Annotated in this window: 54 protein-coding genes, 1 tRNA gene and 1 other RNA gene (1 of these 56 running past the window's edge); 26 read left to right on the forward strand and 30 right to left on the reverse strand. The window is 61.7% G+C overall.

The features are described 5' to 3' along the window. Window positions 1-400, forward strand: partial view of a TrkH family potassium uptake protein gene (locus M2A_RS08920; RefSeq protein ID WP_045446045.1) — the 3' end only. 1043 nt of this gene lie to the left of the window's left edge; the window shows 400 of its 1443 coding nt (coding positions 1044-1443); the start codon falls outside the window, past its left edge; its stop codon occupies window positions 398-400. 75 nt (window positions 401-475) lie between these two features. On the opposite strand, the gene M2A_RS08925 is transcribed toward M2A_RS08920, so the two are convergent. Next, window positions 476-552: transfer RNA gene (locus M2A_RS08925), tRNA-Arg, on the reverse strand. Between the two features lie 157 nt (window positions 553-709). Next, window positions 710-1240, reverse strand: coding sequence for a RidA family protein (locus M2A_RS08930; protein WP_081875513.1), 531 nt, complete (start codon window positions 1238-1240; stop codon window positions 710-712). A gap of 507 nt (window positions 1241-1747) precedes the next feature. Between M2A_RS08930 and M2A_RS08935 the strand changes: the two genes are divergently transcribed. Then, a complete protein-coding gene (locus tag M2A_RS08935) occupies window positions 1748-2842 on the forward strand; it encodes a hypothetical protein (RefSeq protein ID WP_045446048.1) in 1095 nt (364 codons plus the stop codon). A gap of 58 nt (window positions 2843-2900) precedes the next feature. On the opposite strand, the gene M2A_RS08940 is transcribed toward M2A_RS08935, so the two are convergent. Beyond that, window positions 2901-3956: a P1 family peptidase gene (locus M2A_RS08940; RefSeq protein ID WP_045446269.1), complete on the reverse strand. Its 1056-nt coding sequence runs from the start codon at window positions 3954-3956 to the stop codon at window positions 2901-2903. 210 nt (window positions 3957-4166) lie between these two features. Here M2A_RS08940 and M2A_RS18465 point away from each other — a divergent pair, with 210 nt between their 5' ends. Both M2A_RS18465 and M2A_RS18470 read left to right on the forward strand, forming a co-directional pair. Next, a complete protein-coding gene (locus M2A_RS18465; RefSeq protein ID WP_052379347.1) occupies window positions 4167-5087 on the forward strand; it encodes a gamma-glutamyltransferase in 921 nt (306 codons plus the stop codon). After that, window positions 5009-5887, forward strand: a complete 879-nt coding sequence (locus tag M2A_RS18470) for a gamma-glutamyltransferase family protein (RefSeq protein WP_052379348.1) — start codon at window positions 5009-5011, stop codon at window positions 5885-5887. The genes M2A_RS18465 and M2A_RS18470 overlap by 79 nt, the downstream gene beginning before the upstream one ends. Here the strand turns inward: M2A_RS18470 and M2A_RS08950 are convergent. The 5 genes from M2A_RS08950 to M2A_RS08970 all read right to left on the reverse strand — a co-directional run bounded on the left by M2A_RS08950 (window position 5884) and on the right by M2A_RS08970 (window position 11640). After that, entirely contained in the window at window positions 5884-6903 is a 1020-nt protein-coding gene (locus tag M2A_RS08950; RefSeq protein WP_045446051.1) for a glucokinase, read from the reverse strand. The genes M2A_RS18470 and M2A_RS08950 overlap by 4 nt on opposite strands. A 16-nt stretch (window positions 6904-6919) precedes the next feature. Next, the gene (locus M2A_RS08955; protein WP_045446271.1) at window positions 6920-8395 is read right to left on the reverse strand and encodes a sensor histidine kinase; all 1476 of its coding nucleotides are present in this window, start codon (window positions 8393-8395) and stop codon (window positions 6920-6922) included. A gap of 102 nt (window positions 8396-8497) precedes the next feature. Continuing rightward, a complete protein-coding gene (locus tag M2A_RS18180; protein ID WP_045446054.1) occupies window positions 8498-9928 on the reverse strand; it encodes a dihydrolipoyl dehydrogenase family protein in 1431 nt (476 codons plus the stop codon). 66 nt (window positions 9929-9994) lie between these two features. Beyond that, window positions 9995-10762 carry a TVP38/TMEM64 family protein gene (locus M2A_RS18185; RefSeq protein WP_045446057.1) on the reverse strand — a complete coding sequence of 256 codons (768 nt, stop codon included), beginning with the start codon at window positions 10760-10762 and terminating at the stop codon, window positions 9995-9997. Next, a complete protein-coding gene (locus M2A_RS08970) occupies window positions 10759-11640 on the reverse strand; it encodes a DUF547 domain-containing protein (RefSeq protein ID WP_045446060.1) in 882 nt (293 codons plus the stop codon). The genes M2A_RS18185 and M2A_RS08970 overlap by 4 nt, the downstream gene beginning before the upstream one ends. 392 nt (window positions 11641-12032) lie before the next feature. Between M2A_RS08970 and rpmH the strand changes: the two genes are divergently transcribed. The 11 genes from rpmH to murI all read left to right on the forward strand — a co-directional run bounded on the left by rpmH (window position 12033) and on the right by murI (window position 21844). Beyond that, window positions 12033-12167, forward strand: coding sequence for a 50S ribosomal protein L34 (gene rpmH, locus M2A_RS08975; RefSeq protein WP_045446061.1), 135 nt, complete (start codon window positions 12033-12035; stop codon window positions 12165-12167). 31 nt (window positions 12168-12198) lie between these two features. Then, a complete protein-coding gene (gene rnpA, locus M2A_RS08980) occupies window positions 12199-12642 on the forward strand; it encodes a ribonuclease P protein component (protein ID WP_081875514.1) in 444 nt (147 codons plus the stop codon). Between the two features lie 8 nt (window positions 12643-12650). Further along, window positions 12651-14459, forward strand: coding sequence for a membrane protein insertase YidC (gene yidC, locus M2A_RS08985; protein WP_045446062.1), 1809 nt, complete (start codon window positions 12651-12653; stop codon window positions 14457-14459). Window positions 14460-14463: 4 nt separating this feature from the next. Then, complete coding sequence (gene yihA / locus M2A_RS08990) at window positions 14464-15177, forward strand: ribosome biogenesis GTP-binding protein YihA/YsxC (RefSeq protein WP_045446064.1); 714 nt, start codon at window positions 14464-14466, stop codon at window positions 15175-15177. A 50-nt stretch (window positions 15178-15227) separates the two neighbouring features. Continuing rightward, on the forward strand, window positions 15228-16142 hold the full coding sequence (argB, locus tag M2A_RS08995) for an acetylglutamate kinase (protein WP_045446067.1): 915 nt from the start codon (window positions 15228-15230) through the stop codon (window positions 16140-16142). Between the two features lie 29 nt (window positions 16143-16171). After that, entirely contained in the window at window positions 16172-17242 is a 1071-nt protein-coding gene (locus M2A_RS09000) for a DUF1036 domain-containing protein (protein WP_045446070.1), read from the forward strand. Between the two features lie 77 nt (window positions 17243-17319). Beyond that, on the forward strand, window positions 17320-18039 hold the full coding sequence (locus tag M2A_RS09005; protein WP_045446072.1) for a pyrimidine 5'-nucleotidase: 720 nt from the start codon (window positions 17320-17322) through the stop codon (window positions 18037-18039). A gap of 101 nt (window positions 18040-18140) precedes the next feature. Next, a complete protein-coding gene (dapD, locus tag M2A_RS09010; protein WP_045446075.1) occupies window positions 18141-18983 on the forward strand; it encodes a 2,3,4,5-tetrahydropyridine-2,6-dicarboxylate N-succinyltransferase in 843 nt (280 codons plus the stop codon). A gap of 219 nt (window positions 18984-19202) precedes the next feature. Next, window positions 19203-20381, forward strand: a complete 1179-nt coding sequence (dapE, locus tag M2A_RS09015; protein ID WP_045446078.1) for a succinyl-diaminopimelate desuccinylase — start codon at window positions 19203-19205, stop codon at window positions 20379-20381. Window positions 20382-20384: 3 nt separating this feature from the next. Then, window positions 20385-20972 (forward strand): hypothetical protein, encoded by a 588-nt coding sequence (locus tag M2A_RS09020; protein WP_045446081.1) that lies wholly within the window; start codon window positions 20385-20387, stop codon window positions 20970-20972. A 35-nt stretch (window positions 20973-21007) separates the two neighbouring features. Next, the gene (gene murI / locus M2A_RS09025; protein ID WP_045446084.1) at window positions 21008-21844 is read left to right on the forward strand and encodes a glutamate racemase; all 837 of its coding nucleotides are present in this window, start codon (window positions 21008-21010) and stop codon (window positions 21842-21844) included. Between the two features lie 143 nt (window positions 21845-21987). Here murI and truA read toward each other — a convergent pair whose 3' ends face one another. The 3 genes from truA to def all read right to left on the reverse strand — a co-directional run bounded on the left by truA (window position 21988) and on the right by def (window position 24255). Further along, a complete protein-coding gene (gene truA / locus M2A_RS09030) occupies window positions 21988-22728 on the reverse strand; it encodes a tRNA pseudouridine(38-40) synthase TruA (protein WP_045446087.1) in 741 nt (246 codons plus the stop codon). Then, complete coding sequence (gene fmt / locus M2A_RS09035) at window positions 22728-23672, reverse strand: methionyl-tRNA formyltransferase (RefSeq protein WP_045446090.1); 945 nt, start codon at window positions 23670-23672, stop codon at window positions 22728-22730. Before fmt ends, truA begins: the two co-directional genes overlap by 1 nt. 64 nt (window positions 23673-23736) lie before the next feature. Then, window positions 23737-24255 (reverse strand): peptide deformylase, encoded by a 519-nt coding sequence (gene def / locus M2A_RS09040; protein ID WP_045446274.1) that lies wholly within the window; start codon window positions 24253-24255, stop codon window positions 23737-23739. A gap of 197 nt (window positions 24256-24452) precedes the next feature. On the opposite strand from def, the gene M2A_RS09045 reads away from it, so the two are divergent. Continuing rightward, window positions 24453-25619, forward strand: coding sequence for a DNA recombination protein RmuC (locus M2A_RS09045; RefSeq protein ID WP_045446093.1), 1167 nt, complete (start codon window positions 24453-24455; stop codon window positions 25617-25619). A gap of 22 nt (window positions 25620-25641) precedes the next feature. Continuing rightward, the gene (locus M2A_RS09050) at window positions 25642-26985 is read left to right on the forward strand and encodes an alanine/glycine:cation symporter family protein (protein WP_045446096.1); all 1344 of its coding nucleotides are present in this window, start codon (window positions 25642-25644) and stop codon (window positions 26983-26985) included. A 165-nt stretch (window positions 26986-27150) separates the two neighbouring features. Here M2A_RS09050 and recR read toward each other — a convergent pair whose 3' ends face one another. The 4 genes from recR to ffs all read right to left on the reverse strand — a co-directional run bounded on the left by recR (window position 27151) and on the right by ffs (window position 30247). After that, the gene (recR, locus tag M2A_RS09055) at window positions 27151-27756 is read right to left on the reverse strand and encodes a recombination mediator RecR (RefSeq protein WP_045446099.1); all 606 of its coding nucleotides are present in this window, start codon (window positions 27754-27756) and stop codon (window positions 27151-27153) included. A gap of 31 nt (window positions 27757-27787) precedes the next feature. Then, window positions 27788-28108 carry a YbaB/EbfC family nucleoid-associated protein gene (locus M2A_RS09060; protein WP_045446102.1) on the reverse strand — a complete coding sequence of 107 codons (321 nt, stop codon included), beginning with the start codon at window positions 28106-28108 and terminating at the stop codon, window positions 27788-27790. Then, window positions 28105-29997 (reverse strand): DNA polymerase III subunit gamma/tau, encoded by a 1893-nt coding sequence (locus tag M2A_RS09065; protein WP_081875515.1) that lies wholly within the window; start codon window positions 29995-29997, stop codon window positions 28105-28107. The genes M2A_RS09060 and M2A_RS09065 overlap by 4 nt, the downstream gene beginning before the upstream one ends. Before the next feature lie 154 nt (window positions 29998-30151). After that, window positions 30152-30247, reverse strand: an RNA gene (gene ffs / locus M2A_RS17755) — signal recognition particle sRNA small type. Window positions 30248-30496: 249 nt separating this feature from the next. Between ffs and nudC the strand changes: the two genes are divergently transcribed. Beyond that, window positions 30497-31441, forward strand: a complete 945-nt coding sequence (gene nudC / locus M2A_RS09075) for an NAD(+) diphosphatase (protein ID WP_045446107.1) — start codon at window positions 30497-30499, stop codon at window positions 31439-31441. Between the two features lie 269 nt (window positions 31442-31710). Here the strand turns inward: nudC and M2A_RS09080 are convergent, their stop codons facing one another. Both M2A_RS09080 and M2A_RS09085 read right to left on the reverse strand, forming a co-directional pair. Continuing rightward, complete coding sequence (locus tag M2A_RS09080; protein ID WP_045446110.1) at window positions 31711-32601, reverse strand: prephenate dehydratase; 891 nt, start codon at window positions 32599-32601, stop codon at window positions 31711-31713. A 9-nt stretch (window positions 32602-32610) separates the two neighbouring features. Continuing rightward, a complete protein-coding gene (locus tag M2A_RS09085) occupies window positions 32611-33363 on the reverse strand; it encodes a 3-deoxy-manno-octulosonate cytidylyltransferase (protein WP_045446113.1) in 753 nt (250 codons plus the stop codon). A 306-nt stretch (window positions 33364-33669) separates the two neighbouring features. Between M2A_RS09085 and M2A_RS09090 the strand changes: the two genes are divergently transcribed. From M2A_RS09090 to M2A_RS09115, 6 genes are all read left to right on the forward strand, one after another. After that, the gene (locus tag M2A_RS09090; protein ID WP_045446114.1) at window positions 33670-34251 is read left to right on the forward strand and encodes a c-type cytochrome; all 582 of its coding nucleotides are present in this window, start codon (window positions 33670-33672) and stop codon (window positions 34249-34251) included. Window positions 34252-34487: 236 nt separating this feature from the next. Then, entirely contained in the window at window positions 34488-36320 is a 1833-nt protein-coding gene (locus tag M2A_RS09095) for an extracellular solute-binding protein (protein WP_244444413.1), read from the forward strand. A gap of 8 nt (window positions 36321-36328) precedes the next feature. After that, the gene (locus M2A_RS09100) at window positions 36329-38161 is read left to right on the forward strand and encodes an extracellular solute-binding protein (RefSeq protein ID WP_052379351.1); all 1833 of its coding nucleotides are present in this window, start codon (window positions 36329-36331) and stop codon (window positions 38159-38161) included. 79 nt (window positions 38162-38240) lie between these two features. Further along, window positions 38241-39350, forward strand: a complete 1110-nt coding sequence (locus M2A_RS09105) for a microcin C ABC transporter permease YejB (RefSeq protein WP_045446120.1) — start codon at window positions 38241-38243, stop codon at window positions 39348-39350. A 2-nt stretch (window positions 39351-39352) separates the two neighbouring features. Beyond that, a complete protein-coding gene (locus M2A_RS09110; protein ID WP_045446123.1) occupies window positions 39353-40417 on the forward strand; it encodes an ABC transporter permease in 1065 nt (354 codons plus the stop codon). 11 nt (window positions 40418-40428) lie between these two features. Then, on the forward strand, window positions 40429-42054 hold the full coding sequence (locus tag M2A_RS09115; RefSeq protein WP_045446126.1) for an ABC transporter ATP-binding protein: 1626 nt from the start codon (window positions 40429-40431) through the stop codon (window positions 42052-42054). 34 nt (window positions 42055-42088) lie between these two features. On the opposite strand, the gene M2A_RS09120 is transcribed toward M2A_RS09115, so the two are convergent. The 3 genes from M2A_RS09120 to M2A_RS09130 form a co-directional block, all read right to left on the reverse strand. Then, complete coding sequence (locus M2A_RS09120) at window positions 42089-42967, reverse strand: C40 family peptidase (protein WP_045446129.1); 879 nt, start codon at window positions 42965-42967, stop codon at window positions 42089-42091. Continuing rightward, on the reverse strand, window positions 42964-43314 hold the full coding sequence (locus tag M2A_RS09125; RefSeq protein ID WP_045446132.1) for a MarR family transcriptional regulator: 351 nt from the start codon (window positions 43312-43314) through the stop codon (window positions 42964-42966). The genes M2A_RS09120 and M2A_RS09125 overlap by 4 nt, the downstream gene beginning before the upstream one ends. Before the next feature lie 118 nt (window positions 43315-43432). Then, complete coding sequence (locus M2A_RS09130) at window positions 43433-44818, reverse strand: leucyl aminopeptidase family protein (protein ID WP_052379352.1); 1386 nt, start codon at window positions 44816-44818, stop codon at window positions 43433-43435. 89 nt (window positions 44819-44907) lie between these two features. On the opposite strand from M2A_RS09130, the gene M2A_RS17760 reads away from it, so the two are divergent. Beyond that, window positions 44908-45084, forward strand: coding sequence for a DUF1737 domain-containing protein (locus tag M2A_RS17760; protein ID WP_081875517.1), 177 nt, complete (start codon window positions 44908-44910; stop codon window positions 45082-45084). Window positions 45085-45096: 12 nt separating this feature from the next. On the opposite strand, the gene M2A_RS09135 is transcribed toward M2A_RS17760, so the two are convergent. Beyond that, complete coding sequence (locus tag M2A_RS09135) at window positions 45097-46236, reverse strand: TAXI family TRAP transporter solute-binding subunit (RefSeq protein WP_052379353.1); 1140 nt, start codon at window positions 46234-46236, stop codon at window positions 45097-45099. 258 nt (window positions 46237-46494) lie between these two features. On the opposite strand from M2A_RS09135, the gene M2A_RS09140 reads away from it, so the two are divergent. Further along, window positions 46495-47265: a tetratricopeptide repeat protein gene (locus tag M2A_RS09140; protein WP_052379354.1), complete on the forward strand. Its 771-nt coding sequence runs from the start codon at window positions 46495-46497 to the stop codon at window positions 47263-47265. 121 nt (window positions 47266-47386) lie between these two features. On the opposite strand, the gene M2A_RS09145 is transcribed toward M2A_RS09140, so the two are convergent. The 9 genes from M2A_RS09145 to M2A_RS17765 all read right to left on the reverse strand — a co-directional run bounded on the left by M2A_RS09145 (window position 47387) and on the right by M2A_RS17765 (window position 56213). Next, window positions 47387-48349, reverse strand: coding sequence for a type II secretion system F family protein (locus M2A_RS09145; RefSeq protein ID WP_045446135.1), 963 nt, complete (start codon window positions 48347-48349; stop codon window positions 47387-47389). Between the two features lie 10 nt (window positions 48350-48359). Beyond that, complete coding sequence (locus tag M2A_RS09150; RefSeq protein WP_045446138.1) at window positions 48360-49349, reverse strand: type II secretion system F family protein; 990 nt, start codon at window positions 49347-49349, stop codon at window positions 48360-48362. A gap of 8 nt (window positions 49350-49357) precedes the next feature. Next, the gene (locus M2A_RS09155; protein WP_052379355.1) at window positions 49358-50899 is read right to left on the reverse strand and encodes a TadA family conjugal transfer-associated ATPase; all 1542 of its coding nucleotides are present in this window, start codon (window positions 50897-50899) and stop codon (window positions 49358-49360) included. Between the two features lie 3 nt (window positions 50900-50902). Next, entirely contained in the window at window positions 50903-52168 is a 1266-nt protein-coding gene (locus M2A_RS09160; protein WP_045446141.1) for a hypothetical protein, read from the reverse strand. 12 nt (window positions 52169-52180) lie between these two features. Then, window positions 52181-52858, reverse strand: coding sequence for a CpaD family pilus assembly protein (locus tag M2A_RS09165; protein ID WP_158597216.1), 678 nt, complete (start codon window positions 52856-52858; stop codon window positions 52181-52183). A gap of 11 nt (window positions 52859-52869) precedes the next feature. Beyond that, complete coding sequence (locus M2A_RS09170; RefSeq protein ID WP_045446144.1) at window positions 52870-54378, reverse strand: type II and III secretion system protein family protein; 1509 nt, start codon at window positions 54376-54378, stop codon at window positions 52870-52872. Continuing rightward, window positions 54378-55187 (reverse strand): Flp pilus assembly protein CpaB, encoded by an 810-nt coding sequence (gene cpaB / locus M2A_RS09175; RefSeq protein WP_158597215.1) that lies wholly within the window; start codon window positions 55185-55187, stop codon window positions 54378-54380. Before cpaB ends, M2A_RS09170 begins: the two co-directional genes overlap by 1 nt. Before the next feature lie 175 nt (window positions 55188-55362). After that, the gene (locus tag M2A_RS09180) at window positions 55363-55860 is read right to left on the reverse strand and encodes an A24 family peptidase (RefSeq protein WP_045446299.1); all 498 of its coding nucleotides are present in this window, start codon (window positions 55858-55860) and stop codon (window positions 55363-55365) included. Window positions 55861-56039: 179 nt separating this feature from the next. Continuing rightward, on the reverse strand, window positions 56040-56213 hold the full coding sequence (locus M2A_RS17765; RefSeq protein ID WP_081875520.1) for a Flp family type IVb pilin: 174 nt from the start codon (window positions 56211-56213) through the stop codon (window positions 56040-56042). Window positions 56214-56304: the final 91 nt, after the last annotated feature.

A 56304-nucleotide genomic window follows, 5' to 3' on the forward strand; every position in this document is an offset into this window, starting at 1 on the left:
CAAAATTTACCGCTTCCAGGTGCTCTGGATCGTCTTGCGCGCCAAATTGCGCCAGCTGATGAGCCCGAACCGGGTCGTCTCCATGCGATACGGCTCGCGGCGCATTCCCAGCGACGTGCCCGAAGCCGTGCTGGCCTTTCTGACGGCGTTTCTGGGAACGGTCGCGGTCTTCACCTTCGCTCTTTCCCTGATGGGGCTCGACCTCATCACCGCGCTCACCGCCAGCGCCACGGCCATCACCAATGTCGGCCCCGGGCTCGGCGAGATCATCGGCCCGGCCGGTAATTTCGCGCCCCTGCCAGATGGTGCCAAATGGCTCCTCTCGCTCGCCATGCTTTTCGGCCGGCTGGAGATTTTCACGCTTCTCCTCCTCCTCGACCCCGAATTCTGGCGCCCGTAACCTCCGCACGCCCGAGACGCGCCAAAGCGCCCGCCGCCAAAGCGGCGTTATTTATTGCAATGTTTCGGAGGGAAGTGGCGCGCCGGGGAAGATTCGAACTCCCGACCCCCAGATTCGTAGTCTGGTGCTCTATCCAGCTGAGCTACCGGCGCAAGGTGAGGCGGCGGGCGGCTTGACAAGCGGCCCCGCCTCAAGAGGTGCGTACTCATAATGCCTAGAAAAGCTTATGGCAAGAGGCCTGCAGGCTTTATCCCAGCCTTTTTTCACAGGCTTTTTCGTTCAAGAAAGATCCGCGCAAGGCCCGGCCCCTCAACTGTCTTCCGGCAGCACCGCCATGCATTCCACTTCCAGCTTGCCGCCGAGCGCCAGGCCCGAGGCACCGAAGGCGGAGCGGGCCGGGAACGGGCCATCGCCAAAATAGGTCACATAGACTTTGTTGAAATCGGCCCATTCGCTCATATCGGCCAGCATCACCGTGCATTTGGCGATATGGGAAAAATCGGCGCCGTAATGGGCGAGCACCTCACCGATATTTTCCATCGTCTGGCGCGCCTCGGCTTCCATGCCGCCGGGCACAAGCTCCAGCGTGCCGGGTTTCACGCCGATCTGACCGGAAAGATAAAGAATGTTGCCCGCGCGCACCGCCTCGGAAAAAGGCAGGCCCAGCGCTTTCGTCTCCTCACGTGTATATGTCTCGAAAAGCGCGCCGGAGCTGGCTTCGCCTGCCTCATCGGCATGGGCGCCCGGCACCCAGAGGGCGCCCAACAATCCCCCGCTTAAGCCGCCAATACCCAGCACTGCCAGGGCCAAGATGTTCTTTTTCCGTCCGATTTTCCGCATCTGCCTTCCTTTCGGCTTTATCTCTTGCCTGTCCGTCCGCCCCTGCCCCGCGCTTTCCGGAACATGCGCTCATGGCCGCGGAGCCCTTATGTGGGCTTCATTAAGAGATCGGAAAGGGCCTGCAACCTAGCTTTAATGACACTTTTTCTTTGTCTTATAAGAGCTTGTGGCGCAAAACCCCTTTAGGTAAAGTCACTTGGCATGCGCGGGGGCCACGATTCGAAGGTGAAATCGGGTGAGGGGCATTTATCCGGTTTTTCTTGGAAACGTTTTCCCCGTAAAGGCTAAAACAGATGCGCCGAACCGATGCGCCACCGATGCGCCCATGCGCGCGTTCCAGGCCGGTTTAAAGGCAGCGCTCCTTCCGGGGGGTGCCGCTTTGAAGACAGCCCGGACCGCTTGTGGAGCTAGGCAGTCACTCAAGATGCGGGTTTAAAAAATATGTCGAGGCAGACTTCCCCCCACGGCCCCTCCTCTTACGGCCTCCTTTCCTGCGGCCAAAGAGTCATGACAAGCCTGAAGGTCCTGGCGGCGAGTTCTTTCCTCGCTCTCGGCGGCTGTTCCTTTGCCGATGAAGTGCTCTGGCCGGCCGTTTCCGGCGATGACGTGGAAACCAGCCAGACCCAGGCCCAGAACCCGCCGCCGCTTGGCGATACCCAGATTTCCGGCCTGTCCGTCGACACCGGCGCGACGAGCGATACCGCCGTCGGCCGGAAAGTGAGCCAGATCCGTTCCGAACTTGCCGCTCTGCAAGCGCAGATCGAAGCCCATAGCGCCCGCCTCGAGCAGGTACGTGCCGAAACCCGCGCCCATGCCGAGGCCTATCACACCACCAAAGCGGGCATCGAAGCCAAGCTGCAGGTCGGCACCACGCCCGGCAACCCTCAGCTCGTGCAAGCATGGAACCAGTCCCAGTCGCAGCTCGACCAGATCGCCCGCGACGTCAACAACATGACCTCGCTCTCCAACGAGATTGCCGGCGATGCGGCGACCTCCAATTACCTGCTCGACACGACGCAGGCGACCTTCGGTCTTTCCGGCGCCGTCGATCAGGACCACCGCCAGCTCGAGCGGCTGCAGGTGGACACGAACCAGACCGTCGTGCTGATCAACAAACTGCTGAGCGAGCTGCGCCAGGATATCGCCCGCCAGACGACGTATCTGGCCAATGAGCGCTCGAACCTGACGACGCTCTCCAACGCCATCAAGCGCGGCCAGCTCTTCGGCCGCCCTCTCGCCTCCGGCGTCAGCAATGTCACCGCCGAACCCGTCTCTGCCGGGCGCAGCGCCATCCCGACCGGCACGCCGCCGCTTGTGGTGATCCGTTTCGACCGTCCGGATGTCGAGTATGAGCGCGCGCTATACACCGCCCTTTCTCAAGCGCTCGAACGGCGCCCGGCTTCCGAGTTCACGGTGCTTGCCGTGGCTGCCGCCGGCGGCTCGGCGGGCAATGCCCAGCTTGCCCAGTCGCAAAGCCGCAAGAACGCGGAAAAGGTTTTCCAGTCCATGAGCGATATGGGCCTGCCCGCCGACCGGGTGCAGATTTCCTCCACCACCAGCGCCGATGTCAGCACGAACGAAGTACGCATCTTCGTGCGCTAAGGTAAGAGACATGAATTGAAGAAAGGCCGGTGCCCCGCACCGGCCTTTTTTGTTGCGCCTATTTGCCTGCTTCATAGACCCCGCGGGCGATGGCGCGGGCCACGCAGTCGGCAGCAATGGAGCCGAGCGCGGCAAGCGCCAGCGGGCGCATTCCCGCAGGCAGCTCGTGCTCGCCCGTCGCCAAGACGAAAAGCGTGTCGCCATCGACCGGTGTATGAATGGGGCGCAGCGCACGGGCCATGCCGTCCTGCCCCATCAAAGCAACCCGCTTGCATTCAGCCTGGGTCAGGCGCGCATTCGTGGCGATCACGCCGATGGTGGTGTTGCTGCCGGGCGCAGGCGGCACGGCGCCCGCCGCCTTGGTGCCTGCAAACGGATGCAGCGCTGAAAGAGAGGCCATGTCGCCGGGCCAGCCCCGCCCGCCGAACTCGCCCTCAAGCTCGAAAGGGGCCGCCCAGAACTGCTGCGTGCCGGGGATGAAGGCGGAGCCGAAGGCGTTGACCGCGATCAGCGCGCCGACCTGCAGCCCATCGGGCGTGACCGCGGAAACGGAGCCGATACCGCCGCGCGCCGTGCCGACGAGCGCGCCGAGCCCAGCGCCCGCCGCACCCAGTGCGAATGCCTGGCCCCGCCCTTTCGCCGCGTTCTCTTCAGCGTTTTGGCAGGCCGCCCGCCCCAGCGCATGATAGGGCGGCTCCTCGCCCCAGTCCTTGTCGCCGCCATTTGCCAGATCGAACAGGATCGCGGCAGGCACGACCGGCGAGACTTTCGGCGAGGCGCCCATCTGAAAGCCGCGCCCGCGCGCGCCCAGCCAATTGGCCGCGCCGCCCGCCGCATCGAGCCCGTAAGACGAGCCGCCGGAAAGGACAATGGCATCCACCTCCTCCACCAGCCGGTCGGCATCGAGCGCATCCGTCTCCCGCGTGCCGGGTCCCCCGCCCATCACGCTGACGCCGGCCGTTACGCGCCCTTCCGGCAGGATCACGGTAACGCCGGTGCGCACCCGCGCATCTTCCGCCTGGCCGACCGCAAGGCCCTTGATATCGGTAATCAGATTGCGCGGGCCCGGTTTGACGAACCGCCGGCCCTCATCCGCCTTATTCAAATCCGGCATATCCGGCTCCTTCCGGTGAAAGGGCACGCTAAAGAGCGCCTCCTTGGAGGTCAATTACAAGAAGAAGCGCCCCGTAACTGAGCTTTCAGCCAAGTTTGCAGAATTGATCGGTTAACGAGACTGGTGGTTTCGACGGTACTTCTTATATGGCGTATAGTTTTCCGCACGGCGCGCCCGACAAGGGTAACCAGGGGCAAGCAGGGGCAAATCATGCAGCAACAAAAGATCATTCCCGCCGCGGCCATCCTTGCCGCCCTCGTTCTGGCCGTGGCCGGCTGGTTCTTGCTGCGGGCCGAAGAACAGCCCTTCATGGCCAGCACTGCCAATCCTTACGCGACCGAGGCCGCGCTTGAGATTCTGGAAGAAGGCGGCAGCGCCGTCGATGCGGCAATCGCCGTTGAAGCCGTGCTCACCCTTGTCGAGCCGCAATCGTCCGGGCTCGGCGGCGGCGCCTATCTTCTTCACTGGGACGCGCGGGCCGAAAGGCTCGAAACCTATGATGGGCGCGAGACCGCGCCTGCCGGTATCACGCCGGATGTCTTTGTCGATGCGGGCGGTAATCCGCGCCCCTTCATCGAAGCGGTGGTGAGCGGGGAATCGGTCGGCGTGCCGGGCGTCGTTGCCATGCTGCACATGGCGCATAAGGATCACGGGCGCCTTCCCTGGGCGCGGCTTTTCGAACCGGCGCTCAAACTTGCCGAGGAAGGCTTCATCGTCTCCCCGCGCCTTGCCGCGCTGATCGAGTGGTCGCCCGCCCTGCCGAACATTCCCGCCGCACGCGATTACTTCTTCACTCAAAACGCAGAAGGCGAGCTTGTGCCGCATCCTGCCGGCACGCTGCTTAAAAACCCCGCTTATGCGCAAACCCTGCGCCTGGTGCAGCAGGATCCAGCGGTCTTTTACACCGGCGACATCGCGCAGAAGATCGTGCTCGCCGTGCGCGGCGCGCCCACCCGCGCGGGCACGCTATCGATGAGCGATTTGCGCGCTTATAAACCGATCAAGCGCGATCCCCTGTGTGCCTTGCCTACCGCGTTTATAAAGTCTGCGGCATGGGCCCCAGCACATCGGGCGGGCTCACCAGCCTTCAGATTCTGGGCATTCTTGAAAATTTCGATGTCGCAGCGCTAGAGCCCGGCAGCGCGGAAGCGGTGCATCTCATCTCCGAAGCCTCGCGCCTGGCCTATGCCGACCGCGACACCTATATCGCCGATCCGGCTTTCGTCGATGTGCCCATCACCAGCATGCTCGATAAAACCTATCTGGCCGAGCGGGCAAAACTTATCGACATGTCCGCTTCCATGGGCAAGGCGGAGGCGGGCACGCCGCCTCAGGCGGCGGCCGCTCTTGCGCCCAACCGTTCCATCTCGCGTCCCTCCACCACCCATTTCAGCCTGACGGACCGTTGGGGCAATGCCGTCTCCATGACCGCCTCCATCGAAGGGCCCTTCGGCAGCCATCTGATGGCAGGCGGGTTTTTCCTCAACAACGAGCTGACCGATTTTTCCTTCCTGCCGGAGATCGACGGCGTGCCGGTTGCCAATGCCGTGGCGCCCGGCAAGCGTCCGCGCTCGTCCATGTCGCCCTCCATGGTCTTCGACCGGACGGGGAAATTTTATGCCGCCATCGGCTCGCCCGGCGGCAGCCGCATCATCACTTATGTGACGCAGTCGCTGATCGCGCTGCTCGACTGGGAGATGGACATGCAGGCGGCCATCGCATTGCCCCGCCATGTGAACCGCAACGGCGCGACGGAGCTGGAAGCGGGAACGCCGCTTGAAACGCTGGAGCCTGCCTTGCAGGCGCTCGGGCACCGGGTGCTGGTGCGCGAGCTGACAAGCGGGCTGCACGGCATCCACAAAACGCCGCAAGGTCTTGAAGGCGGCGCCGATCCCCGGCGCGAGGGCATTGTGCTTGAAGGCCGGCCTTAAACCGCGCGCCCGGCAAGCGCCATGCGCGCGGCGCGGGCGAGCCCGGAGAATGCCGGGTTCTGCCCTTTGATGAGATAGACCGGCATGCGTGCAAGATGCGGCGTGAAGACACCTTTCGCCTCGAAGCGGGCACGAAAGAGCGCCCGGTCGAAATGGCGGCCGAGCTTCGGCAGAACCCCGCCTGCCAGATAAAAGCCGCCCGCCGCCCAGTAGGTGAGCGCCAGATCGCCCGCCATGGCGCCGAGCCAGCCTGAAAAACAGGAAAGCGTATGCGCGGCCAGCGCATCGCCCTCACCTGCCGCCGCCGCAATGTCAGCCGCACTTGCCAAAGGCGCCGCCGCCCCGGCAAGCGCGGCAAGCGCTCTGTAAAGCCGCACGATGCCGGGGCCTGAGAGAATATGCTCGGCAGCGACATGGCCGCCCGGCCCCGTGCCCTCGCGCGAGAGATGATCGAGAAGGGCGCGCTCTTCCTCGCTGACCGCGCAAAGGCTCGTCTGCCCGCCTTCGCCCGGCATTGCAATCCACCCACCGCCTTGCGGCAACAGCGCCGCCGTGCCGAGCCCGGTGCCGGGGCCCATGGCGGCGAGCGGGCGGCCTTTTTCCGCCGCCCCCTCGCCGATGGGTTCAAGATCGGCGGGCCTCAAGTCCGGCAGGCCAAGCACGCAGGCGGTAAAATCATTGAGCAGAAGAACCGGCACGCCAAAGCGCGTGCCCATCGCCTCGGCGCAAAGCGACCAGGGCGTGTTCGTCATGTGGATGGCCGCCGCCCAGCCTTTCCCTTCCAGCGGGCCTGCCGCGCAAAGGGCAATGGCTGCCGGCGGTTTTGTCCCGGCATGGCTTTCCAGAAAAGCGGCGAGCAGCGCATCGGCATCTTTGAAATGCGAAAGTTCGAAAAGATCGGGCGCGGGCAGCTCCCCCGCGTTTCCCTGAAAACCGGCGGGCACGCGCATGAGCCGCGCATAGGTGCCGCCAATATCGCCAAGAATAAGATCGCCGGATATGTCCTTGCCGTTCACGCTCTTCCTTCCCCGCCTATTGCGCGGCCAATGCGGCAGCCGCCCTGTCCTGGGGAATGCAGATGCGGAAGACCGTCTTGCCCGGTACGCTCTCGATCAAGGTCAACTTACCGCCATGGGCTTCGGCCAATTCCGCGGAAATGGCAAGCCCCAGCCCCGTGCCCCCGGCGCGGGCGGAGCCTGCAAAGGCCTGGAAGAGATGTTTGCGCGCCCGCTCCGGCAGGCCGGGGCCATTGTCCCAAACCTCGATCTCGACTTTGTCGTCCTCTTCGAGCCAGGCCCGCACTATGATTTCGCCGTCGCTGCCCTGGAGCGCCTCGGCGGCATTGCGTATGAGATTGAGGAGGATGCGGAAAAGCTGATCGGGATCGGCATGAATGCGCAGATCCGGCGGAATATCGCAGACAAAAGCGACGCGGCCTTCATCCTCGAGGCCGGAAGCGCTTCTGAGTTCTTCCATGAAATTGGCAAGGAGAAAGAAGCGCCGCTGCGGCGGGTCTTCCTCGGCTCTGCCGAATTTCAGCGTCTTTTCGCAAAGATCAATGGCCCGGTCGATGGAGCCGAAAAGCCGGGGCCCGAGTTTTTGCACCGTGGGATCGCTCACCCCGGCAATGCGGTCGGAAATGAGCTGCGCATTGGCCAAAATGTTGCGCAGATCGTGATTGATCTTGCTCACCGCGCCGCCAAGCGCGGCAAGGCGCGCCTGCTGGTTCAGCGTCGAGCGGATCTGCCGCTGCATCGCTTCAAGCTCGCTTTCGGCAACACCGATCTCATCGCGCCGCCCGGATGCCGTGATGACGCGGCGAATGTCTTCGGGCTTTTCGCGGAAGGCCACCATGTTTTCCGAAATCCGCCGGAGCGGGCGCACCAGAAAGCGGTTGAGCGCAAAGAACAAAAGTCCGGCCGTGATGACGGAGATCACCAGCGAGAGCGTGAAGATATTGATGCCGTAGCCGATCATCGCCCGGCGCAGCGGCGTTTCGTCGATCACCAGATCAATCACATCCCCGCCCATGAAACGCGGCTCGCCGATAACGCGGATCGTGCGCCCGTCCCCGGCAAAGAGCGTTTCAAGCGCATGCCAGATCAATGTCGGGGGAAATTGCTCGCGGGTATCATACCCCTTGTCGATTTCCGGCAGGTTTTCTTTTGTCAGGATCAGACGGCGCGTTGCATCGCGGTGCAGGACGATGGCATAGGCCTCGGCATTCTTCAGAAGCTCGAGCTGCAAGGCGCTCGAAACCATGTTGTCAGGCGTCGCCTCCAGCGCGAGCGTCGCGATCTGCGCGTTGGCAAGACGCTGCTCGAGCCAGTTCAAACGGAAATTGGCGATGGAGGGAAAGAAGATCAGCACTTCCGCCGCCATCACGAAGATGACGGTCAAAAGCAGAAGCTGGGAGGACAATGAGCGCGAATAGCGCGCGGCAAAGCTTTGATGCCCGGCAGAATTCCGGCCCGCGCCTGTCGTTGCATCCAGCTGCTTGGTCCTCATGCCGCGCTCACCTGCCCGCCGGCGCCCGATGCCCGGCCCCCCTTTATACCGCGAATGCCCGTTTTTTGCCAAAAAGACTACGAGGTCATTTGACCGGACATTTTAGCCGAAGAGCTTGAGGAAACGCACAAGAAGCCGCGTCTTGGCGCTATAAAGCGTCGGGGTGTAAAAGCTGCCCGCCGCCCGCTTGCTCACTTCGGTCATGGTCGGATAAGGCGCGATGACACTGGCGAGGGCCGAGATTTTCAGCCCGTTCGCCTTGGCAAGCACCACGGGCTGCAAAAGCTCGCCCGCATTCGGCCCCACAATGCTCGCGCCCAAAATGCGCCCATGAGAATCGCTAATGAGCTTCGCCATGCCCTCGATGCGCCGTTCCGCTTGCGCCCGGTCGTTTTCGGCGAGCGGCCAGCGCAGCACTTCGACCTTGCCGTATTTGCCGCGCGCTTCTTCTTCGGTCAAACCGATATGGGCAAGTTCCGGATCGGTATAGGTCACCCAGGGCACATTGGAATGATCGGCCTTGGCCGGAATTTTAAAGAGCGCGTTACGGATGACGATGCCCGCGTGATAGCCCGCCACATGGGTAAATTGCAGCCCGCCCGTCACATCGCCAATGGCAAAGATTTTCTTGTTGGACGTGCGCAGGCGCGCATCGACCTTGATGCCGCGCTTGTCGAATTCGACGCCGGCATTTTCAAGATCGAGCCCATCGACATTGGGCGCGCGTCCGGCGGCGACCAGAAGATGGGAGCCGGTAATCCGCTCGCCCGGCTTGCCGTCTTCGCCTTTCAGGAGAACGGCAACGCCCTCGCCCTCCTTTTCAACCCGCTCGATGCCGGTGCCTTCGCGGATCGCAATGCCTTCCTTGCGCAGCTGCGCGACGACAATGGCGGCCAGTTCCGGATCATCCTTGCCGAGCACTTTAAAAGCTTCGATCACCGTCACCTCGGCGCCGAGACGCCGGTGCGCCTGCGCCATTTCCATGCCGATGGGCCCGCCGCCGATGATGAGCAGATGTTCCGGCGCTTCCTTGCGCTCGAAGATCGTTTCATTCGTCAGATAGGGCACGCTTTCGAGCCCCGGAATGGGCGGCACGGCGGCGGATGAGCCCGTCGCCACCACGAAGCGGCGCGCCTCGATACGCTTGCCGTCCGCCTCCACCGTCTTTGCATCGATGAAGCGGGCCGCGCCCTTGATGACATTGACGCCAAGCCCTTCGAACCGCTCGACGGAATCGTTGGGCTCGATGGCGCCGATCACGCCGTGCACATGATCATGCACTTTGGCGAAGTCGATTTCGGGCACCGCGGGCTTGATGCCGAAAACCTCGCCCTTGCCCATCGCGTGCGCCTGCTTGCCGGCCGCTAGCAGCGCCTTGGAAGGCACGCAGCCATAATTCAGGCAGTCGCCGCCCATCTTGCCGCGCTCGATCAGCACCACGCCCATGCCCATCTGCACCGCGCCCGCGGCCACGGACAGCCCGCCCGAACCCGCGCCAATGACGCAAATATCCGTCTTGATCGTTTCCGTCATTCCCAGACCTTTTTCAGAACCATTCGTTTACGGAGAATATTGCAAAGAAGAAGCAAAGGCCTGCACTCAGGCTCCGGCCCCACCCGCGCTGCGCGCCTTGAATTTTTTATAAAAGACCGGCACCAGCGACAGGGCGGCAAGCGCCACGATGGGCCCCAGCACTTCCGGCTTGAAGATAATACCGAGATCGGGTTCCTGGCCCGCGGCGAAAATCGCCCCGAGCCCGTTACCGACACTGGCATAAACGAAAGTGCCCGGAATGATGCCGATAAAGGTCGCCGCCACATAGGTGCGCAGCGGCACACCGAGAAAGGCCGGGGCGAGGTTCACCACGAAGAAGGGAAAGAGCGGCACGAGGCGCAGCACCAGAAGATAATTGAAAGCGTTTTCGCGGAAGCCTTCTTCCATCTTGCGGATCGCGCCGCCCGCCTTTGCCCGGAGCGCGTCGCCGAGCGCTGTCTTGGCGGCAAGGAAAACCACGCTCGCGCCGATCGTCGCGCCGATAACGGTCAGGAAGCCGCCGAGCCAGGTGCCGAAAAGAAAGCCGCCTGTCAGCGTCAGAAGCGCGCCGGTGGGCAGCGAAAAGGCGGTGGAGAGCGCATAGGCCAGCACATAGATGCCGACGGCCAGTGCCAGATTGGCCGCCACCCAGGCCCCCAGCGCCTCGCGGTTGTCGCGCAGCGTATCGAGGCTGACATAGTCGTTCAGCCCAAGGCCGAAGAAAGCCCCGAGCCCTGCCACCAGAATGAGCAAAGGCAGAAGCCGTTTGAAAACCGACTTCTTGACTTGCGGGGCGGAGGGTTCTTCCGGGGTGGTTTCAGGTGCGCCGCTCATTCATTCGCCCCTTTTTCATCTTCATCGCCGCGCCATTCATTGAGCGACCAGTCATATTCATAATCGTAGATCCGGCGGGTTTCTTCGAGCTTTGCTTTCAAGGTCGCCGGCGCGAATTCCTTCAGATGCGCGATGATGGCGGCGGGCTTGCCGCCGAAATCGCTGCCATACCAGTCATAAATACTGGAAAGAATGAGCCGCCCCTCCTCAAAACGCGCGCCCCGCTCGGCCCCGATATAGGCCTTGGCCGCCGCGTCGAGCTGCGCATCCAGCTTTGCCGGATCAAGCGGTTTGACCGGCAGGTCCGGGCAGCCGATGGAGGCGCAGTTCAAAACATAATGGGTGCGCGGGTCTTTCCAGATCGGCCGCAGGATGCGGTGCTCGATATCGTCGAGCGAAACCTTGCGCCCCTCGATGGTCAAAAGCTTGGCTTTCCAGGGCCCGGAAGAAAAGAAGCCGGGGGAGATGCCGATATCCTTGATGCTTTTCACCGGATAGTGCTCGGTTACAACTTTGACGGTCAGCGCGTTGTAGAGATTCGCCCAATAAGCGTATTGCTCATCGCGGTTCAACTCAGAGACGGTAATGGCCTCCAGCCCCGCCACATAGGCATCGAGCGCGGCTTTATCGGCTTCATTCGCCTTCAATCCGGCATAATCGACCAAATTCGGGCCTTTTTTGCGGGATTTGACGTATTTCTTGAGCAGTTTCGCCCAGGGCCCGTGGTCGACACTCATCTGACTTGTCTCCTCGAATGCCGTCCATTCTTCCCAGGCCTCCTCGGCGCGAACGGGCGCGGCGAGCAGGATTATCGCGGTAAAGAGCGCCATAAGGGCGCCGGATAACCGGCCATAGGGGAAATATCGGGTTTTGCGCATATTGGGAACCTGCTTAACCTTGAGGGGCAAATACGTCATCTTGAGGCATACATACAGCGGCGGGGATAGAATCCACCGTCCTCTCACACATACGTGACTTGATTTCACCAGGAGTGAACGGTAGGGCGCGGCCGCCCTTGGGGAAGGCCCCTAACCTTTTGACGCTGGTTTGGGCGGGGCCTTTCCGCTCAGTGCCGCTTTTCGCCGAATTTTTGGCGCACGCGCCGGCCTCCCGTTGACTTCCCCCGCACATTTGCCTATACACCGCCCCAGTCTTGCCGCGACATCCGTCTGCGGCTTGTTTTTTCTATTCAGGATGCCCGGCGGCTGGTCCGCCCGCGGTATCCGGGCAGCGCCTTGAAGGCGGGGCCCCAACATGCCGGAGAAAAGCCGTGAAACGGACGTATCAACCTAGCCGCCTTGTCCGCAAGCGCCGTCATGGTTTCCGGGCCCGCATGGCCACGAAAAACGGCCGCAAGGTCCTGGCCTCCCGCCGCGCCAAAGGCCGCAAGCGCCTGTCGGCCTAATTAGGCCGGCGCGGCCTCCGAGAGGTGCCTCATGGACCGTCTCAGGAAACGCCGCGACTTTCTAAGCGCCGCCAAGGGACATAAATGGGCCGCTCCCGGCCTGGTTCTGCAAGCACGCGCGCGGCCCCGTCAGGAATTGGATGGCGGCGAGAAGCGCGAAGACATGCGCGTCGGATTTACCGTTACAAAAAAAGTAGGCAATGCCGTGATCCGCAACCGGGCCAAACGCCGGCTGCGGGCCGCGGCGCGCGACGTTTTGCCCGAGGCGGGCAAAAAAGGCTTCGACTATGTGCTTATAGGACGCAAGGGAACGATTACCCGGCCCTATAGCGCGCTGCTGAAGGATTTGCACCTTGCGCTTGCCCGGGTCCACGGGGCAAAACGGGGGACCTCCCCGCGCGGGGGGCAGCCGGCACACGCTCATACAGATCAGGCTCAGGCCGCTTCACCATCCAAGCCGCAACCCAAAGAGTAGGCGTTTCCATGTCAGACAACCGCAATCTCATCATCGCTATCGCTCTGTCGATGGGTGTTTTGCTCGCCTGGCAATATTTCATTGTCGAGCCCCGGGTCGCCGAAGAGCAGGCCCGTCAGGAAACGCTGCAGGCGCAAGAAAGCGCAAGCGAAAGCGGCAACCTGCCCGCCGTCGAAGGCACGGGCACGCCAGGCTTGCCGGGAAGCGGCGGCATTGCCGGTGAAGTGGACCGCGCCACCGCCGTGACGCGCGGGCCGCGCGTTGCCATCGACACGCCGAAGCTCGGCGGTTCGATCCTTCTGAAAGGCGCGCGCTTCGATGATCTTTTCCTGCGCAACTACCACGAGACGGTGGACCCTGCCTCCGATGAGATCGTGCTTTTCAGCCCGCTCGGCACGCCCGGCGCCTATTTCGCCGAACAAGGCTGGACGGCGGCAGGCGGCGCAGGCATTGCCCTGCCCAATAAAGACACGGTCTGGTCGCTGGAAGAAGGCAGCACGCTGACCCCGGAAAGCCCCGTCACCCTCGTCTGGAATAATGGTGAAGGCCTTACCTTCCGCCGCACGGTCAGCGTCGATGAGAATTATCTTTTCACCGTCACGCAGTCGGTAGAGAACGCGGGCGCCAAACCCGTGACGCTTTACCCTTACGGTCTCGTGCGCCGCTACGGCCTGCCCGAAACCTCAGGCTATTACATTCTGCATGAAGGCCTGATCGGCGTTTTCGGCCAGGACGGTCTTTCGGAAGTCGATTATGACGATGTGATCGAAGACGGCGACGTCTCGCAGGAATCGAAAGCCGGCGGCTGGCTCGGCATTACCGACAAATATTGGGCAGCCGTGCTCGTGCCCCCGCAGGACGCCGCCTTCAAAGGCCGCTTCAGCGAAAACAAATCCGGGCGCACGGAGACCTTCCAGGCCGATTATCTGCTCGACGGCGTGAGCATCCCCGCCGGCGGCTCTTCCTCCGTCAGCTCGCAAATCTTTGCCGGCGCCAAGGTTGTGAACATTGTCGATGCTTATGATGAAGCGGGCATCTTCAAGCTCGATCTTCTGATCGACTGGGGCTGGTTCTACTTCCTCACCAAGCCGCTCTTTATCGGTCTTGATTTCTTTGCGGGCCTGACGGGCAATTTCGGCATTTCCATCCTGATCATCACCGTGCTTATCAAGCTCGTCTTCTTCCCGCTTGCCAACCGCTCCTATGAAGCGATGAGCAAGATGAAGAAACTGCAGCCCGAAATGGAAAAGCTGCGCGAGAAGTACAAAGACGACAAGATGAAGCAGCAGCAAGAGCTGATGGAGCTTTACAAAAAAGAGAAGGTCAATCCGCTGGCCGGCTGCTTGCCGATCCTCATTCAGATCCCGGTCTTCTTCTCGCTCTATAAAGTGCTGTTCGTGACGATCGAAATGCGGCACGCACCCTTCTTCGGCTGGATCCAGGATCTTTCGGCGCCGGACCCGACGACGATCTTCAATCTCTTCGGGCTCATCCCCTGGGACCCGCCCTCCTTCCTCATGCTCGGCGTCTGGCCGATTCTGATGGGCTTTACGATGTTCGTGCAGATGAAGATGAACCCGGCGCCCGCCGATCCCATGCAGCAGAAGATTTTCGCCTGGATGCCGCTCATCTTCACCTTCGTGCTGGCGGGCTTTCCGGCCGGTCTCGTCATCTACTGGGCCTGGAACAACTTCCTCTCGGTCCTGCAGCAGGGCGTGATCATGCGGCGCAACGGCGTCAAGATCGAGCTTTTCAACAATCTCGGCCTCGATAAATTCCTCGGCAAGAAAGAAGCCGACGATCAGACGAAGAGCTAAGCCAATGGACGAGAAAGGCGGGCCGGAAGACGAGGCAGAACACGCCGCCTATCTGGAGCAGGGACGCTGGCTCTTTGCCCAGGCTTGCGACTTTCTGCTCGGCGTTGTGTCCATGAAGCAATTGCCGCCCATGGACCTGCCCGAAGTCGCGTTCGCGGGGCGGTCCAATGTCGGCAAATCGAGCCTTGTGAACGCGCTGACCGGGCGCAAGACGCTGGCGCGCACCTCCAACACGCCGGGGCGCACGAAAGAGCTCAATTATTTCCGCCTCGGCCCCCATACCGAAAGCGGCGAGGGCCCGGCGCTCTATCTCGTCGACCTGCCGGGCTACGGCTATGCGCGCGAAACGAAAACCCGCGTGGAAGCCTGGACCGATCTTGTCATGTCTTACCTTCAGGGCCGGGCGAATTTGCAGCGCGTCATCTTGCTCATCGATTCGCGCCATGGGGTCAAACCCAACGACCGGGAAGTGATGAGCCTGCTCGACAAGGCCGCCGTTTCCTATCTCGCGGTGCTGACCAAAGCCGACAAGCTGAAACCTTCCGAGCTGAAAAAGGTCGTGGAAGCAACAGCCGCCGAGCTGAAAAAGCACCCGGCCGCCCACCCGGAAGTCATTGCCACCTCCTCCGTCACCAAAGAGGGGATCGCGGAGCTGCGCGCCCATATCACCGCGCTCGTGCCGGATCTGGATATGGGCTCGGCGCTGGCAGAGCGCTGACGGCTCGGTTATAAGGGTAGGCAAGTTCGAACGAACAAGGCAAAGCGCGCATGGGCGAGAAGATCAAAGACACGACAGAGGCTCTCAACGAGGCCTGGCTCGACCGGGCCCGCATTCTCTCCGAAGCGCTTCCCTACATGCAGCGCTACGACAAGCGCACCGTGGTCGTGAAATATGGCGGCCATGCCATGGGAGATGCCGGTCTTGCGGCAAAATTCGCCCGCGATATCGTGCTGTTGAAGCAAGCCGGAGTGAACCCCATCGTGGTGCATGGCGGGGGCCCGCAAATCGGCTCCATGCTGAAGCGGCTCAATATCGAAAGCGAGTTTGCGAGCGGCCTCAGGATCACGGACAAGAGCACGGTCGAGATCGTGGAAATGGTGCTGGCCGGCTCCATCAACAAACAGATCGTCGGCGCGCTCAACCAGGCAGGCGGCAGAGCCGTCGGGCTTTGCGGCAAGGACGGCAATCTCATCGTCGCGCGCAAGCTCGAGCATAAGATCCACGATCCTGAATCGAACATCGAAAAGCTGCTGGATCTCGGCTTTGTGGGCGAGCCGCACCGGGTCAATCCGGAAATCCTGCAGACCATCATCGCCTCGGACATAATTCCCGTCATCGCCCCCATCGGGGTGAGCGAAGAAGGCGACACCTACAACATCAATGCCGACACGGCGGCAGGCGCCATTGCCGGCGCCATGAACGCCAAGCGGCTTTTACTGCTGACGGATGTGCGCGGCGTGCTCGGCAAAGACGGCAAGCTCATCCAGCGCCTCAGCGTTGCCGAGGCCGAAGCCCTGATGAAAGACGGCACGATTTCGGGCGGCATGATCCCGAAACTCGAGACCTGCATCGAATCCGTGGAAAAAGGCGTGGAAGCGGTGGTGATCGTCGATGGGCGCGTGCCTCATGTGGTGCTGCTCGAACTTCTGACCGAGCACGGCGCCGGCACGCTGATCGAATAAATAAACCGCATAAAGGGTGGCAACACGGGATGGAAAGATCGGCGGCATATCCGAATGACAGCGCAGCGCGGCCCTACCTCTCTTTGGCGGGTTCCATTGCTGCAGCCTTCGCGCTTGCCGTTTCGCTTCTCGTCCTCGCCGCCGCGCCCGCCAAGGCCGATTATAAATTCTGCAATGCCACGAGCTATGTGCTCAAAAGCGCCATCGCCTATCAGTCGGACGGCGTTTGGAAAAGCCAGGGCTGGCACCAGATCCTGCCCGGCAATTGCGCGCCGGTGCTGCGCGGCGAGATTACCGAAGAGATGTATTACGTCTTCGCCCGCTCGATCGCTGCCCATAAAGGCGGCACGAAATATTTCAGCGGCAACGAGCGCTTTTGCACCGTGCCCGGCGATTTTCTGATCGAGGGACGGGAGACCTGCGTGGCGCGGGGCTATGACGCCCATCACTTCACCAAGGTGGACACGAAGCCGGGCAAGGACTGGACGACGACGTTTTCCGAGCCGCGCGATTATTCCATCAAGCAGGCAAAGATCGCGGGCATTCAGCGCCTTCTCATCGACAATGAATATAAGCTGAGCCGCGTGGACGGCTATGACGGGCGCAACACGACGCGCGCCATCATGTCCTTCCAGCGCTCGATCAATGTGAAGCCGGACGGCGATGTGTCGGATGCGCTTTTCGAGCAGCTCATTGCCGGGGCCGAGCAGAACCAGCGCAAGGCGGGACTCTCCTTCTGCAATCAGACCGAATATCTCGTCTGGGCGGCGGTCGGTTATGAAACCGACCGGGGGCCGGAATCGAGCGGCTGGATCCGCGTGGAGCCGGGCGCCTGCGAAAAGGCGATCAAGGGCCAGCTCAAGAAACGCGATTATTTCACCTACGCGGAAGCGGTGGATGAAAACGGGCTCATTCCCGTCATTGGCGGGCGCGAGCTGATCTGGGGCGGCGATGCGCCGTTCTGCACCAAGCCGACCCGCTTTCAAATACAGGGCCGCGAGCGCTGCGTGGAGCGCGGGCTCGACACAACAGGGTTCAAGCGCATCGATACGGGCGAAAAGCTGATCTGGCAGGAAACGCTGACGGCGCCTGCCCCTTAAAGCTTAGGCCTTGCAACGCCCGGCCCGCGCCCCATTTTTCTTTTAAGCCTCGTTGCCCGGAGATTTGAGTGAGCGACATGTTGAACGAGCCTGAAAACGTTCTGGAAAACCGGCAAGCGAGCCCGGATTTTTCCCATGTCGATACCTGGATTTTCGATCTCGACAACACGCTCTATCCCTCGCGCTGCAATCTTTTTGCGCAGGTCGATCAGCGCATGAGCGCCTTCATTGCCGATTATCTGCGGGTCGATCCCGTGGAAGCGCGCCGCATCCAGAAACTTTATTATGTCGAGCACGGCACGACCCTGAACGGGCTGATGAAAGAGCACGGGCTGAAGCCGGAAGCTTTTCTCGAATATGTGCATGATATCGACGTTTCGATGCTGGAGGCCAATAAACGCCTTTCCAAGGCCATCGACCGGCTGAAGGGGCGCAAGCTCGTCCTGACCAATGGCAGCCGCGGCCATGCGCTGAATGTGACGGGCCAGCTCGGCCTCACGGATCATTTCGACGAGTTTTACGGGATCGAGGCGCTCGGCTATGCGCCCAAGCCCCATGCCGCCGCCTATGACCGGTTTTTAGAACTGAGCGGCACGGAGCCCCTGCGCGCGGCCATGTTCGAGGATATCGCCCGCAATCTCGAAGTGCCCCACACGCTCGGCATGACGACGGTCTGGGTGCGCCCGCCGCTTCACCCGGACGCCGCCCGCCATGAAAAGCTTGCCCATGAAGGGGCGGACGGCCCCCATGTCCATCACGTCACCGACACGCTGGAAGACTTTCTCGAAACGCTGTGAGGCCCGCTCTCCCGCGCCGCCCGCCGCCCCTCCTTTGTTGACAGATCGGGGCAGGCCGCTATCTTGCCCGCCGATCCCCATGCCGAGCAAAGGACATCTTCATGAGCGCCGACCTTAAATCCGTCATCGAAGAGGCTTTCGAAGCCCGCGACACGATTTCGACCTCCACGCAAGGCGAGGTGCGCGAGGCGGTGGAAGAAGCGCTCAATCTGCTCGACAAGGGCGAGGCGCGCGTTGCGGAAAAATCCGGCAAGGACTGGACCGTCAATCAGTGGCTGAAAAAGGCTGTGCTGCTCTCCTTCCGCCTCAACGCGATGGAGCCCATCAAGGGCGGGCCCGGCGAAAACACCACCTGGTGGGACAAAGTGCCGTCCAAATTCGAAGGCTGGGGCGCCAATCAGTTCACGGCCGCCGGTTTCCGCGCCGTGCCGAACTGCGTGGTGCGCCGCTCGGCCTATATCGCGCCGGGCGTCGTTCTGATGCCCTCCTTCGTCAATCTCGGCGCTTATGTGGATGAAGGCACGATGGTCGACACCTGGGCGACGGTCGGCTCCTGCGCGCAGATCGGCAAGCATGTGCATATTTCCGGCGGCGCGGGCATTGGCGGCGTTCTGGAGCCGCTGCAAGCCGGCCCTGTGATCATCGAAGACAATTGCTTCATCGGCGCGCGTTCGGAAGTGGCCGAAGGCGTGGTGGTGCGCGAGGGTTCGGTGCTTTCCATGGGCGTTTTCATCACCGCCTCGACGAAAATCATCAACCGCGAGACGGGCGAAGTGCATATGGGCGAAGTGCCGCCCTTCTCCGTCGTGGTGCCGGGCTCGCTGCCGGGCAAACCGCTTCCCGACGGCACGCCGGGCCCGAGCCTTTATTGCGCCGTCATCGTGAAAACGGTGGACGAGAAAACCCGCGCCAAAACCTCACCGAACGAGCTTTTGCGCGACTGAGGCACTAGAAACGTATCGGGGGCGCGCGCCGTTCCCATCCGGTACAAAGCCGCATCACATTCGGCTGTCATCCCGGCCCCCGTGCCGGGATCCACAAAAGCCTTTGGGCGCTGAAAGACCTCATGGACCCCGGGTCAAGCCCGGGGTGACGCCTTTCATTCGCCGCCCCACCCAAAGCCTGAATTGACGCCCCGCCCGCCACCGGCTACATCCGAGGGCATGGCACAGGCATCTTCCCCCTCGCAGCTCCTCGATCCGGTCGCTTTTGCCGCCGAACTGATCCGCTGCCCCTCCGTCACCCCTGAAGAAGGCGGCGCGCTCGATCTTTTGCAGGCGCGCCTTGAGGCGCTGGGCTTTACCTGCACGCGCCTGCCCTTTTCCGAGGAGGGGACGCCGGATGTGGACAATCTTTATGCCCGCATCGGTACGGAAGGCCCGAACTTCTGTTTTGCTGGGCACACGGATGTGGTGCCGGTCGGCGATGAAGCGGCCTGGAGCGCCGATCCCTTCGGCGGGGAAATCAAAGACGGCGTGCTTTTCGGGCGCGGGGCAACGGATATGAAAAGCGCGATTGCCGCTTTTGCCGCCGCTGCCGCGCGCGTTTTAAAAGAGGGCGCGCCCAAAGGCTCGATCTCTTTTCTCATCACCGGCGATGAAGAAGGCCCCGCCGTCAATGGCACGCAGAAGATGCTGGACTGGTGCGCGGCCCATGGCGAGGTGATTGACGACTGCCTCGTCGGCGAGCCGACGAACCCGCGCGCCCTTGGCGATATGATCAAGATCGGCCGGCGCGGCTCGGTCAATGGCTGGCTCACCGCTTACGGCGCGCAGGGCCATGTCGCTTACCCGCACCTTGCCGACAATCCCGTGCCGCGCATGGCGGCAATGCTTTCGGCGCTGGCCGCCCTCAAGCTCGATGAAGGCACCGAGCATTTCCAGCCCTCCAATCTGGAAATCACCACGGTCGATGTCGGCAACACCGCGACCAACGTTATTCCGGCGGAAGTGCGCGCCCATTTCAATATCCGCTTCAACGATCTGCAAACCGCAGAAGGACTTGAAGTGCTGGTGCGCGGCGTCCTCGACAAAGTGTGCGATGAGATGGGCGGCAGCTACGATCTTCTCTTCAAGAAAAGCGGCGATGCATTCCTCACCGCGCCGGGCCGCCTTTCCGATATCGTTGCCGGCGCCGTTGAAAAAGTGACGGGCCGGGTACCTGAGCTTTCCACCTCCGGCGGCACGTCGGATGCGCGGTTTATCAAGAACCATGCGCGGGTCATCGAATTCGGCCTTGTCAGCCAGAGTATGCACAAAGTGGACGAGCACATTGCGGTCAAGGATATCGAGCAGCTGACCGATATTTACGAAGCGGTGCTGCGCAGCTATTTCGGAACCTGACCCATGCCGAGCCTCGATGAAATATTGCAAGCGCTGCGCGGTGCCATCGGCATTGCCCTTGGCGATGAAAACGCCATGCGCCATTTCGAGGTCAGCACGGAAGCCTTTTTCCGCTCCTTCTTCGCATTCATCCCCGCCCTGCCCTTCTATCTGCTGATCACCACGGCGGAATGGCGCATCATTTCAGAAACGCCGGACGTGACACTAACGCTCGACAAAAGCGGCTTTCTCGCCGTCAAACTTTTAAGCGCGGCGCTTTCCTGGATCGTCTTTCCGGTGGTTCTCGGCATTCTCGCGCGGCCCCTGCGCATCACGCGCAGCTATGCCCAATACATCATCGCTTATAATTGGGCGAGCCTGCCGGTGCTGGCAGCGGCGTCCTTTCCCTTCGTTCTTTACAGTATCGGCATGCTGCCGAAAGAAGGGGTGAGCTTCATCTATCTTTTCCTCTTGCTCGGCATTCTCTGGTACCGCTGGAAAATCGCGCTGGCCGCCCTTGGCGCGGGAGCGGGACTTGCGGCCGGTGTCGTTGTGCTTGATATCGGGACCGAAATCATGGTCGAGTTCGCCACAGGCGCGGCGTTCTTTTAAGGCTTTCTTTTAAGGCTTCCTGGGGGAGAGGCGTAATGAGCGATAACAGGCCGATCGGCGTCTTCGATTCAGGCATGGGCGGGCTCACCGTCCTCAAAGCCTTGCGCGCGGCGCTGCCCGGCGAAGACCTCGTCTATCTGGGCGACACGGCCCGCCTTCCCTATGGCACCAAAAGCCCGGAGACCGTGCGCGCCTATGCGCTGCAAGCCGTGCAACTTCTCATGAGCCATGATGTGAAGCTCGTCGTTATCGCCTGCAACACCGCCTCCTCCGTCGCGCTTGGTCCTCTCTCCGACGCGCTCCGCCCCCTCCCCGTCATCGGCGTGGTGGAACCCGGCGCTGAAGCTGGCTGCTCCGCGACGAAGAACGGGCATATCGCCGTCATCGCCACGGAAAGCACCGTCAAAGGCGGGGCTTATGAGCGCGCCATCCATGCGCTGAACGCGGACGCGCAAGTCACACAGCTTGCCTGCCCGCTTTTCGTCGCGCTGGCAGAGGAAGGCTGGACGGAAGGCGAGGTCACCGAAGGCGCGGTAAAACGCTATCTCCTGCCGCTTTTCCCCGACGGCGGTGAAGTGCCCGACACGCTGGTGCTCGGCTGCACGCATTTTCCCGTTCTCGCCCCGGCCATCGGCCAGGTGCTGGGCGATAAAGTGACGCTGGTCGATTCGGCGGCCACTACCGCGCGCGCCGTTGCCTTAACGCTCAAGGACAAAGATATTGCCCATGCGCCGGCGGATGAGAAAAGCATTGTGCGCTTCATGGCAACGGATTCGCCCGAGCGCTTTGCCAGGGTGGGCAGCGTCTTTTTCGGAGAGGCGATCGAGCCGGAAAATGTCGAGCTGGTGGATTTGAAACCGGCACCCGCCTAAGCCGCCTGCTCCCCCTTGCTGTCATGGCCCGGCTTGTCCGGGCCATCCACGGAGGCTTACCTCAGCCTTTGTTTTTGCCGCTTATGGATGCCCCGCATAAAGCGGGGCATGACGACGGGGAAACACGAAAAGGCAAAGAGCCTCTATTCGTAATCGACCTGAAAAAGATAAAGCCCTTGCGGCGGGGCGACGGGCCCGCAGGCGGCCCGGTCTGCCGCTTCCAGCGCCCGGCGCATATCCGCCGCGCTCCAACGCCCCTCGCCCACCTGTTTCAGCGAGCCGACAATGGAGCGGACCTGATTGTGGAGGAAGGAACGCGCGCGGCAGACGATCTCGATTTCCTCTCCGTAGCGGGAGACCGACACCTCGTCCATGGTTTTGACCGGCGATTTCGCCTGGCAATGGGCGGAGCGGAAGGTCGTAAAATCATGTTTGCCGATGAGCACCTGCCCCGCCTCATGCATGGCGCCCGCATCGAGCGGGGCATGGACGAGCCAGGCGCGGTCTTTATCCACGGTCAAGGGCGCGCGGCGGTTGATGATGCGGTAGCTGTAATGCCGCCGCCTTGCGGAAAAGCGGGCATCGAAATCCTCGCCGACTTTTTCCGCAGCAAGCACCGCCACCGCATGGGGCTTCAGGTGAAAGTTCACCGCATCGCGCAGCTTGTCCGGGGGCGCCTCTTTTTCAAGATCGATATGGGCGACCTGTCCCAGCGCATGGACACCTGAATCCGTGCGACCCGCGCCGAAGACCGTGACTTTTTCTCCGCAAAACCCTTCGATGGCCGCGCTCAGCGCATCCTGCACGGCGCGCCGGTCCGCCTGGGACTGCCAACCGTTAAAATGCGTGCCGTCATATTCGATGGTGAGCTTGTAGCGGGGCATCAGGCGAGCCTTTCGCCTTTTTGCAGGGGAAAGCCGCGCAGAAACTCTTCCGCGCTCACCGCGCCCTTGCCCGCCCGCTGCACCTCAAGGAGCTGCAATGCGCCCTCGCCGCAGGCGATGGTGAGCCCCTCCAGCACCGTGCCGGGCGCACCCTTGCCGCTACTTAGGTCTTCCACGGGCCGGGCTTTCAAAACTTTCACCCGCTCGCTCTTGCCCTTGCGGGCCATCTCGAAAAAGGCGCCGGGGAAAGGCGTCAGGCCCCTGATATGCGCATCGAGTTCGCGGGCCGGGCGCTGCCAATCGATCCGCGCCTCGGCTTTTTCGATCTTATGGGCATAGGTCACGCCTTCTTCTGCCTGGGGCGTGGCTTCCAGCGTGCCGCGCGAAAGAGCGGCAAGGGCGCGCACCATCAAATCGGCGCCCCGGCGGGAAAGTTCGTCATGAAGGCTGCCCGCCGTGTCTTCCGGCCCGATGGGCACATGTTCGGCCAGCAGCACGGGGCCCGTGTCGAGCCCTGCCTCCATTTGCATGACCATGACGCCGGTTTCCGCATCCCCCGCCATGATGGCGCGCTGGATGGGCGCGGCGCCCCGCCAGCGGGGCAGCAATGAGGCATGAAGATTGAGACAGCCGAGGCGCGGGGCCTCCAGCACCGCCTGCGGCAGAATGAGCCCATAGGCGACGACCACCGCCACATCGAGATCAAGCGCGGCAAACGCCTCCTGCTCGGCCGCGTCTTTCAGGGAACGGGGCGTGCGCACCTCAATGTCGTTTTCCTCGGCGAATTGATGGACCGGGGATTTCTTTTCTTCCATGCCCCGGCCCGCTTTCCTCGGCGGCTGGGAATAGACGGCCACGACCTCATGGCCGGCGGCCAGAAGCTCGCCCAGCACCGGGACGGAAAAATCGGGTGTGCCCATAAAGGCGATACGAAGTGCGCTCATGAAAGGTGAGTAGCGCGGGCGGGGCCTCTCCGCAAGCCTGCGCCCCGCAAAGCACCGGGCGAGCTCAAGCCAGTTCCTGATGGCGCTTCAGTTTCTGGACCTTCTTGATGGCCCGGTCGCGCTTAAGGCGGGAGAGGTAATCGATGAACAGCACCCCTTCCAGATGGTCCATCTCATGCTGGATGCAGGTGGCAAGCAGCCCGTCGCATTCCAGCACCTGTTCCTTGCCCTCGTAATCGAGGAATTTCACGGTCGCCTCGGCGGGCCGCTCCACTTCCTCGTAATAGTCGGGCACGGAAAGGCAGCCTTCCTCGTAAACGGCTTTATCGTCCGAGCGCCAGGTAATCTCAGGATTGACGAAATAGCGCGGCTGCGGCTCTTCATCCTCGCGGGCAAGGTCCATGACGATGACGCGCACAGGCTCGCCCACCTGAATGGCGGCAAGGCCGATGCCGGGCGCGGCATACATGGTCTCCAGCATATCGTCCATCAGCGCGCGCAAGGCGTCATCCACCTTCTCCACAGGCTTGGAGACCTGCTTCAGGCGGGGGTCGGGCGCGGTGATGATTTCTCTGATGGCCATAGGGGTGAAATAATCGCCCCGCCCCGCCCCGTCAAGCGCGCGCCCAACGCGCATATCAGCGCCCATAAAGGTTAACTCCCTTTATTCCTTGAGGTTTTGCCGGTTTGCACAGCTTTTTGCTGGGAAGTGTCCCGGCATATCAGCAGAGGCGCGGGCCGGGCGGAATCATGTATAGTCGGCGGAAATTCGAGGTATTCATGGATTTTTCCAGCCCAGACATGCTGCCCACTTTGCTGACCGCCTTTGGCGCGGTGCTTCTGGCCGTGCTGGCCGGGTTCTTTGCCGCGCGCTTTTTCGGCAAAGGCGGCAATGAAGAAGGAGCGGCGCTCAAAGCGCTGATGGAAGCCGAGCTGACCCGCCTTGCCCAGGCCCAGTCGGAGCTGACCGGCCGCTTGCAAAGCCTTGCCGAAGGCCAGCACGCGACGCAGGAAAGCCTGACCCGCACGCTGAACGAGCGGCTCGACCTTGTCAGCCAGCGCATGGGCCAGAGCCTCACCGATTCCAGCCAGAAGACGCAGGAAAGCCTCGGCCAGCTGCAGGAGCGCCTGGCATTGATCGACCAGGCGCAGAAAAACCTCAACGAGCTTTCCACCCAGGTCGTGGGCCTTCAGGACATTCTGGCGAACAAGCAGGCGCGCGGGGCTTTCGGGGAAATTCAGCTCAACGATATTATCGTCAATGCGCTGCCCCCCAATGCCTATGCCTTTCAAACGACGCTGCGCTCGGGCGTGCGGGCGGACTGTCTCCTGCATTTGCCGAACCCGCCCGGCTCCATCGTCATCGATGCGAAATTCCCGCTCGACGGCTACCGGGCGATCCGCAATGCGAGCGACCCCCATGCGCAAAAGCCGGCCGCTGCGCAGTTCAAGCGCGATGTGCTCAAACACGTCAAAGACATTGCCGAGAAATATATCGTGCCGGGCGAGACGGCGGATTCCGCGCTGATGTTCATGCCCTCCGAAGCGGTTTATGCCGAGCTTCATGCCAGCTTTCCCGATGTGGTGGAACAGAGCTTCAGGCAAAAAGTCTGGATCGTCTCCCCCACCACGCTGATGGCAACGCTCAACACCGTGCGCGCCGTGCTGAAAGACGCGGAGATGCGCGAGCATGCCCATATCATCCAGCACGAGGTGGCCAAGATGCTGAAAGATGTCGAGCGGCTGGACAGCCGTGTCGACAATCTGAAAAAGCATTTCACTCAAGCCGAAAAAGATATCAAGGATATCGAAACCTCGACGGCGAAGATCGTGCGCAAGGGCGAGCAAATCGCCGAGGTCGAGCTGGAAGACGCCAAACGCGACGCGCTGGAAGAAGCGCGCCCGCAAGGCACAAGCAGCCAGAGGGATCTTCTGGCCGGGGAATAACCAACATCATGCGGGGGGCTTGATGGAACTTATCGATAGCGCTGTCTCATATGTAAACGGCATCGTCTGGGGACCGCCCATGCTGGTGCTGCTGGCGGCCACGGGGCTTTATCTGACGGTGGGGCTCAGGCTCTTTCCGATCCGCAAAATTCCTTACGGCTTCTCCCTGCTTTTCAAAAAACACGAGGGCGAAGGCGACATCATTCCCTTCAAGGCATTGATGACGGCGCTATCGGCAACCGTCGGCACGGGCAATATCGCGGGCGTCGCCACCGCGATCTTTCTGGGCGGGCCGGGCGCGCTTTTTTACATGTGGATGATCGCGCTTGTCGGCATGGCGACGAAATATTCCGAAGCCGTGCTGGCCATTCAGTTCCGTGAGATCGACGAAAGCGGGCGGCATGTCGGCGGGCCGATGTATTATCTGAAAAACGGCGTCGGCAAGAAAATACCCTGGCTCGGCGCCGTGCTTGCCCCGCTTTTTGCATTTTTCGCCGCCGCCGCCGGGTTCGGCATCGGCAACGGCACGCAGTCGAATTCCGTTGCCGCCGCCATGGAGACGAGCTTCGGCGTGCCGCCGCTCGCAACAGGCATCGTCATCGCGGCCATTGTCGGCTTCGTCATTATCGGCGGCATCAAGCGCATCGGCGATGTGGCAGGCGCGCTCGTGCCCTCCATGATCGTGCTTTATGTGGGCTCCTGCGTTGCCATCCTCGCCGTCAATGCGGCGGCCATTCCGGACGCCTTCGCGCTGATCTTCCATCACGCTTTCGAGCCTGCGGCAGCGGCGGGCGGGTTTGCCGGGGCGGGCGTTGCGGCCGCCATTCAGTTCGGCGGGGCGCGGGGTATCTTTTCCAACGAGGCGGGCCTCGGCTCCGCGGCCATCGCCCATGCGGCGGCCAAGACCAACGATCCGGTGCAGCAAGGCAATATCGCCATGCTCGGCACCTTCCTCGACACGATCATCGTCTGCACCATGACCGGCCTCGTCATCATCACGAGCGGGCTTTGGACGAGCGGGCTGACCGGCGCGGAGCTGACAAGCGCAGGCTTTGCCTCCGTCCTGCCGCATGGCGACAAGGTGGTGGCCGTCGCGCTTTCCGTCTTCGCCTTCACCACCATTATCGGCTGGTCTTACTATGGCGAGCGGAGCGTGGAATATCTGTTCGGGGAAAAGGCCATTCCGGTTTACCGGGTGCTCTGGGTGCTGGCGATCCCGGTCGGGGCCGTCATCAAGCTCGAATTCATCTGGCTGCTCGCCGATACGCTGAACGCCATGATGGCCATTCCGAACCTGATCGGGCTGCTCATTCTGGGGCCGATGGTCTTCCGCCTGACGCGGGAGTATTGGCGCGCCAAGAAGTAGGGGCGTCCACACACGCCGTCGTCCCGGGATTTATTCCCGGGACCCATTTATCTTTCAGAACGGCAGGGAATTGGTGATGGGAGGGGCTGTGCCAATAACTCTCCTGCCATCACTCGATGCGATGCGAGTAGGCCCCGGCAACAAGTGCCGGGGCGACCCCCCAACTCAAACCAGCCGCTTGGCCCGCATGGCGGCCGAGAGCGTGCCGTCGTCGAGATAGTCGAGCTCGCCGCCCACCGGCACGCCGTGGGCGAGGCGGTAAACGGCAACGCCCGCGGTTTCAAGCTGGTCGGTGATGTAATGGGCGGTTGCCTGGCCATCCACCGTCGCATTCATCGCGAGGATGACTTCTTTTACTTCGCCCGCGTGGCAGCGCTCGACAAGCTTGCCGATGGAAAGATCGTCCGGGCCGATCCCGTCGAGCGCGGAGAGCGTGCCGCCCAGCACATGATAATAGCCCTTATGGGCGCCCGCCCGTTCCAGCGCCCAAAGATCGCCCACATCCTCGATCACGCAGATGGAAGAGACATCGCGGCGCTGATCGCAGCAGACGGTGCAGGGATCGCGCGTATCGACATTGCCGCAGACCGAACAGATCATCGCCTTTTCCGCCGCATCCGACACCGCGCGGGCAAGAGGGATGAGGAGGGCTTCTTTTTTCTTGATGAGATGCAGCACCGCGCGCCGGGCCGAGCGGGGGCCGAGCCCGGGCAGTTTGGCGAGCAGATCGATCAGCCGCTCGATTTCCGGTCCCGTAAGGGGCGATGCCATGGTGTGTTCCGGTTAAGTGAGAGGCGCGAGGTCAGCCGAGATTGAAGCCGGGCGGCAGCGGCAGGCCGCCGGTCAGCGCTTTCATTTTTTCCGCCGTCGCCGCTTCCGCTTTGACTTTCGCGTCATTATGCGCGGCCACGATCAGGTCTTCGAGAATCTCGCCCTCTTCGGCTTTAAGCAGCGAGGGATCGATCTTGATGCCCGCCATCGTGCCCTTGCCGGTCAAGGTGACGCGCACCATGCCGCCGCCCGACACGCCTTCCACTTCCAGCTTCTCAAGTTCTTCCTGCGCCTCGGCCAGTTTCGACTGCAACTGGCGGGCCTGCTTCATCATATCCGTGAGGTTTTTCACTCGTACATATCCTCGTCATCGAAAAAGGCATCGAGATGATCGCCGCCTTCGGCCTCGCCCATCTCCTGAATTTCCTGCGCCGCTTCTTTCAAGGGGTCGCGGATGTCGACAATCTTTGCGCCAGGGAAAGCTTCCATCGCCGCTTTGACCAGCGGATGGGCGGAGACTTCCGCTTTCAGCGCTTCCGTCTCGCTTTCTTCCTGCTCGCGCAAAGTGGGCGCGGCTTTGGCTTCGCTCGAAACGGAAATCAGCCAGCGCGTGCCGGTCCAATGGCGCAGGCGCTCGGAAAGTACCTGCATGGTCTGTTTGGCATCTTCGGAGGCGCCGATTTCGATCTGGCCGGGCTGAAAGCTGACAAGGCGCACACCGGTTTTCAGCACATGCTGAAGCTGGATATCGCGCTTTTCTTCGGCCAGCGCCACCACATCCTCAAAAGAATGCAGCATGATGGCGGCTTGCGCATTTTGCCGCATCTGAGGCGCACCGGCGGGCGATGAGAGGCCGCCGCCTTGCGCGGCGCGGCTGACCGCCTGCGCACCGCCGTTTCCACCCCCATTGCCATTGGGAGCAGGCCCGCGTGCGGGCGCGCCGGCCCCGGCATTTTTAAGCTGCGCGATGAGATCTTCCGGCGCGGGCAGATCGGCGGCATGGCAAAGCCGGACGATAACCATTTCCGCCGCCACGATCGGCTTTGCCGCCTGCGCCACCTCGCCGATGCCTTTCAACAGCATCTGCCAGACGCGCGAGAGCACGCGGATCGGCAATTGGCCGGACATTTCCTTGCCGCGCACGCGCTCGGCCTCGGTCGCGGCGATATCGTCGCTCGCGCTTTCCACAAGCTTGAGGCGGGTGAGCCAATGGGTAAGCTCGGCAAGATCGGAGAGCACCACCGCCGGGTCCGCGCCTGCATCATATTGCGCGCGCAGTTCGCCCAAGGCCGCCGCCGCATCGCCTTTCATGATGAGGTCATAGAGATCGAAAATCCGCCCCCGGTCGGCAAGGCCGAGCATGTCGCGGATATCGGCTTCCTTGATCTCGCCGTCCCCTGCATCGCCCACCCCGTGGGAGATCGCCTGATCGAGAATGGAAAGCGCATCGCGGGCCGAGCCTTCGGCGGCGCGGGCGAGCAGCGTCAAAGCGGGCGGTTCGATCTTCACTTTTTCTTTTTCGCAGACACGGGAAAGCAGCCGCACCAGTTCTTCCGAGGTCAGGCGGCGCAAATCGAAACGCTGACAGCGGGAGAGCACCGTCACCGGCACTTTGCGGATTTCGGTCGTCGCGAAAATGAATTTCACATGTTCCGGCGGCTCTTCCAGCGTCTTCAAGAGGCCGTTGAAGGCGGCCTTGGAGAGCATGTGCACTTCGTCGATGATGTAGACTTTGTAGCGGGCGGAAACGGGCAAGTAGCGCACGCTTTCGATGATCTCGCGGATATCGTCGATGCCGGTGCGCGAGGCGGCGTCCATTTCCAGAATGTCGGGATGGCGCGATTCCATGATCGACTGACAATGCACACCCGGTTCTTCCAGGTGAATGGTCGGCCCGCCCTTGCCGTCTTCGGTCATATAATTGAGGGCACGGGCGAGAATGCGCGCGGTCGTCGTCTTGCCCACGCCGCGCACGCCGGTCAGCATGAAGGCGTGGGCGATCCGGCCTTTCTCGAACGCGTTCGAGAGGGTGCGCACCATGGCTTCCTGGCCGATCATATCCTCGAAGGTGGCCGGGCGGTATTTGCGCGCCAGCACCCGGTAGTCGGAGGCTTTAGCCGTGGATGGAGCCTGCTCCTCCCCGCCCAGAAGACCCAGGCCGGGTTCGGACGCCGGGTCCGCGGGCGCGCTTTCTTCCGGCGCGTCCCAGCGTTCTTCTGTCTCGTTGACGGGATCGTCCATGACCTGTCCTGCTCGCCTGCCTTTGCGGGTTTGGCACAGTGTAGAGCCTGGGGCTGGCGCCTGCATCCCCGGCGTCGTTTTTTCTGTGGATATGTGGATAGTCCGGCAAAGCCCGGGCGGGGGGCGCTCAGAACCCCGCGCCAAAGGGCAAGAGGTGGGAGACTGGACAGCGACCCGAGCGAAACTCGTTACGGCTGCTTCCTTCCGGACCTGACCGGGTTGGCGAGGAACTCGTCCACCGCCAGCCTCCCGAGGCGCTTATATCACGCCCTCAGGGGCGAAAAGCAAGGGGGCGCGGGAGAAAAGCGGAGGCAGCCCGGCAGCGGCGGCCTCATAGCCCGCGAATCGGCAGTTTCCCGCCTTTTCCGGGGGAAGACTGCGGCGCTTACGGCAGGCAGAGGGGCATGATGCCGGGCCGTTGCGCGCCGCAAAGGCTTGTGCCACCCTCCGCCCAATTTTCCAGAAGAAAAATAGGCGCTTCAAGCGCAGCGAGGCAGGCATGGCACTTTCTCCCAATCCCAATATTTTCGCCAATAACCCCATCGACCGGGCAGGCCATTTGCGCGGCAATCCCGAATGGCTGGCGGAAAAGCGCAAAGACCCCTCCTCGCTCTTTGTGCCGCTGTGGAACCTCAACCCGCTGGTGCTGCCCGAAGAAGTGCCCTCTCAAGGCAAGGATGTGGGCTGGGTGCCCGCCGCCGCCGTCGAGCCGCTGGCAGGGCCCGGCGCGATCGAGGTATTTCTGGGCATCAACCGGCGCGGCAAGGCGCTTTTTGCCATCGACATTTCCGCCGCCCGCAATCCGGAGGCCGAAGGCCCCTTGAAAGGCTTCGGCGCATTTGAGGAAATCCGCGGCCTTGCCATGAAAGGCGAGATCACGGCGAGCGAGCTTGCGATCCTTGCCCAGGCCAAGGCCATGATCGACTGGCATTTGCGCCACGGTTTCTGCTCGGCCTGCGGGGCAAAGACCGAGCTTGCCGAGGCCGGGTATAAACGCACCTGTCCTTCGTGCCATGCAGAGCATTTTCCGCGCACGGACCCCGTCGTCATCATGATGGCGACCCATGGCGACAAGGCCTTTCTGGGGCGCCAGAAAATCTTCCCGAAAGGCATGTATTCGGCGCTCGCCGGCTTCATGGAGCCGGGCGAATCGATCGAGGAAGCGGTGGCCCGCGAGCTCGACGAGGAAGCCAAGATCGCGGTTAAATCCGTGCGCTACCATTCCACCCAGCCCTGGCCGTTTCCCTCATCGCTGATGATCGGCTGTATCGCCGAGGCCGAATCGGAAGATTTCGAGATCGACGGGGTGGAGCTTTCCGGCGGCAAATGGTTCACCCGCGACGAGCTTGCCGCCGCGCTGCGCGGAGAGGGCCAAGGCTTTTTCGTGCCCCCGCCCTTCGCCATTGCGCACCATCTTGTGAAAGCGTTCGTCGAAGGCTGGTGAATGAGCGGCGCTGCAGTTTGCCGCGCCCCCTCACCAGGCCCTCTCCCCCCAGGGGAGAGGGCTTAAAGAACAAGATTTCTCCTCGCCCCCTTGGGGGAGAGGAAGGGGCCCGTCGCGCCAAGCGATGGGAAGGTGAGGGGGAAGCAACTGCCCATTCACTCTCACGTCATGCTCGGACTTGATCCGAGCATCCATGGCCCGCAACAAGCGGCGCGGCCCAATCGACCCTCGGGTCAAGCCCGGGGGTGACGCGTAGAGAAGAGTGCCGCCTAATCCGCGATATGCGTTTCCAGCGTCGCGCGGAAGGGCGAGGCTTTATAGACGCCGAGAATTTTCAGTTCCGAACAGAAGAATTCCAGCTCTTCCAGCGCCAGACGCACATGGCGCGAAGCGGGGTGGCCTTCAATATCGGCATAGAACTGGGTCGCCGTGAAGGCGCCGCCGAGCTGATAGCTTTCCAGCTTCGTCATGTTGACGCCGTTCGTCGCAAAACCGCCCATGGCCTTGTAAAGCGCAGCGGGCACGTTGCGCACGCGGAAGATGAAACTCGTGATGACCGGCTCGTCTTCGGGCTCGGCATCGTCCGGCTCCATCGCCATGATGAGAAAGCGGGTCGTGTTATGCTCGGCATCCTCGATATCGGCTTTGAGAATGTCGAGGCCGTAAACGTCCGCCGCCAGCGATGACGCAATCGCCCCGCGCGAGGGATCGCCCAGTTCCGCGATCTGGCGGGCCGAGCCTGCCGTATCCGCGCCGATCACCGCTTTCAGGCCGAGCTCGCGAATGACGTTGCGGCATTGGCCGAGCGCCATGACATGGCTTTGCACGGATTTAAGGCCTGACAGCGCCGCGCCTTTCACGCCCAGGAGCTGATGGCGGATGCGCAGGAAATATTCGCCCACGATATAACAGCGCGAATCGGGCAGCAGATGGTGGATATCTGCGACGCGGCCAGCGACGGAATTTTCGATCGGGATCATGGCGAGGCTGGCGCGCCCTTCGGCAAGGGCAGCGAACGTATCCTCGAACGTATCGCAGGGTAGCGGCGTCATATCGGGATAGACTTCGCGGCAGGCGATGTGCGAATTCGCCCCCAGTTCCCCCTGAAAGGCGATGGTGTTCGCCGACTCTTTATCCTGCGATGTCTCTTCTGCAGCCATGTGCCCCTCTTATCCCTTTGCGCTCAATATAGCACGGGCCTTTTCAAGGTGCTCCTTCGTATCGACGCCGAGCGGCACGGTGTCGACCAGCGCCGCATCGATGCGCATGCCATTTTCCAGCGCGCGCAATTGCTCGAGCTTCTCGCGCTGCTCGAGCGGAGAGGGCGGCAGCGCCACGAAGCGCTTGAGAGCGGCGCGGCGGAAGCCGTAAAGCCCGATATGGTGATAAAGCGGGCCATCGCCCGAAGGCGCCGTGGCACGGGTGAAGTAAAGCGCGCGGCCGGTGCGCGCGCCGGGGGCGAGCGAGACCACGGCTTTGACCACATCCGGGCTCGTCTTTTCTTCTTCAAGGGTAATCGCGGCGATCAGCGTCGAGATATCCGCCTCGCCTTCTGCCAGAAGATCGCCCGCAATGCGGATAAGCGCCGGATCGAGCGTCGGCAGATCGCCCTGCACATTGAGAATGATGTCGTGGGCGCCTTCCGGGTCCACCCGCTCCAGCGCCTGCCAGACGCGGTCGGAGCCTGAAGGAAGGGCGGGATCGGTCAAAACCGCCTCGCCGCCTGCCGCCTCCACCGCCTCGGCGATCTCTTTTTCCGCTGCCGCAACGACGACGCGGCCGATCCCCGCTTCCTGCGCCCGGGCCCAGACCTGCACGATCATGGGCGCGCCCGCGATATCGGCCAGCGGCTTATTCGGCAGGCGCGTCGATGCCAGACGCGCCGGAATGATGATGATGGGGTTGGATGCTGCCTCGGCCATGTCTGCTTCGGTCCTGGTCGTGCTCTATGGGCGGGACGGCCCTGAACTGCGTCTCTTGCGGGAGAAACCCTGCGACGGATCGCCGCAAATGCCGAATCCGGCGCGCTCAGACCCCTATCCCGTTGTTTTTCCTTACCTCGCGGGACTTATACGGCTTGCGGCGCGCGGGGGGAAGCGGCTAATCTCCGCGCCAACTGGGCGGGGCCTTATCGACAGGGCCGCCGCTCGCGCACAATTTACGTTTCACGAGGGGATGCAGGCGGACCCGCCGCGCCCCAAGCAGAAACGGGCGGAGGCTCGGGGTCAATGGATAGTTTCGAACTCAACAAAATCGCCGGCGCGGTGCTTTTCTCGGTACTGGTCGTACTGGGCGTCGCCAATTTCGCCGGTGTGCTCTACCACACCGAAGAAGCCGATCCGAAGGCCTTCGAGGTCGCGGTGGCCGAGGATGAAGGCGCGGCTGCAGGCGGAGAAGCGGAAGCCGAGGAGCAGGGCCCTTCGCTGGCCGAACTTCTGGCCAACGCCTCCATCAGCGACGGCGAAAAAGTGGCGAAGAAATGCGCGGCCTGCCACACGTTTGAAGAAGGCGGCGCGAACAAGATTGGCCCGAACCTTTACGGCGTCGTGGGCAAGGACATCGCCAGCCGCGGCGGCTTCGGCTATTCCGACGCGCTGCAGGGGCTTGAGGGTGAATGGACCTTCGCCAAGCTCGATCATTTCATCGAAAAGCCGAGCGGCTTTGCCTCCGGCACCGCCATGGCCTTTGCCGGCATCCGCAAAGAAGGCGACCGGGCGGACCTTCTGGTCTATCTGAACTCGCTGGGCAGCAACCAGCCGCTGCCGGAACCGGAAGCTGAAGAAGCAGCAGGCGAGCCGGCGGCCGAATAAGACCTTACGAAAAATTCAGGCGGAATTACCGCCAGGATCGGTTTGAATGACGCGTCCGGGAAACCGGGCGCGTTTTTCTTTGCGGCTGCCCCACCCGCTTCCCGGCGCCCGCTTACCGGGCAAGAAGGCGGGCACGGTTGCAAGACGCAAATAATGGCCCAGAATGGCCTTAATTGTATGGCCCGATGGGGTGCATCACAAAACCAAGAGACATAAGGGACAAGGGAGAGAACGGCGTGACAGTGACCAGAGGCCCGGCCAAGCGGCGCAGCGGCGCCCTTTTCATCCAAGCTCTTCTGACAGGCACTCTTGCCTTTGCAGCGCCCGCAGCAGCCGAACCCGTCACCGCCCATGGTCTTTCGCTTTTCGGCTCGGTCAAATATGAAAAAGGCTTCGAGCGGTTCGATTATGTGAACCCCGAGGCGCCTAAAGGCGGCAAGCTGCGCTACGGGGCGATCGGCAGTTTCGACACGCTCAACCCTTACATCGTCAAAGGCCGCCCGGCCGCCGGTATCCAGCTCATCTACGATACGCTGATGACGCTCTCACTGGACGAGCCGTCGAGCGAATACGGGCTGATCGCGGAAAGCGTCACGTATCCGGAAGACTTTTCCTCCGTCACTTTCACTTTAAATGCGCGGGCAACCTTCCAGGACGGCACGCGCATCAAGCCGGAAGATGTGGTCTGGACCTTCGAAACGCTGAAAGCCAACCACCCCTTCTATAACGCTTACTACGCCGATGTGGTGAAGGCGGAAAAGCTCTCGCCGCTCGAGGTGAAATTCACCTTCGCCGTCTCCGGCAACCGGGAATTGCCGCAGATCGTCAGCCAGCTTCCGGTGCTGCCGAAGCATTACTGGGCGGAGCGGGAGTTCAACGCGACGACGCTGGAGCCGCCGCTCGGCTCCGGCCCTTACCGGGTCAAGGAAGTCAAAGCCGGTCAGTCCATCACCTATGAGCGGGTGGAGGATTATTGGGCCCAGGACCTTAACGTGAATATCGGCGCGCATAATTTCGGGGAAATGGAGTTCATCTATTTCGGCGATCCGACCATTGCGCTCGAAGCCTTTAAAGCCGGAAATGTGGATGTGCGCCTTGAAAACAGCGCCAAGAACTGGGCGACCGGCTATGACGTGCCGGCGGTGAAAGACGGGCGCATCGTGCGCGACGAGCTTGAAACCGGCCAGGGCGAGGGTATGCAGGCTTTCGTCTTCAACCTGCGCCGGGAAAAATTTCAGGACCCGCGCGTGCGCAAAGCACTGAACTATGCCTTCGATTTCGAATGGATGAACAAGAACATTTTCTACGGCCAGTACACGCGCACGGACAGCTATTTCGAAAATTCCGAACTCGCCGCCACGGGGCTGCCGGAAGGCCGGGAAAAGGAACTTTTGGAAGAACACCGCGAGAACCTGCCCGAAGCGCTTTTCACCCAGCCTTACGAGAACCCGGCAACGGACGGGTCCGGCAACAACCGGGACAATTTGCGCAAAGCGGTGATGCTGCTCCAAGAAGCGGGCTGGAACGTCAAAGACAATAAGCTAGTAAACGAGGAAACCGGCAAGCCGCTCGAAATCGAATTTCTGCTCGTCAGCCCGACCTTCGAGCGGGTGGTGCAGCCTTTCGCGCGTTCCCTGGAGCGACTCGGCATCGAAAGCAGCATCCGCCTTGTCGACACCGCGCAATATCAAAACCGCACTGACAATTATAATTTCGACGTGGTGGTGGGCAGTTTCCCGCAATCGCTTTCGCCCGGCAACGAGCAGCGCGATTTCTGGGGCTGCGAGGCAGGCAAGGCGCCGGGCGGGCGCAACCTGATGGGCATCTGCAATCCCGTCGTCGAAGCGCTGATCGATAAGGTTATCTTCGCCAAGGACCGCGCAGAGCTGGTGGCTGCCACGAAAGCGCTCGACCGGGTATTGCTTTGGAACCATTACGTCATTCCGCAATGGCACTCGCCGGTGACGCGGGTGGCGCGCTGGGCCTATATCAAACATCCCGACCCCACCCCTGAATATGCCATCGGCTTTCCGAATATCTGGTGGGACGCGCGGGCGGCCAGTGAATGACCGGGCGAATGAGAAAAACCTTTTTCCGCACCGCCGCGCTTAGCCTTTCCCTTGCCTTAAGCGCCGGGTTTTCGGGTACCCATGCAGGCGAAGCGCAGCACGGGCTCTCGATTTTCGGGGACTTTGAGTATGAGAAAGGCTTTTCGCATTTCTCCTATGTCAATCCGGATGCGACCAAGGGCGGCACGCTTTCGCTGATCGGCCCGACCGTTCGTTACAATCAGGGCTTCATGAGCTTCGATTCGCTCAACAGCTTCATCCTGCGCGGCACCGCGGCGCAAGGCATGGAGATGGTGTTCGATACGCTCATGGTGCGCAATTTCGACGAGCCCGATGCGCTTTACGGGCTCGTGGCCGAAAGCGCCGCGCTGTCGGAAGACGGCAACCGCCTCACCTTTCATTTGCGCGGCGGGGCTTATTTTCATGACGGCTCGCCGCTGACGGCGGAAGATGCCGCCTTCACGCTGGCGCTTCTCAAGGACAAAGGCCATCCCCTGATCGCGCAGAACATGCGCGAGGTGGCCGCCATCTCCGCGCCCGATGCCGCCACGCTGGTGATCGAATTTACCGGCAAGCAGACGCGGGACCTGCCGCTTTTCCTCGCGCAATTGCCGGTCTTCTCCAAAGCCTATTACACGGAGCACGAGTTCGACCGCACGACGCTGGAGCCGCCTTTGGGCTCCGGGCCTTACAAGGTCAAGAAGGCGGAGCCCGGCCGCGCCATCACCTATGAGCGGGTGAAGGATTATTGGGCGCGCGATCTGAATGTGAATAAAGGCCGGTGGAATTTCGGCGAAATCCGTTTTGAATATTTCCGCGACCGCACGGCGCAGTTCGAAGCCTTTAAAGCCGGGCAATATCTTTTCCGCGAGGAGTTCACCTCCAAGGTCTGGGCGACGGAGTATAACTTCCCGGCCCTTAAAGAAGGCCGTGTCAAACAGCTCGTGCTGCCGGATGAAAGCCCGTCCGGCGCGCAAGGTTGGTTCATCAATACGCGGCGGGAAAAATTCGCCGATCCGCGCCTGCGCGAGGCGCTTTCCTATGCGTTCGATTTTGAATGGACGAACCGCAATCAGTTTTATGGGCTTTATAAGCGCACGGAGAGTTTCTTCGAGAACTCGCCCATGAAAGCCGAAGGGGTGCCCAGCGAAGGCGAACTCGCGCTGCTTGCCCCTTACCGCGACAGGCTGCCGGAAGAAGTTTTCAGCGAACCGGTGAGCCCGCCCGTTTCAGACGGCTCGGGCCGGGACCGCACGCTTCTGCGCAAAGCCGCCGGGCTTCTGGAGGAAGCAGGCTGGCGCATTGAAGACGGCAAGCGCGTCAACGATGAGGGCGAGGTGCTCTCCATCGAGTTTCTGACCAACGAGCCCACATGGGAGCGGATCAACGCGCCTTACATCCGCAATCTGCAATTTCTCGGCATCGATGCGAGACTGCGCGTCGTCGATTCGGCGCAATATCAGCGCCGGCTCGACACGTATGATTTCGATCTGACCACCATGCGCTATTCCATGGCGCTGACGCCGGGCATCGAGATGCGCTCTTATTGGGGCTCTTCTTTTGCCGCGCAGCCCGGCAGCCGCAACCTGTCGGGTATTTCCGATCCGGTGATCGACGCGCTGATCGACAAGGTGATCGAAGCGGCGAGCCGGGAGGAACAGGAGACGGCGGCCCGCGCCCTCGACCGGGTTTTGCGCGCCGGGCACTACTGGGTGCCGCAATGGTATAAGGCGAGCCATCATCTGGCCTTCTGGGACCGCTTCGGCCGACCGGCAGAAAAACCGGCCTATCAGCTCGGCGCCATCGACACCTGGTGGTCCACGGACATAAAAGACGAATAGACGTATAAGCTCGAGGCCCTTGGGGAAGGGCGCGGCCTCCTATAGGCTCAGGCTAACAGCAGGGGAAAACGGACCGTCCATGGCAGCCTATATTCTGCGGCGCTTGTTACTCATGATCCCGACCCTTCTCGGGATCATGCTTGTCAGTTTCATCGTGGTGCAATTCGCCCCCGGCGGGCCGGTGGAGCGCGTCATCGCGCAACTCACCGGCACGGAGGTTTCGGCCACTGCCCGGGTGGGCGGCGGCAGCGGCGATTTCGGCGCCAATCAAGGCACGTCCGGCGGCTCGGGCGGCGATGTGACGAGCAAATACCGCGGCGCGCAGGGCCTCGATCCGGAATTCATCAAGGAGCTGGAAAAGCAATTCGGTTTCGACAAGCCGGTGCATGAGCGCTTCGGCCTGATGATCTGGAATTACGCCCGCTTCGATTTCGGCGAAAGCTATTTCCGCGATGTCGCCGTGGTCGATCTGGTGCTGGAAAAAATGCCGGTCTCCATTTCTCTCGGGCTCTGGACGACGCTGATCACTTATCTCATCTCCATTCCGCTCGGCATTGCCAAAGCCGTGCGGGACGGCAGCCGCTTCGACGTCTGGACGAGCGGGGCGATTATCGTGGGCTATGCGGTACCCGGTTTTCTCTTCGCCGTCTTTCTCATCGTCGTTTTTGCCGGGGGAAACTATTTCCAGATTTTCCCACTGAGGGGCCTGACCTCGGAAAATTGGGCCGAGCTTCCCTGGTATGCGCAGATCCTCGATTATTTCTGGCATATCGCCCTGCCCGTGCTTTCCATGGTGATCGGGGCTTTTGCGACGACCACGCTTTTGACGAAGAACTCCTTTCTCGATGAAATCAAAAAACATTATGTCGTCACCGCCCGCGCCAAGGGGCTGAAAGAACGCCAAGTGCTTTACGGCCATGTCTTCCGTAATGCCATGCTGATCGTGGTGGCGGGCTTTCCCGGCGCTTTTGTCGGGGCGTTCTTCGCCGGCTCCATTCTCATCGAAACGATTTTCTCGCTCGACGGGCTAGGGCTTCTTTCCTTCGAGTCCATCGTCAACCGGGATTATCCGGTGGTCTTTGCAACGCTTTATATCTTTTCGCTGATCGGCATGGTGGTGACGCTGATTTCCGATCTCACCTATACCTGGATCGATCCCCGGATCGATTTCGAAACGCGGGAGGTGTGAGAATGCGCGTTCTTGAAACCCTTCTGCGCCGGCCCATCCGCGTCAGCCCGCTCAATCAGCGCCGCTGGGTCAATTTCAAAAACAACCGCCGGGGCTATTGGAGCCTCTGGATCTTCGCGGTGCTCTTCGTCTTTTCTATGTTCGCCGAGTTCATCGCCAACGACCGCCCGCTCCTCGTCATCCATAATGACGAATTCTACTTTCCGGTTTTTGTCGATTACCCGGAAACGGAGTTCGGCGGCTTTTTCGCCACCGCCGCAGATTACCGCGACCCTTATGTGCAGGAGCTGATCGAGAAGGAAGGGGATGGCACGATCATCTGGCCGCTCATTCCCTATTCCTATCAAACGATCAACCGTGATTTGCCGGTGCCCGCCCCCGCCCCGCCCAGCGCGGAAAACTGGCTCGGCACGGACGATCAGGGCCGCGATGTGGTGGCCCGGCTCATCTACGGCTTCCGCCTTTCGGTGATTTTCGGCCTGGTGCTGACGCTGCTTTCTTCCATCATCGGGGTGGCGGCCGGCGCCGTGCAGGGCTATTTCGGCGGCTGGACCGACCTTATCTTCCAGCGCGTCATCGAAATCTGGAACGCCGTGCCCGCGCTCTATCTGCTGATCATCATCGCGGCGATCATCGAGCCCAATTTTTGGATATTGCTCGGCATTCTTTTGCTCTTCAGCTGGGTGGCGCTGGTCGGTGTCGTGCGGGCGGAGTTCCTTCGCGCGCGCAACTTCGAATATGTGAAAGCGGCCCGCGCGCTCGGCGTTTCCAATATCGTCATTATGTTCAAACACCTGCTGCCCAATGCCATGGTCGCAACGCTGACTTTCCTGCCTTTCATTCTAAACTCGTCAATCACGACGCTCACCTCGCTCGACTTTTTAGGCTTCGGCCTGCCGCCCGGCTCGCCCTCCCTCGGCGAACTTTTGGCGCAAGGTAAAGCCAATCTGCAGGCGCCGTGGCTCGGCTTTGCCGGGTTCTTCTCCATCGCCATCATGCTCTCGCTCCTCATCTTCATCGGTGAGGCGGTGCGCGATGCCTTCGATCCCCGCAAGACGCTGACATAAGGACGAATGGCATGAGCGCATTGATCGACATTCAGGACCTGCGCGTCTCCTTCCGCTCCGGGGAAACCGTGATGGAGGCGGTGAAAGGCGTCTCGCTGCATATCGAGAAAGGCGAGACCGTGGCGCTGGTGGGCGAATCGGGCTCGGGCAAATCCGTCACCGCGCTCTCGATCCTGAAACTGCTTCCCTATCCCCAAGCCTTTCATCCGGGCGGCAAAATCCTCTTTTCCGGGGAAGATCTGATGCAGGCAGGCGAAGCGGATTTGCAGGAAGTGCGCGGCAACCGCATTTCCATGATCTTTCAGGAGCCCATGACCTCCCTCAACCCGCTCCACACGATCGAGCGGCAGGTGGGGGAAATGCTGATCCGCCACAAAAACATGAAGCCGGAGGCGGCGCGTGCGCGGGTGCTCGAGCTTCTGGAAAAAGTCGGCATTCAAAATGCCGCCGAGCGGCTCAGCGCCTACCCCCATCAACTTTCCGGCGGCCAGCGCCAGCGCGTGATGATCGCCATGGCGCTTGCCAATGAGCCCGACCTTCTGATTGCCGACGAGCCGACCACCGCGCTCGATGTGACGGTACAGGCGCAGATCCTCGAACTTCTGCAGAAACTGCAGCGGGAAATGGGCATGGCGCTTTTGCTCATCACCCATGATCTCGGCATCGTGCGGAAAATGGCCGGCCGCGTTTACGTAATGACCAAAGGCGAGGTGGTGGAAAGCGGCAAGACGGCGGAAATTTTCTCCGCGCCCGCCCATGCCTATACGCGCCACCTTCTTGCCTCAGAGCCGAAAGGGAGACCCGGGCCTTATCCGGAAAGCGCGCCGCAGATCATGGAAACGGAGAACCTCAAAGTCTGGTTTCCGATTAAGAAGGGCTTCCTGCGCAAAACGGTCGGCCATATCAAGGCCGTGGACGGGGTCTCGCTCGCGCTCCGGGAAGGAGAAACGCTCGGCATTGTGGGCGAATCCGGCTCCGGCAAAACGACGCTCGGTCTTGCGCTGATGCGACTTTTATCGTCGGAAGGCGACATTCATTTCGACACACGCAACATTCAAGGGCTCAGCGCCAAGGAGATGCGGCCCTTGCGGCGGAACATGCAGGTGGTCTTTCAGGACCCTTACGGCTCGCTCTCGCCGCGCCTTTCCATCAGCCAAGTCATCGAGGAAGGGCTTCTCGTGCAGCAGCGCGGGCTTTCCTATGACGAACGGCGCGAGATCGTCTCGGAGGTGTTGCGCGAAGTCGGGCTCGACCCGCAAGTGCAGGACCGCTATCCGCATGAATTTTCCGGCGGGCAGCGCCAGCGCGTCGCCATCGCCCGCGCGCTCGTTCTCTCCCCGCGCTTCTTGATGCTGGATGAACCGACCTCGGCGCTCGACATGTCCGTGCAGGCGCAGATCGTGGAACTGCTGCGCGATCTTCAGGAGCGGCGCAAACTCGCCTATCTCTTCATCAGTCACGATTTGAAGGTAGTGCGCGCGCTTGCCCATAATGTCATAGTGATGAAAGACGGTAAGGTGGTGGAAGCAGGCTCCGCCGACACGATCTTCGATGCGCCGAAAACCGACTATACGAAAGCGCTGATGGCTGCAGCTTTCGATCTGGAAGCGGCAGGCAACAAGGCGGTGCGCCAATAAGCGGTTTTAGATACCGCCCGCCACATACCGCCCATTAGATACCATTTGTGAGGCGCTTGACCGAGGTGATGGGCCCGTCGGTGCGCGAAATGCGCCCTGCTGCATCTTCCAGAGGCTCGCGCGTCACCGCCATGAAAGTGGCATTGGCGTGGAGCATCGTCTTTTCATCGCACATGATGCCGACATGGCCGCGCCAGAAGACAAGATCGCCGCGCCTCAGGCCCGTCAGGTCGTAAGGCTCGGCCAGCCGCTCGCCGAGCGCTGCTTCCTGCATATCCGTGTCGCGCAGGGAATGAATGCCCGCCCGCTCCAGCGCCATTTGCACAAGGCCCGAACAATCCAGCCCCATGCTGCCCCGCCCGCCCCATAGATAAGGCGTGCCGAGAAAGCTTTCGGCAATGGCGACATAATCATCGACATAGGCGCCGATGGGCGCGAGATGGGCGGAAAAGACGAAACCGCCGCCTTCGATCTCACTGAAACGGCCCGCTGCGCCCGCCACCTTGACCTTGGCGTTCATGGGCAAAGGCACAACGGGCTGGGTTTTCATATCCGGGCGCGGATAGATGAAGGTGCGCAGCGCCACCACCCGGTGCTCAGGCTCGGCGCGCTTGGGCAGAAGATGGGTCGCATCCACATAGCCCACATAATCATCGAAAGCGGATTGGCCCCAGGCCCAGCCGTTCTTTTCCTCATAAACGCGGAAGGTTTCGCCGAAAAGAATTTGCGTATCCATTGCCCCATCCGGCGCGGGCTTGCGGCGCAAGGCGGCCGCGCCCGTGATCACCGAATGATCTTCACCTTCTTCGAAGCGCGCCGCCTCCACCTCGCCGCGCAGATGCGCCGCCGCCAAGTCCGGCCGGTAAGGGTTGAGACGCCGGTCTGGATTTTTCCTCTCATTGGACTGCGTCACGGCTGAATGACCTTTGCCTTCTCGATGATGGAATCGGCGAAATCGGTCAGAAACACGGAGCCTTTCACCGTACGCTGAACGAGCACGTTACGCTTGTCCTGCTCGTCGCGCTTGCGCCTTAAAAGATCGAGCCGGCCCATCGTGTCGAGCGCGCGGGTGATGGCCGGTTTGGAGACGCCCAGCTTGGCGGCAAGGCCGCGCACCGTGTGCGGCGGCGGCTCGAGATAGACCGTCAGCAATATGGATATCTGGCGGGCCGACAGATCCGGGCCCTCATCCCGCACCATTTCGACCATTACATCATGCCAGAGCTTGAGCGCATGCAGCGGCTTGAGCTCCAGTGTCATCGGCAAATCCCCCCGGCTGCCTTATCCGTTTCGGATGCGTTTCATCCTAGCGGGGCCGGGGATTAAAATAAAGCGCCTTGGTTCGGGCCGCCCGAAAGCGCCGGGAACCTGCGCCCTATCAGCCGAAATGACGGGCGATATAGCGGTCGAGGGCGCGGATCGTCTGCGCCGCCCCGCCCAAGGGCCTGCCCGGTTTCGCTGCGGGGTTCCAGGCATAAATGTCGAAATGGACGTAGGTTTTCGCCTTTTCCACGAAACGGCTGAGGAAAAGCGCCGCCGTTACCGAGCCTGCAAAACCGTTTTCGGTAATGTGGTTCACATCCGCGATCTGCGAGTCGAGCCATTTGTCATAAGGCCCCCAAAGCGGCAGCCGCCACATTGGGTCCGCATGAGCCTTGGCAAGCGCCTGCAATTCACCGGCAAAGGCCTCGTCCTTCGTATAATAAGGCGGCAGGTCAGGGCCGAGCGCCACACGGGCCGCGCCCGTCAGCGTCGCCATATCGATCAGAAGTTCCGGCGCTTCCCCGTCCGCTTCCGCCAGGGCATCGGCGAGAATAAGCCGGCCTTCGGCATCGGTATTGCCGATTTCCACGGTGAGACCCTTGCGGCTTTGCAAAACATCGCCGGGGCGGAAGGCATTGCCCGCCACCGCATTTTCAACGGCCGGCACGAGAATGCGCAGGCAGATATCGAGCCCGCGCTCCATGATCATTTGCCCGAGGGCGAGGACATGGGCCGCCCCGCCCATATCCTTTTTCATGAGCCCCATGGAATTGCCGGGTTTGAGATTGAGCCCGCCGGTGTCGAAGCAAACACCCTTGCCGACCAGCGTCACCTTGCGTCCTTCAGGATTGCCCCAGCGGATGTCGATGAGGCGGGGCTCGGCGCCCGCCCCCGCCGCCCGGCCGACCGCATGGACCATGGGATAGTTCGCGCCCAGCAGCGCGTCACCGGTAATGACATCGATCTTCGCGCCATGGGCTTTGGCAAGCTGGCGGGCGGCTTCCTCAAGCTCGGCGGGGCCGAGATCGCCTGCCGGTGTGTTGACGAGATCGCGCACCAGAAAGACGGCGCCCGCATCACGCAACACGTCCGCCTTCTTCACCCCTTCGGGCAGAACAAGACGCGGGAATTCTTTCACCTTGCCGGCGTAACGGGTGAAGCGGTAGGCGCCCAGCACCCATGAAAGCGCGGCAAGATAAGGATCGGCGCCCGAGAACTCACAAATCCGGTAATCGCCGAGCGGCAGCGCCTGTGTCAGCGCGCCGAAGGCGAAAGGATCCCCGCCATCGCCCAGCCCCAAGAGCACACCCGCAATGCCCCCATCATCGGCGGGCAGCATGAGCACGCGCCCTTCCTCGGCTTCGAACCGCTGCGTCTCGGCCCAATGGGCCCGCGCGCCTGCATGTTCGCCCTTCCAGGTCTCCAGGTCCGCTTTTTTCAGGGCCCAGACCGGAATGGCCTTGTTTTCGCTTTCGCTGATCAGTAAATCGCGCACAATCATCTCACACAGATAGAAGCCGTCATTGCCGCCAGACCTTATAGAGAGGCCGGTTTTTACGCAATGAGGGCGATGGAGCGGGAGTAAACCACATGTCCGAACTGCGCTACAGGCTCTTGACCGGCCCAGACGACAAAGCATTTTGCGAGAAAGTGAGCGAGGCGCTGGAAAACGGCTACCGGCTCTATGGCTCGCCGAGCCTTACCTTCAACGGTGAACGTGTGATCGCGGCACAAGCGGTGATCAAGGACCCGGGCGATATCGCTTAAAGGCGCGGCGGTTCAGCGGGCCAGGATACCTTTTTCGAAGTAGTACCGCTCGGCGCCTGGATGCAGGAAGATCGGCACGCCGCGCACGGCTGTTTCGGGCATGATCAATGCCCTTTCCGGATGCGAGAGGGCGAGCGTTTCTTTGCTGCGCTCGTCGAAAAGCGCTCGTGTTATGTCGTGCACCAGTTCCTCGGGCATGTCCGCCCGCGTCACCCACATGGCGCCGACGGCGATCGTGCCTATGGCGCCGGTGCCCGGATATACTCCTTCCTCGATCGTATAGCCTTCATAATGGGCGTTCTTGATGCGCAGTCCTTCGGCAGGCGCGCCTTCGATGGGCACCAGCCGGCCCGCATCGCGCAAGATGAGCGTGCGGATCAAAGGCGCAGGCGCGCCGGTGATCATGAAGAAGGCATCGATTTCGCCCGACAATAAAAGATCGGCGGCGCGGTTGGCATCTTCCTCGAGCAGCGTCAGGCTGCGTTTGCGGATACCGAATTCGTTCATGATCGCATGGGCATCGACCCAGGTGCCCGAGCCCTTGGAGCCGATGGCGACACGCTTGCCTTTCAGATCGCTAACCGTTTCGATCTCGCTATCCATCGCGGCGACGAGATGCAGCGCTTCGGGATAAAGATTGGCAATGACACGCAGGTTCTCGCGCGGCGCCTCGCCTTTGAAAATCCCCTCGCCCTTGAAGGCGGCATCGAGGACATTCGCCTGCACAAGCCCGCTTTCGAAAATGCCGGTCGCGACATTGCGCACATTGGCCACCGAGCCGGGCGAGCTTTTGACGACGGCAATGAGCCCGTCGACACCGCAGCGCCCGCCGAGCTCGCACGGGTCCCCGCCGGGCGGGCGGCTGATCACCCCGGCCAGCACCTCGCCCATGCGGAAATAGGTGCCCCCCGTTGCCCCCGTCGCGATACGGAAAAATGTTACTTTGCCCGCCTCGTCCGACGTCCAGGCTCCCGAGCGCACGACCCCAAGCGCCAAAACGCCAAAGACAATGGCGCCGAGCAGCAGATAGGCAACACGCTCCTTGTCCCAGCTCGACATGCGCTCCCAGCCTTGCCGGAAAAACCGCGCGGCCCGGCTGCCCTTTGCCGGGGCGTTCGTTCCTGGTTCCTCATTTTCATGCGGGTCGGACATTCGTGTTCCTGTTTCTCCGGCCGGTGGCGGTGCCAGCTTCCGATGGAAATTTACGTTCCGTTTACTTCATAAGTCCCGGTTTCAAAAGCCTGCGGGGGCACTGCCGGGCCACAAGACGCCTTATGTTTAAGCCTTTCTTGAGACCTCTGACGCAAAATAAGGGACATAAAGGCCGCCTTTCGGCCAGGACGTTTTGCTTTCAGGGATCGGATCATGGGGAAACCGGCGCAATCCAAGTTTAAAGGACGTGCCAGACTGATGCCAGTGCTGGCATCCGTTCTTGTGCTGGGCGCCTGCGCCACGAGCGAGGGCCCGCAATCCACCGTGAACCCGGCGAGCCTTGGCGTGAGCGCGGGTGAAAGCGGCAATCCAATTGCCGATGCGGCCTATTGGGGCGGCCAGTACGAGCAAAATCCGGGTGATGCGGAAACCGCGGCCAAATATGGCGCAAGCCTGCGCCAGCTCAAATCCTTCGAACAGGCCATGACCGTGCTCTCCGTCGCCGCGCGCCAGCATCCCGATCATGCCGGGATCATGGCCGAATACGGCAAAGTGATGGTTGCGGCCGGTCAGGGAACGAAAGCCATTCCGGTGCTTGTGAAAGCGGCCACGCTCAACCCGAGCGATTGGCGTGTTTTGGCCGCGCAGGGCGTTGCTTACGATCAGCAGGGTCAGCACAGCGAAGCGCAGATGAAATACCGCAGCGCGCTGAAGCTCGCCCCCGACCATCCCAGCATCCTGACCAATCTGGGCCTTTCCCAGGCTTTGGCGGGCGAGCTTGTGGAAGCCGAGCAGACATTGCGCCGCGCGGTCTCCAATCCCTCCGCCGGTGCCAAGGCGCGGCAAAACCTGTCGCTCGTGCTCGGCCTGAAGGGCGATTTCGACGAAGCGGCCCGCCTGGCCAAGGCCGACCTGCCGCCCAATGTCGTCAGCAACAATATCGATTACATCCGCTCCATGCTGGTGCAGCCGGCACTTTGGAAGCAGATGGAACAGCTCGATGCGCCGATCGACACGCAGATCCAGTAATTTCAAATCTTTTCAAAACGAAAAAGCCGCGCTCTGCCAGCGCGGCTTTTCTTTTGGCGATAAGCGCGGGTCTTTTGCCGATAAGCGGGGAACCGCCCAGTTTAATTCATGAACTGCCGGCTTAATTCATGAACTGAATGGCGGCCGGGCCCAGAATGACCGCGAAAAGCGCCGGCAGGAAGAAAGCGATCATGGGCACGGTGAGCTTCGGCGGCAGAGCGGCCGCTTTCTTTTCCGCCGCCGCCATGCGGATATCCCGGTTTTCTTGCGCCATGACGCGCAGCGCCTGGCCCAGCGGCGTCCCGTACCGCTCGGCCTGAATGAGGCTCATACAAAGCCCCTTCACGCCGGGAAGGCCGGTGCGGGAGGCCAGGTTTTCATAAGCAACGCGCCGATCCTGCAAATAGGAAAGCTCGGCCGTCGTCAGTGTCATTTCCTCCATCAGCTCGATGGAACTGTTGCCCACTTCCGTCGACACCTTGCCGAACGCCGCCTCGATGGACATGCCCGATTCCACGCAAATGAGCAAAAGATCGAGCGCATCGGGAAAGGCGCGCTGGATGGATTCCTGGCGCCGCTGCACCATGTTCTGCAGCACGATATTGGGCAGATAGAAACCGATGATCATGGCGCCGAAAGCAATGGCGATACGGGCCGTGCCGCGCATGTCGAAATCATCGACCAGAAACAGATAGAGCAATGTCCCCAGGCCCAGAATGATGGGGGCCACGAAGCGGAAGAACAGGAAGGTATAAAGCGGTGCCTGACCGCGCAGACCCGCCTGCTTCAGCTTGCCCTTGATCTCCTCGCCTTCGAGGAGCTCATGCAGATTGAGCTGGTCCACCACTTTCTTGACGAAGCCGCGCGGGTCGTGGCGCAGGCGGTCGGTGCGCTGGCGGGCCATATCCTCGCGGAACTGGCGGCGCAGCGCTTCGCGTTCGGTCGCGACATATTTCATCCGCTCGCCCAGCTTGTCGGAGACGAGCAGCGGCATGGCCAGCGTCACGATGGTGGCGAAGGCGGCAAGACCGGCAAGCAGCATGAGCGCATTTTCAGGCTCGGTGAGGCTGTAGAGAAAATCCATGTCCGCCTCCTTAAAAATCGAAATTGATCATCTTGCGCATGACGAGAATGCCGATCAGCATCCATGTCACGCCGGCAGCGATAATCAATTGACCGAGCGTGGTGGTGAAGAGCAGTCCGATATAGTCGGGCGAAACGAGATAAAGAATGACGGCCACGCTCGGCGGCAAGGCGCCGATGATCGCGGCGGAGGATTTGGCTTCCTGGGACATGGCGGTGATCTTGCCGCGCATCTTCTTGCGGTCACGCAGCACGCGGGAGAGGTTGCCCAAGGCTTCGGACAAGTTGCCGCCGGATTTCGCCTGGATCGACAGCGTGATCATGAAGAAATTGACTTCCTGAAGCGGCATGCGCTCATAGACTTTCTTGAGCCCCTCTTCCAGGGTGACGCCCACCTTCTGCCCTTCCACCACTTCGCTGAACTCGGCGGCAACGACGGGGGCGCTTTCCTGGGCGACAATGCGCAGGCAATCGTTGACCGGCAGGCCCGCCTTCACACCGCGCACGATCACGTCGATGGCATTGGCGAATTCTTCGGAAAAGGCGGCCTGGCGGCGCTTGATGAGAAAGCCCAGAACCCAGCGCGGCACGCCGAAGCCGGTGGCAAAACCCGCCAGAAGCGCGGCGATGGGCGACATGCCGGTAATCAGGATCGCCAGCATGACAAGTATGCCCGCCGCGACGCTTGCCAAATAGAAGGTGCGCAGGCTGATATCGAGCCCGGCCCGCTCGATCCGCAATTTGATCGTCAGGCTTTTCTTCTGTTCTTTCTGTTTTTCTTCGAGGTCTTTGAGCGAATCTTGAATCTGTTTGCGCCGCTGACCTTCCTCACGGCCCATTTTCTTGGAAGCGTTCTTGGCCCGCTCATTGGCAGAGGTAACGCGGGCCACGCGTTTGGCGGCGGCGTTCTCTCCCGCGCCGAACAGAACGAAGCCCACTCCGCCGATGCAAAGGGCGGAGAGAAGCGCAACAGCCAGCGTGATGAGAGTTGCCTGATCCATCCGCGCCCCTAATCCTGGGACGCATCGAGGGCGGCGGCCAGGCGATTATGCTCGTTGTAATATTTCGCTTTGTCCCAGAACGCCGGGCGCGCGATACCGGTCGACTTATGTTTACCGAGAAGGCGCCCGTTCGCATCTTCCCCTTCGATGTCGTAGGTCATCAGATCCTGCGTGATGATCACATCGCCTTCCTGGCCCAGCACTTCGGTAATGTGAGTAATACGGCGCGTCCCATCGCGCAGGCGTGCGGCCTGAATGACGATATCGATGGAGCCGCAGATCATCTCGCGGATAGTTTTCGACGGCAGCGCAAAACCGCCCATCGTGATCATGCTTTCAAGACGGCTCAGCGCCTCGCGCGGAGAGTTGGCGTGCAAGGTGCCCATGGAACCGTCATGGCCGGTATTCATGGCCTGCAGAAGGTCGAAAGCTTCCGGGCCGCGCACCTCGCCGACGATGATACGTTCGGGGCGCATACGCAGGCAGTTCTTCACAAGATCGCGCATGGTAATTTCGCCGCTGCCTTCGAGGTTCGGCGGGCGTGTTTCAAGGCGCACGACATGGGGCTGCTGGAGCTGCAATTCGGCGGCGTCTTCGCATGTGATGACGCGCTCGTCCTGATCGATAAAGGCGGTCATGCAGTTAAGCAGCGTGGTCTTACCCGAACCCGTACCGCCGGAAATCAGAATGTTACAGCGCACCCGGCCGATCACTTCCAGGATCGTCGCCCCTTCCGGCGAGATCGAGCCGAATTTGACGAGATCGTCAAGGCGCAGCCGGTCGCGGCGGAACTTACGGATGGTAAGAGCGGCGCCGTCGATGGACAGCGGCGGCGCAATGACGTTGACACGGGAGCCGTCGGAAAGGCGCGCGTCGCAAATCGGGCTCGATTCATCGACGCGGCGGCCCACTTGGCTCACGATGCGCTGACAGATATTGAGAAGCTGCGCATTGTCGCGGAAGCGCACATTGGTCAGCTGCACCTTGCCGTTCACTTCGATGAAAGTGCGGCCTGCGCCATTGACCATAATGTCGGCGATATCGTCACGCGCCAGAAGCGGCTCGAGCGGCCCGTACCCCAGAACGTCGTTGCAAATATCCTCGAGCAGTTCTTCCTGCTCGGCAATGGACATGACGACATTCTTGATCGCGATGATCTCGTTGACGATGTCGCGGATTTCATCGCGCGCGCTTTCCCGGTCGAGCTGTGCAAGCTGGGTAAGATCGATCGTGTCGATCAGCGCGTTGAAGATCGAGGTTTTGATCTGATAGTAATCGGCCGATTTTTCCCGCTCGAACGGCGCCGCCTTTGCCGCCGGAGCGGCGGGCGCGGGCTTGGCCTTTGCAAGCGCTGCCGGTTTGGCAGGCGCGGCCGGCGCAGGTTTCGGTGCTGGCGGCGGCGTGGCAGCGGCAGGTGCCGCCGGCGCGCCGCCCGGCAGAGGCGGCGGCGGCGCTTCGCCGGCTGCAGGCGGGCGCGCAGGTTCTTGCGGCTGGGGCGCTGGTGCCGCCGGCCGCTTCTGCGGGATGCCGTCTTGCCTCTTACCGAACAAGGATCAGCCCTCCTTCTTGCCCGTGAGGCGGCTGAGGAAAGGAAGAATGGATTTCGAACGTTGCTGCACTTCCTTGCGGCCGATCACCACGCTGGCAAGGTGCTTCAGTCCCAGCACGGTTTTGCTCTTGGGGTCGACCTCATCGAGCATCTGGCCGTTATTGGCCGCCGTTCCGAAAAGCTGCGGATTGAAAGGCAGAACCAGCGTCGGTTCCACCTCGATCGCCTCGGCGAAATCCTTCACCGGAATTTCCGGGCGCTTGGACACACCAACCTGATTGAGCACGACATGGGGCAGCGTGTCGTTCGTGCGGGTCTGCTTGAGAAGATCGACGATGTTCTTCGTATTGCGCAGACCGGCAAGGTCCGGCGTCGTGGAAATCACGACATCGTCCGCGCCAAGCAGCACGCGCTTCGTCCAAGGCGCCCAGATATGGGGCAGATCGACCACCACGACCGGGCAGGTCTGGCGAACGATATCGATGATCGATTCGCAGGCATCCGGGTCGAGATCACCGTCCCTATCGAGCGTTCCCGGCGCGGTGAAAAGCGACAGCCGGCTGGTATATTTCACCATCAGCCGGTCGAGCATGACGTCATCGAGCCTGTCGGGCTGCACCAGCGCATCGGCAATGCCCTGCACCGGGTCCTGATTGAAATCGAGCCCGGCCGTACCGAAAGGCAGATCGAAATCAATAATGGTCGTGTCCTCGCGCATCGCCTCGGCAATGCACCAGCCGACATTATGCGCAAGCGTCGAAGAACCGGCCCCGCCGCGCGCACCGATAAAGGCAATGGAGCGGCCGATGGGCGGCGCGTCCGGATCGATATAAAGCCTTGAAACGGATTCGATGAGCTGCAGCGGCGAGAAAGGCGCCACCAGATAATCGTTCACGCCCTGGCGGATCATTTCCCGGTAAAGCGCCACATCGTTGACATGGCCGATAATGATGACTTTCGTGCCTGCATCGCACACTTCGGCAAGCTGCATCAGCTCGGAAAAGAGCTCCTCGCCCGATTGATGCGTTTCCACCAGAATGAGATTGGGCGTTGCCGTGTCGCGGAAATAGGCGATGGCCGCCGGCACGCCGCCCATATGAACGGTCAGATGCGCCTTCGCCAGACGCCGGTCTTCGGCGCCGCGCTGAATCATGCTGCCGGTTTCCGGCATCTCGCAAAAGGCTTCGATCGTAATGCGGGGCACCGGTTTGAGAACCAGCGAGGGCCCCTCATCCTCAAAGTCATCATAAACGGGCATGGCTTCAGTCATCTCTCTTCGCCCTTACCTTGAAACTTCGCTGACGTTGCCGGATTCTTCTTCCACACGCTCGGTCGCCGTGCTTTCACCCTTGCGGTATTTGGTCAGCACTTCATCGCGGCGCGGCGCATAGGCCGGATCGGTGCCGCGCGGGCCTTTCAGGTCCGCCGGGTCCGCCAGAATGGCCGCCATATTGTTCTGCGACGCGCAGCCCAGATTGGAAGTGACGACGTTTTTCGGGTTATAGGCATAATCGCCCCAGTTCCCGCAGGGGCTGGGCGTTGCCACATAGCGCCGGTAGGAAAGAATGAGCGGTGCGGCGCTGTTCGCGGCGGACGCGCGGTAAGTGCCATGGCTGATATCGCTATGGGCAATTCCTTCTTCATGAAGGAGCTGGCCGATTTCGGTTGAAAGATTGAGCGCCACGCCGGTATTGGGCGAGCCGGAAGGAGCGGCGATATTCAGCGAGCCGTGACCGCGCTCTTTAAAGGCGCGGGCGAGCGCGCGCAGCGCGCTTTTATCTTCCAGCGTCAGCGCGATCTTGTCGGGAGCCGCTGGAATTTCATAGGTCATTATTTGCGGGTCGACGGCGATAGGATGGCGCCGCGCGGCATCATATTGCGCCTGCTCGACACCATTGAAACCGCCGCAAGCTGCCAGCAGAAGCGGCAGGAGAAGCGCACCGGTAAGCTGTTTCATCATCGCGGTCATTCCTAATCCAGCACGAAGCCGACCGGCCCCTCAAGCTTGCCCTCGCTCACGCCCTCTGCCCCCTCCACGCCATAAGTCGCGTTGAGGCGGCCCATCAAAATGGTGTCGGCATCGGAAGCGGGGGTGAAGCCGTCCGTCGGCAGAGCGAGCTTGTCGCGGCTCGTCGCATCCACAAGATAGGGCGTCACAATTACCACAAGCTCGGTTTCGTTGTTCAGATAGTCGCGGCTGCGGAAAAGCGTTCCGAGCACCGGCACGTCTTTGACGCCGGGCACGCCGTCGATATTCTGGCGCGTGCTTTCGGAAATCAGCCCGGCCATCACGAGCGAGCCGCCGCTCGGCAGTTCCATCGTCGTTTCCGCCCGGCGCACGCGCAGGGCCGGAATGGTCACACCGGGCACCTGAATGACATTGCCGTCTTCATCCGTCACCGTGCCGCCCTGGGAAACGAAGGCGCCTTCCGAGGTCAGCTCGCTGACTTCCGTGGAAATCTTCATGCTGATCCGCCCTTCGCTGAGAACCACCGGCGTAAAGCCGAGGCCGACACCGAAAGGCTTGAATTCAAGCGTGATATTGCCGTCCCGGTCGCGGGAGGTGGGCACCGGAAATTCGCCGCCCGCCAGGAACTTCGCGCTTTCGCCCGAAATCGCGGTCAAGGTCGGTTCGGCCAGCGTGCGCAGAAGACCGGCCCGTTCCAGCGCCTGCAAGCCAAGCTGCACGAGATAGCTGTCGAAGGTCGCCCCGCCATCGGAGGCGCCGGTCGGCGAAAGGCCGGGCGGCGTCGAGGTCAGGCCGCCAAGCGACTGGCCCTGCAGGGAGAAATTGTTCTGCGTCGCCCAGCTGAGCAGAAGATCGCCAAGCTCGACCTGCGAGGTCACATCGATGCCGAGCTGTTTGATGAGCGTGCGCTGCATTTCGGCCACCGTCACCTTGAGCATGACCTGCTCTTTCGATTCGATGGCGAGCATATTCAGCACGTTCTTTTCATCACCGACGAAGCGGGCCGCGATCTCGCGCGCCTGAGACGACTGGGAGGCATTCGGCACGGAGCCGGACAGAACGATGTGATTATTGATCGCCTCGACCGTGACGCGGGCGCTGGGCAAATATTTTTCCAGCGCGGCTTCCAGGTTTTTCACATCCCGCTCGACGACGATTTCAAGATTGAGAATCTGGTCGCCCTTGCCATCGAAGAAGAAGGCGTTGGTCTGGCCCGTTTCCATGCCGATAAGATAGGTGCGCTTGGGCGTGCGCACGACCGCATCGACAACCGCCGGGTTGGAGACAAGCACATCGCGCGCGGCGACGGGCAGCTCGACAATCGCGGCCTTATGCAGCGGCAAAACGAGACGGCGCGCCTGGGGCCCGAGGCCGCCGGCATCGATCTTCACCAATTGCGCGTCGGGCGCGGCCATTGCGCGGCCCACATCCTGGGATGTAGAAAGCACCAATGCGGTTGCCAAAACCGCCAGCGAGCGCAGCGCCATATGCATGAGCTTAAGAGATTTCATCAGCGCGCCCCCGAGGAATTGGGCTGTACAGAAGTTGCCCGGCCATAGCGGATCACATTGACAGCGCCTGAGGCTGCACGTGGCTTCTTATTGCCGCGCAGCTCGTTTTGCGCGCCGACAAGCTGCGGGTTGGAATCGGCCAGGCTGCGAAGTGACAGAGAGACTTGACCGCGCTGCTGAGCAAGCGCGAAGGCTTCCGCCTCGGCGGGCGTCATTTCCAAGGTCGCGGTCTTGCCGACCACCACCTGCTCACCCTCAAGCTCGCGGAAGGTCTGGTCGATGGCCAGAACGCGGATATTGTCGAGAAACGTCTCGCTGGCATATTGCGCCTCGCCCGTGCGCTCGTTGCGGCGCTGGGCGGTCATGATCACGTCCACCCGGTCATTGGGCAGAATGAAACCACCCGCGCTCGTCTCAGGCGAAATGGGAAGCGAGACGGCGCGCAGGCCCGGTGAAATGAGCGCGGACATGAAGCCGGCATTTTCAAAGCTGACGAGCTTACCGGCCGTCACGGGCTCGCCTTCCAACAGCGGCGAGCGGGCAATGGTACCGGCATAGGTATCGAGCGCGTTGGGCGCGTCATCGCGTGTCACATAGGCGCCAGCCACCGCATCGAGCGGCCATTTCTGCCAGCGCAGATCGGAGCGACCCATCCGGTGGCCAAGCTCGATATCGTCGCCTGCCACAAGAACTTCCGTGCTCGGCGCTTCGATAACTTTCGGCTCCGCCTGCTTTTGGGAAGGTTCCGAGGAAATCAGCGCGCGCACCAGGAAGGCGGCGGCGATTGCCGCGACCAACGCTACTGCCAAAATGCCTATCCGTACCGCGTTCACTTGCCCCATCCTTCATCCGGCCCGCTTAAGGCCCTTTGCGATCTCACCCTATCCAAGCGGTTTTCAATCAATTTAACGTTAATTTCCGCCTGCAAATTCTGCCCATCTGTCCCAATTTGCAGCTTTTCACCGCCGGCAGGCTGCCGCCGCCTCACACCGCCAGCTCGATCCAGCGGGTTTCCGGAAAGACCAGAAGCGCGCCCGCGCAAAGCGCCACGGCGTATGGAATCCCTTCGTCCTTGTCATGCAGCCGCATGACCCAGCCTTGCTGCGCAAGAAAAACCGGCAGCGGAAACGAGCGGAAGAGCCAGATCAAGACGCCCAGCACCGCGCCGGCCAGCGCCGCCGTCAGCGCAAAGGCCGCCAGGCTTTGCCATTCGATCCAAAGGGCTGCGGCCGCCATGAGCTTGGCATCGCCGCCGCCCATATAGCCGCCCGCGAAAAGCGCCATGCCGGTGAGCAGCACGCCTGCGCCGACCGCCAGATGCAGGCCGAGTTCCGCCCAGCCCATGCCCATGAACAGCGCGGCAGGCAGGAAGGCCAGCGCCAGCGCCCCGGTCAGCCGGTTGGGGATGGTCAGCGTGCCGATATCGAGCACGGCGGCCAGCACCATGGCGGCGGGAAAGATCAGCAAAAGCAGGTGTTCCATCACGAATTCCGAAAAGGACACGCTAAATCAATGAGTTCGCCCAACGGGCGCCTATACTTGAGCATGACGAAACGGCGTAAAGACCGGGTAAACACCGCGCCGCGCCGCGGTTTTGGGAAGGCATAAAAAAACCGGCCGCGCAAAGGCGGCCGGTCTTCATTGTCGCGTTGCGACCGATCTTATTCAGCAAGCTGCAGCTTACCGGCGATCTGGCCGAAGAAGGTTGCAAGCGAGTCACCGAAAGCGCCCACGGCAGCGATCACGGCCACGGCCATGCCGGCTGCAAGCAAGCTGTATTCGATGGCGGTTGCACCCGACTCATCTTTGAAAAATTTCGTCACGAACTGGCTCATCACAAGCCTCCTTACTCTAACTGGACAGCACCAGCTCACGGGTACTTGTCACTACACCCCCCGTGAACTCTCCGCCAATCTAGCCAGAGCC

Origin of the sequence: Tepidicaulis marinus, assembly GCF_000739695.1 — a bacterium.
In the GTDB taxonomy this organism is placed as follows: domain Bacteria; phylum Pseudomonadota; class Alphaproteobacteria; order Parvibaculales; family Parvibaculaceae; genus Tepidicaulis; species Tepidicaulis marinus.

Excerpts from the sequence above, each read along its gene's own strand:
- M2A_RS17760 (WP_081875517.1), top strand. The coding sequence starts at position 44,908 with ATGTCCGAACTGCGCTACAGGCTCTTGACCGGCCCAGACGACAAAGCA.
- truA (WP_045446087.1), bottom strand. The coding sequence starts at position 22,728 with ATGCCCCGCTACAAGCTCACCATCGAATATGACGGCACGCATTTTAAC.
- M2A_RS09125 (WP_045446132.1), bottom strand. The coding sequence starts at position 43,314 with ATGACACTGGAGCTCAAGCCGCTGCATGCGCTCAAGCTCTGGCATGAT.
- recR (WP_045446099.1), bottom strand. The coding sequence starts at position 27,756 with ATGGCATCGCCCCTTACGGGACCGGAAATCGAGCGGCTGATCGATCTG.
- M2A_RS09080 (WP_045446110.1), bottom strand. The coding sequence starts at position 32,601 with ATGGCTGCAGAAGAGACATCGCAGGATAAAGAGTCGGCGAACACCATC.
- M2A_RS18470 (WP_052379348.1), top strand. The coding sequence starts at position 5,009 with ATGGGCCCCAGCACATCGGGCGGGCTCACCAGCCTTCAGATTCTGGGC.
- yidC (WP_045446062.1), top strand. The coding sequence starts at position 12,651 with ATGTCAGACAACCGCAATCTCATCATCGCTATCGCTCTGTCGATGGGT.
- dapE (WP_045446078.1), top strand. The coding sequence starts at position 19,203 with ATGGCACAGGCATCTTCCCCCTCGCAGCTCCTCGATCCGGTCGCTTTT.
- M2A_RS09150 (WP_045446138.1), bottom strand. The coding sequence starts at position 49,349 with ATGGATCAGGCAACTCTCATCACGCTGGCTGTTGCGCTTCTCTCCGCC.
- M2A_RS09090 (WP_045446114.1), top strand. The coding sequence starts at position 33,670 with ATGGATAGTTTCGAACTCAACAAAATCGCCGGCGCGGTGCTTTTCTCG.
- M2A_RS09020 (WP_045446081.1), top strand. The coding sequence starts at position 20,385 with ATGCCGAGCCTCGATGAAATATTGCAAGCGCTGCGCGGTGCCATCGGC.
- M2A_RS09165 (WP_158597216.1), bottom strand. The coding sequence starts at position 52,858 with ATGATGAAACAGCTTACCGGTGCGCTTCTCCTGCCGCTTCTGCTGGCA.
- M2A_RS09180 (WP_045446299.1), bottom strand. The coding sequence starts at position 55,860 with ATGGAACACCTGCTTTTGCTGATCTTTCCCGCCGCCATGGTGCTGGCC.
- M2A_RS17765 (WP_081875520.1), bottom strand. The coding sequence starts at position 56,213 with ATGAGCCAGTTCGTGACGAAATTTTTCAAAGATGAGTCGGGTGCAACC.
- argB (WP_045446067.1), top strand. The coding sequence starts at position 15,228 with ATGGGCGAGAAGATCAAAGACACGACAGAGGCTCTCAACGAGGCCTGG.
- M2A_RS18180 (WP_045446054.1), bottom strand. The coding sequence starts at position 9,928 with ATGACGGAAACGATCAAGACGGATATTTGCGTCATTGGCGCGGGTTCG.
- M2A_RS18185 (WP_045446057.1), bottom strand. The coding sequence starts at position 10,762 with ATGAGCGGCGCACCTGAAACCACCCCGGAAGAACCCTCCGCCCCGCAA.
- M2A_RS09050 (WP_045446096.1), top strand. The coding sequence starts at position 25,642 with ATGGAACTTATCGATAGCGCTGTCTCATATGTAAACGGCATCGTCTGG.
- M2A_RS09110 (WP_045446123.1), top strand. The coding sequence starts at position 39,353 with ATGCGCGTTCTTGAAACCCTTCTGCGCCGGCCCATCCGCGTCAGCCCG.
- M2A_RS09145 (WP_045446135.1), bottom strand. The coding sequence starts at position 48,349 with ATGGATTTTCTCTACAGCCTCACCGAGCCTGAAAATGCGCTCATGCTG.
- M2A_RS08930 (WP_081875513.1), bottom strand. The coding sequence starts at position 1,240 with ATGCGGAAAATCGGACGGAAAAAGAACATCTTGGCCCTGGCAGTGCTG.
- def (WP_045446274.1), bottom strand. The coding sequence starts at position 24,255 with ATGGCCATCAGAGAAATCATCACCGCGCCCGACCCCCGCCTGAAGCAG.
- M2A_RS09160 (WP_045446141.1), bottom strand. The coding sequence starts at position 52,168 with ATGACTGAAGCCATGCCCGTTTATGATGACTTTGAGGATGAGGGGCCC.
- M2A_RS09115 (WP_045446126.1), top strand. The coding sequence starts at position 40,429 with ATGAGCGCATTGATCGACATTCAGGACCTGCGCGTCTCCTTCCGCTCC.
- M2A_RS08935 (WP_045446048.1), top strand. The coding sequence starts at position 1,748 with ATGACAAGCCTGAAGGTCCTGGCGGCGAGTTCTTTCCTCGCTCTCGGC.
- M2A_RS09085 (WP_045446113.1), bottom strand. The coding sequence starts at position 33,363 with ATGGCCGAGGCAGCATCCAACCCCATCATCATCATTCCGGCGCGTCTG.
- M2A_RS08955 (WP_045446271.1), bottom strand. The coding sequence starts at position 8,395 with ATGAGGACCAAGCAGCTGGATGCAACGACAGGCGCGGGCCGGAATTCT.
- M2A_RS09005 (WP_045446072.1), top strand. The coding sequence starts at position 17,320 with ATGTTGAACGAGCCTGAAAACGTTCTGGAAAACCGGCAAGCGAGCCCG.
- rnpA (WP_081875514.1), top strand. The coding sequence starts at position 12,199 with ATGGACCGTCTCAGGAAACGCCGCGACTTTCTAAGCGCCGCCAAGGGA.
- M2A_RS08970 (WP_045446060.1), bottom strand. The coding sequence starts at position 11,640 with ATGCGCAAAACCCGATATTTCCCCTATGGCCGGTTATCCGGCGCCCTT.
- M2A_RS18465 (WP_052379347.1), top strand. The coding sequence starts at position 4,167 with ATGCAGCAACAAAAGATCATTCCCGCCGCGGCCATCCTTGCCGCCCTC.
- M2A_RS09105 (WP_045446120.1), top strand. The coding sequence starts at position 38,241 with ATGGCAGCCTATATTCTGCGGCGCTTGTTACTCATGATCCCGACCCTT.
- M2A_RS09135 (WP_052379353.1), bottom strand. The coding sequence starts at position 46,236 with ATGTCCGACCCGCATGAAAATGAGGAACCAGGAACGAACGCCCCGGCA.
- M2A_RS09170 (WP_045446144.1), bottom strand. The coding sequence starts at position 54,378 with ATGAAATCTCTTAAGCTCATGCATATGGCGCTGCGCTCGCTGGCGGTT.
- M2A_RS09130 (WP_052379352.1), bottom strand. The coding sequence starts at position 44,818 with ATGATTGTGCGCGATTTACTGATCAGCGAAAGCGAAAACAAGGCCATT.
- dapD (WP_045446075.1), top strand. The coding sequence starts at position 18,141 with ATGAGCGCCGACCTTAAATCCGTCATCGAAGAGGCTTTCGAAGCCCGC.
- M2A_RS09000 (WP_045446070.1), top strand. The coding sequence starts at position 16,172 with ATGGAAAGATCGGCGGCATATCCGAATGACAGCGCAGCGCGGCCCTAC.
- M2A_RS09140 (WP_052379354.1), top strand. The coding sequence starts at position 46,495 with ATGCCAGTGCTGGCATCCGTTCTTGTGCTGGGCGCCTGCGCCACGAGC.
- M2A_RS09045 (WP_045446093.1), top strand. The coding sequence starts at position 24,453 with ATGGATTTTTCCAGCCCAGACATGCTGCCCACTTTGCTGACCGCCTTT.
- M2A_RS09100 (WP_052379351.1), top strand. The coding sequence starts at position 36,329 with ATGAGAAAAACCTTTTTCCGCACCGCCGCGCTTAGCCTTTCCCTTGCC.
- M2A_RS08940 (WP_045446269.1), bottom strand. The coding sequence starts at position 3,956 with ATGCCGGATTTGAATAAGGCGGATGAGGGCCGGCGGTTCGTCAAACCG.
- M2A_RS09065 (WP_081875515.1), bottom strand. The coding sequence starts at position 29,997 with ATGGACGATCCCGTCAACGAGACAGAAGAACGCTGGGACGCGCCGGAA.
- yihA (WP_045446064.1), top strand. The coding sequence starts at position 14,464 with ATGGACGAGAAAGGCGGGCCGGAAGACGAGGCAGAACACGCCGCCTAT.
- fmt (WP_045446090.1), bottom strand. The coding sequence starts at position 23,672 with ATGAGCGCACTTCGTATCGCCTTTATGGGCACACCCGATTTTTCCGTC.
- murI (WP_045446084.1), top strand. The coding sequence starts at position 21,008 with ATGAGCGATAACAGGCCGATCGGCGTCTTCGATTCAGGCATGGGCGGG.
- nudC (WP_045446107.1), top strand. The coding sequence starts at position 30,497 with ATGGCACTTTCTCCCAATCCCAATATTTTCGCCAATAACCCCATCGAC.